The organism is Clostridium sp. OM05-6BH (assembly GCF_003481635.1).
Lineage (GTDB): Bacteria > Bacillota > Clostridia > Lachnospirales > Lachnospiraceae > Butyribacter.
On sequence record NZ_QULH01000002.1, the window covers coordinates 173,015 to 230,685 of the forward strand.

At 41.5% G+C, this 57,671-nt stretch carries 59 protein-coding genes (2 of these 59 running past the window's edge); 58 read left to right on the forward strand and 1 reads right to left on the reverse strand.

The window, feature by feature from the left end:
- The 52 genes from DXB73_RS03270 to DXB73_RS03525 form a co-directional block, all read left to right on the forward strand.
- Window positions 1-896, forward strand: partial view of an LTA synthase family protein gene (locus DXB73_RS03270; protein WP_118690142.1) — the final stretch only. 1,114 nt of this gene lie to the left of the window's left edge; the window shows 896 of its 2,010 coding nt (coding positions 1,115-2,010); its start codon lies off the left edge, out of view; it ends in the stop codon at window positions 894-896.
- A gap of 349 nt (window positions 897-1,245) precedes the next feature.
- Window positions 1,246-2,013: a sigma-E processing peptidase SpoIIGA gene (locus DXB73_RS03275; RefSeq protein ID WP_118690143.1), complete on the forward strand. Its 768-nt coding sequence runs from the start codon at window positions 1,246-1,248 to the stop codon at window positions 2,011-2,013.
- Between the two features lie 60 nt (window positions 2,014-2,073).
- Window positions 2,074-2,820, forward strand: coding sequence for an RNA polymerase sporulation sigma factor SigE (gene sigE, locus DXB73_RS03280; protein ID WP_022025449.1), 747 nt, complete (start codon window positions 2,074-2,076; stop codon window positions 2,818-2,820).
- A 56-nt stretch (window positions 2,821-2,876) separates the two neighbouring features.
- Window positions 2,877-3,653 carry an RNA polymerase sporulation sigma factor SigG gene (gene sigG / locus DXB73_RS03285; RefSeq protein WP_022025448.1) on the forward strand — a complete coding sequence of 259 codons (777 nt, stop codon included), beginning with the start codon at window positions 2,877-2,879 and terminating at the stop codon, window positions 3,651-3,653.
- Window positions 3,654-3,700: 47 nt separating this feature from the next.
- The gene (locus tag DXB73_RS03290; protein WP_347474464.1) at window positions 3,701-3,967 is read left to right on the forward strand and encodes a YlmC/YmxH family sporulation protein; all 267 of its coding nucleotides are present in this window, start codon (window positions 3,701-3,703) and stop codon (window positions 3,965-3,967) included.
- A 125-nt stretch (window positions 3,968-4,092) separates the two neighbouring features.
- Window positions 4,093-4,545, forward strand: coding sequence for a transcriptional regulator NrdR (nrdR, locus tag DXB73_RS03295; protein WP_022025446.1), 453 nt, complete (start codon window positions 4,093-4,095; stop codon window positions 4,543-4,545).
- Window positions 4,546-4,761: 216 nt separating this feature from the next.
- Window positions 4,762-5,412 (forward strand): class I SAM-dependent methyltransferase, encoded by a 651-nt coding sequence (locus DXB73_RS03300; protein WP_182448184.1) that lies wholly within the window; start codon window positions 4,762-4,764, stop codon window positions 5,410-5,412.
- A gap of 339 nt (window positions 5,413-5,751) precedes the next feature.
- Complete coding sequence (locus DXB73_RS03305) at window positions 5,752-7,287, forward strand: YifB family Mg chelatase-like AAA ATPase (RefSeq protein ID WP_022025444.1); 1,536 nt, start codon at window positions 5,752-5,754, stop codon at window positions 7,285-7,287.
- A gap of 15 nt (window positions 7,288-7,302) precedes the next feature.
- Entirely contained in the window at window positions 7,303-8,397 is a 1,095-nt protein-coding gene (dprA, locus tag DXB73_RS03310; RefSeq protein WP_118690145.1) for a DNA-processing protein DprA, read from the forward strand.
- Window positions 8,398-8,453: 56 nt separating this feature from the next.
- The gene (gene topA, locus DXB73_RS03315; protein ID WP_022025442.1) at window positions 8,454-10,532 is read left to right on the forward strand and encodes a type I DNA topoisomerase; all 2,079 of its coding nucleotides are present in this window, start codon (window positions 8,454-8,456) and stop codon (window positions 10,530-10,532) included.
- Window positions 10,533-10,760: 228 nt separating this feature from the next.
- Window positions 10,761-11,147: a flagellar basal body rod protein FlgB gene (gene flgB, locus DXB73_RS03320; RefSeq protein WP_022025441.1), complete on the forward strand. Its 387-nt coding sequence runs from the start codon at window positions 10,761-10,763 to the stop codon at window positions 11,145-11,147.
- 65 nt (window positions 11,148-11,212) lie between these two features.
- Window positions 11,213-11,653 (forward strand): flagellar basal body rod protein FlgC, encoded by a 441-nt coding sequence (flgC, locus tag DXB73_RS03325; protein ID WP_022025440.1) that lies wholly within the window; start codon window positions 11,213-11,215, stop codon window positions 11,651-11,653.
- A gap of 36 nt (window positions 11,654-11,689) precedes the next feature.
- On the forward strand, window positions 11,690-12,034 hold the full coding sequence (gene fliE / locus DXB73_RS03330; protein ID WP_118506337.1) for a flagellar hook-basal body complex protein FliE: 345 nt from the start codon (window positions 11,690-11,692) through the stop codon (window positions 12,032-12,034).
- A 37-nt stretch (window positions 12,035-12,071) separates the two neighbouring features.
- Window positions 12,072-13,688: a hypothetical protein gene (locus DXB73_RS03335; protein ID WP_118506338.1), complete on the forward strand. Its 1,617-nt coding sequence runs from the start codon at window positions 12,072-12,074 to the stop codon at window positions 13,686-13,688.
- Window positions 13,689-13,737: 49 nt separating this feature from the next.
- On the forward strand, window positions 13,738-14,748 hold the full coding sequence (fliG, locus tag DXB73_RS03340; protein WP_022025437.1) for a flagellar motor switch protein FliG: 1,011 nt from the start codon (window positions 13,738-13,740) through the stop codon (window positions 14,746-14,748).
- Window positions 14,741-15,592 carry a FliH/SctL family protein gene (locus DXB73_RS03345; protein WP_182448185.1) on the forward strand — a complete coding sequence of 284 codons (852 nt, stop codon included), beginning with the start codon at window positions 14,741-14,743 and terminating at the stop codon, window positions 15,590-15,592. Before fliG ends, DXB73_RS03345 begins: the two co-directional genes overlap by 8 nt.
- A gap of 60 nt (window positions 15,593-15,652) precedes the next feature.
- Window positions 15,653-16,966: a flagellar protein export ATPase FliI gene (gene fliI, locus DXB73_RS03350; protein ID WP_118506340.1), complete on the forward strand. Its 1,314-nt coding sequence runs from the start codon at window positions 15,653-15,655 to the stop codon at window positions 16,964-16,966.
- A gap of 5 nt (window positions 16,967-16,971) precedes the next feature.
- Window positions 16,972-17,427 (forward strand): flagellar export protein FliJ, encoded by a 456-nt coding sequence (gene fliJ / locus DXB73_RS03355; protein ID WP_118690147.1) that lies wholly within the window; start codon window positions 16,972-16,974, stop codon window positions 17,425-17,427.
- A 4-nt stretch (window positions 17,428-17,431) separates the two neighbouring features.
- Window positions 17,432-18,193, forward strand: a complete 762-nt coding sequence (locus tag DXB73_RS03360) for a hypothetical protein (protein WP_022026248.1) — start codon at window positions 17,432-17,434, stop codon at window positions 18,191-18,193.
- 127 nt (window positions 18,194-18,320) lie between these two features.
- Window positions 18,321-19,637 (forward strand): flagellar hook-length control protein FliK, encoded by a 1,317-nt coding sequence (locus DXB73_RS03365; protein ID WP_182448186.1) that lies wholly within the window; start codon window positions 18,321-18,323, stop codon window positions 19,635-19,637.
- A 32-nt stretch (window positions 19,638-19,669) separates the two neighbouring features.
- On the forward strand, window positions 19,670-20,455 hold the full coding sequence (locus tag DXB73_RS03370) for a flagellar hook capping FlgD N-terminal domain-containing protein (protein ID WP_118690149.1): 786 nt from the start codon (window positions 19,670-19,672) through the stop codon (window positions 20,453-20,455).
- A gap of 78 nt (window positions 20,456-20,533) precedes the next feature.
- The gene (locus DXB73_RS03375; protein WP_022026244.1) at window positions 20,534-20,941 is read left to right on the forward strand and encodes a TIGR02530 family flagellar biosynthesis protein; all 408 of its coding nucleotides are present in this window, start codon (window positions 20,534-20,536) and stop codon (window positions 20,939-20,941) included.
- Between the two features lie 102 nt (window positions 20,942-21,043).
- Window positions 21,044-22,591 (forward strand): flagellar hook-basal body complex protein, encoded by a 1,548-nt coding sequence (locus DXB73_RS03380; RefSeq protein ID WP_118690150.1) that lies wholly within the window; start codon window positions 21,044-21,046, stop codon window positions 22,589-22,591.
- A 143-nt stretch (window positions 22,592-22,734) separates the two neighbouring features.
- A complete protein-coding gene (locus DXB73_RS03385) occupies window positions 22,735-22,923 on the forward strand; it encodes a flagellar FlbD family protein (RefSeq protein WP_022026242.1) in 189 nt (62 codons plus the stop codon).
- A gap of 40 nt (window positions 22,924-22,963) precedes the next feature.
- Complete coding sequence (locus DXB73_RS03390) at window positions 22,964-23,773, forward strand: motility protein A (protein WP_182448187.1); 810 nt, start codon at window positions 22,964-22,966, stop codon at window positions 23,771-23,773.
- A complete protein-coding gene (locus DXB73_RS03395; protein ID WP_118690151.1) occupies window positions 23,774-24,580 on the forward strand; it encodes a flagellar motor protein MotB in 807 nt (268 codons plus the stop codon).
- A gap of 29 nt (window positions 24,581-24,609) precedes the next feature.
- On the forward strand, window positions 24,610-25,128 hold the full coding sequence (locus tag DXB73_RS03400; protein WP_118690152.1) for a flagellar basal body-associated FliL family protein: 519 nt from the start codon (window positions 24,610-24,612) through the stop codon (window positions 25,126-25,128).
- A gap of 113 nt (window positions 25,129-25,241) precedes the next feature.
- Window positions 25,242-26,222 (forward strand): flagellar motor switch protein FliM, encoded by a 981-nt coding sequence (gene fliM, locus DXB73_RS03405; RefSeq protein ID WP_022026238.1) that lies wholly within the window; start codon window positions 25,242-25,244, stop codon window positions 26,220-26,222.
- Window positions 26,223-26,225: 3 nt separating this feature from the next.
- On the forward strand, window positions 26,226-27,380 hold the full coding sequence (fliY, locus tag DXB73_RS03410) for a flagellar motor switch phosphatase FliY (protein WP_118690153.1): 1,155 nt from the start codon (window positions 26,226-26,228) through the stop codon (window positions 27,378-27,380).
- A 34-nt stretch (window positions 27,381-27,414) separates the two neighbouring features.
- Window positions 27,415-27,795 carry a flagellar biosynthetic protein FliO gene (locus tag DXB73_RS03415; protein ID WP_118690154.1) on the forward strand — a complete coding sequence of 127 codons (381 nt, stop codon included), beginning with the start codon at window positions 27,415-27,417 and terminating at the stop codon, window positions 27,793-27,795.
- 255 nt (window positions 27,796-28,050) lie between these two features.
- Entirely contained in the window at window positions 28,051-28,713 is a 663-nt protein-coding gene (gene fliP / locus DXB73_RS03420) for a flagellar type III secretion system pore protein FliP (RefSeq protein WP_347474473.1), read from the forward strand.
- A 34-nt stretch (window positions 28,714-28,747) separates the two neighbouring features.
- Complete coding sequence (gene fliQ, locus DXB73_RS03425) at window positions 28,748-29,017, forward strand: flagellar biosynthesis protein FliQ (RefSeq protein WP_022026234.1); 270 nt, start codon at window positions 28,748-28,750, stop codon at window positions 29,015-29,017.
- A gap of 89 nt (window positions 29,018-29,106) precedes the next feature.
- Window positions 29,107-29,877 carry a flagellar biosynthetic protein FliR gene (gene fliR, locus DXB73_RS03430; protein WP_118690155.1) on the forward strand — a complete coding sequence of 257 codons (771 nt, stop codon included), beginning with the start codon at window positions 29,107-29,109 and terminating at the stop codon, window positions 29,875-29,877.
- Between the two features lie 60 nt (window positions 29,878-29,937).
- On the forward strand, window positions 29,938-31,101 hold the full coding sequence (flhB, locus tag DXB73_RS03435) for a flagellar biosynthesis protein FlhB (RefSeq protein ID WP_243104701.1): 1,164 nt from the start codon (window positions 29,938-29,940) through the stop codon (window positions 31,099-31,101).
- 35 nt (window positions 31,102-31,136) lie between these two features.
- Window positions 31,137-33,167: a flagellar biosynthesis protein FlhA gene (gene flhA / locus DXB73_RS03440; RefSeq protein ID WP_182434053.1), complete on the forward strand. Its 2,031-nt coding sequence runs from the start codon at window positions 31,137-31,139 to the stop codon at window positions 33,165-33,167.
- The gene (flhF, locus tag DXB73_RS03445; protein WP_118690156.1) at window positions 33,167-34,420 is read left to right on the forward strand and encodes a flagellar biosynthesis protein FlhF; all 1,254 of its coding nucleotides are present in this window, start codon (window positions 33,167-33,169) and stop codon (window positions 34,418-34,420) included. Before flhA ends, flhF begins: the two co-directional genes overlap by 1 nt.
- Window positions 34,420-35,304, forward strand: coding sequence for a MinD/ParA family protein (locus tag DXB73_RS03450; protein ID WP_118690157.1), 885 nt, complete (start codon window positions 34,420-34,422; stop codon window positions 35,302-35,304). Before flhF ends, DXB73_RS03450 begins: the two co-directional genes overlap by 1 nt.
- A gap of 14 nt (window positions 35,305-35,318) precedes the next feature.
- Window positions 35,319-36,482, forward strand: a complete 1,164-nt coding sequence (cheB, locus tag DXB73_RS03455; RefSeq protein ID WP_118690158.1) for a chemotaxis-specific protein-glutamate methyltransferase CheB — start codon at window positions 35,319-35,321, stop codon at window positions 36,480-36,482.
- A 1-nt stretch (window position 36,483) separates the two neighbouring features.
- Window positions 36,484-38,598, forward strand: a complete 2,115-nt coding sequence (locus tag DXB73_RS03460; protein WP_118690159.1) for a chemotaxis protein CheA — start codon at window positions 36,484-36,486, stop codon at window positions 38,596-38,598.
- Between the two features lie 13 nt (window positions 38,599-38,611).
- Window positions 38,612-39,091 (forward strand): chemotaxis protein CheW, encoded by a 480-nt coding sequence (locus DXB73_RS03465; protein WP_118690160.1) that lies wholly within the window; start codon window positions 38,612-38,614, stop codon window positions 39,089-39,091.
- Between the two features lie 31 nt (window positions 39,092-39,122).
- Entirely contained in the window at window positions 39,123-39,737 is a 615-nt protein-coding gene (locus DXB73_RS03470) for a chemotaxis protein CheC (RefSeq protein WP_118506351.1), read from the forward strand.
- Between the two features lie 45 nt (window positions 39,738-39,782).
- Window positions 39,783-40,268 (forward strand): chemotaxis protein CheD, encoded by a 486-nt coding sequence (locus DXB73_RS03475; RefSeq protein ID WP_118506352.1) that lies wholly within the window; start codon window positions 39,783-39,785, stop codon window positions 40,266-40,268.
- Window positions 40,269-40,284: 16 nt separating this feature from the next.
- A complete protein-coding gene (locus tag DXB73_RS03480) occupies window positions 40,285-40,587 on the forward strand; it encodes a hypothetical protein (protein WP_118690161.1) in 303 nt (100 codons plus the stop codon).
- Window positions 40,588-40,640: 53 nt separating this feature from the next.
- Window positions 40,641-41,414, forward strand: a complete 774-nt coding sequence (locus DXB73_RS03485; protein WP_118690162.1) for a FliA/WhiG family RNA polymerase sigma factor — start codon at window positions 40,641-40,643, stop codon at window positions 41,412-41,414.
- 145 nt (window positions 41,415-41,559) lie between these two features.
- The gene (locus DXB73_RS03490) at window positions 41,560-43,170 is read left to right on the forward strand and encodes a FapA family protein (protein WP_118690163.1); all 1,611 of its coding nucleotides are present in this window, start codon (window positions 41,560-41,562) and stop codon (window positions 43,168-43,170) included.
- A 92-nt stretch (window positions 43,171-43,262) separates the two neighbouring features.
- A complete protein-coding gene (locus DXB73_RS03495) occupies window positions 43,263-43,562 on the forward strand; it encodes a hypothetical protein (protein WP_022026218.1) in 300 nt (99 codons plus the stop codon).
- 22 nt (window positions 43,563-43,584) lie between these two features.
- Complete coding sequence (locus DXB73_RS03500; RefSeq protein WP_118690164.1) at window positions 43,585-44,286, forward strand: DUF6115 domain-containing protein; 702 nt, start codon at window positions 43,585-43,587, stop codon at window positions 44,284-44,286.
- Window positions 44,287-44,315: 29 nt separating this feature from the next.
- The gene (locus DXB73_RS03505) at window positions 44,316-44,933 is read left to right on the forward strand and encodes a hypothetical protein (protein ID WP_118690165.1); all 618 of its coding nucleotides are present in this window, start codon (window positions 44,316-44,318) and stop codon (window positions 44,931-44,933) included.
- 78 nt (window positions 44,934-45,011) lie between these two features.
- Complete coding sequence (gene hisA / locus DXB73_RS03510; RefSeq protein ID WP_022026215.1) at window positions 45,012-45,797, forward strand: phosphoribosylformimino-5-aminoimidazole carboxamide ribotide isomerase; 786 nt, start codon at window positions 45,012-45,014, stop codon at window positions 45,795-45,797.
- A 135-nt stretch (window positions 45,798-45,932) separates the two neighbouring features.
- Window positions 45,933-46,604, forward strand: a complete 672-nt coding sequence (locus tag DXB73_RS03515) for a cell wall hydrolase (RefSeq protein ID WP_118690166.1) — start codon at window positions 45,933-45,935, stop codon at window positions 46,602-46,604.
- A 270-nt stretch (window positions 46,605-46,874) separates the two neighbouring features.
- Window positions 46,875-48,572 carry a glutamine--tRNA ligase/YqeY domain fusion protein gene (locus DXB73_RS03520; RefSeq protein ID WP_022026213.1) on the forward strand — a complete coding sequence of 566 codons (1,698 nt, stop codon included), beginning with the start codon at window positions 46,875-46,877 and terminating at the stop codon, window positions 48,570-48,572.
- Window positions 48,573-48,587: 15 nt separating this feature from the next.
- Window positions 48,588-49,451 carry a DUF2225 domain-containing protein gene (locus DXB73_RS03525; RefSeq protein WP_118690168.1) on the forward strand — a complete coding sequence of 288 codons (864 nt, stop codon included), beginning with the start codon at window positions 48,588-48,590 and terminating at the stop codon, window positions 49,449-49,451.
- Between the two features lie 189 nt (window positions 49,452-49,640).
- Here the strand turns inward: DXB73_RS03525 and DXB73_RS03530 are convergent, their stop codons facing one another.
- Entirely contained in the window at window positions 49,641-50,360 is a 720-nt protein-coding gene (locus tag DXB73_RS03530) for a DUF6062 family protein (protein WP_022026211.1), read from the reverse strand.
- A gap of 296 nt (window positions 50,361-50,656) precedes the next feature.
- Between DXB73_RS03530 and DXB73_RS03535 the strand changes: the two genes are divergently transcribed.
- The 6 genes from DXB73_RS03535 to DXB73_RS03560 form a co-directional block, all read left to right on the forward strand.
- Complete coding sequence (locus DXB73_RS03535) at window positions 50,657-50,944, forward strand: co-chaperone GroES (protein ID WP_022026210.1); 288 nt, start codon at window positions 50,657-50,659, stop codon at window positions 50,942-50,944.
- 13 nt (window positions 50,945-50,957) lie between these two features.
- A complete protein-coding gene (groL, locus tag DXB73_RS03540; protein WP_022026209.1) occupies window positions 50,958-52,583 on the forward strand; it encodes a chaperonin GroEL in 1,626 nt (541 codons plus the stop codon).
- 218 nt (window positions 52,584-52,801) lie between these two features.
- A complete protein-coding gene (locus tag DXB73_RS03545; protein WP_118690169.1) occupies window positions 52,802-53,302 on the forward strand; it encodes a hypothetical protein in 501 nt (166 codons plus the stop codon).
- A gap of 72 nt (window positions 53,303-53,374) precedes the next feature.
- Window positions 53,375-54,832 (forward strand): IMP dehydrogenase, encoded by a 1,458-nt coding sequence (guaB, locus tag DXB73_RS03550; RefSeq protein ID WP_022026208.1) that lies wholly within the window; start codon window positions 53,375-53,377, stop codon window positions 54,830-54,832.
- Window positions 54,833-54,846: 14 nt separating this feature from the next.
- Window positions 54,847-55,557 carry a peptidoglycan recognition family protein gene (locus DXB73_RS03555; protein ID WP_118506361.1) on the forward strand — a complete coding sequence of 237 codons (711 nt, stop codon included), beginning with the start codon at window positions 54,847-54,849 and terminating at the stop codon, window positions 55,555-55,557.
- Window positions 55,558-55,712: 155 nt separating this feature from the next.
- Window positions 55,713-57,671: the beginning of an InlB B-repeat-containing protein gene (locus tag DXB73_RS03560; protein ID WP_118690170.1), read on the forward strand. Its footprint extends 2,382 nt past the window's final position; only the first 1,959 of its 4,341 coding nucleotides appear in the window; the start codon lies at window positions 55,713-55,715; its stop codon lies beyond the right edge, outside the window.

Genomic DNA, 57,671 nt, shown 5'->3' on the forward strand with positions numbered 1-57,671 from the left:
ATGATGTATTGTCGCGGGAGATCATGAAAACTCTGGATTCGACATCGGGACCGGATTTTACGATGGCGATCACGGTGCAGAGTCACGGGAAATACGATGGTATTGCGTTAGATGACCCGACGATCAAGGTTACTGGTGCGCCAGAAAGAAAAGAGCAGGCATATGAGTATTATGTGAATGAGATCCATGAAGTGGATAGAATGATCGATACGTTGATCAAAGAGTTGTCGAATCGGAAAGAAGAGACGGTATTGGTTTTGTATGGAGATCATTTGCCAAGCTTGGATATTCAGAAAGACGATCTGAGTAATGCCAATCTTTACCAGACGCAGTATGTCGTTTGGGATAATATGAATCTTAAGAAAAAGACGAAAAACCTGCATGCATACCAGTTGTATGCAGAAGTCTTAGATCGTATACAGATTCACGAAGGGATGATCACTAAATATCATCAACAGACAAAACATCGTTCCAAATTGTATTTGACAGGTCTCACTACATTGTCTTACGATCTGTTGTATGGTGATAATTATGCGTATGACGGTGAAAATCCGTTTAAACAGACGGAGCTTCAGATGGGCACAGAGCCGGTGAAGCTAACTTCGGTTCAAAAGACGAAAAGTGGCTACCGGGTAGTTGGCAGCGGTTTTACACCATATTGCAAAGTGTATTATGATGGAACGTTGGTGGAATCCGAATGGATCAGTTCGGGATGTTTGCAGCTTCAAGATGAATTCGAACTGGACGAAGCAGATAAAAAAGATTCCGGGGAGCCGGAAACAGAAGTTACGGAGCCGAGAGATGTACCAAATGCTTTTGTAGTAGAAGTGCAGTCTGATGACGGTGTTGTGCTATCAAGTACGCAGGCATATCCGGCGTCTCAGGTAAAAAAATAAAATAACGTGTATTTAAGATAACAAGTCAAAAGACAGTGCACATATTGGTGCACTGTCTTATTTTTATTGTATGTAAAACGCTGTTATGTGGTGTGAAGCCAACAAGAATTGCATAAGCAATTCTTGCAAGGCAAAACGCTGGTTTTGCCTTATTTTATTGTATGTAAAACGCTGTTATGTGGTGTGAAGCCAACAAGAATTGCATAAGCAATTCTTGCAAGGCAAAACGCTGGTTTTGCCTTTATTGTCGAAAACCGTCAAAGATCTTTTCTGCATCTGTCATGCTTTGACATATTTCGCAGGCCGGATTCGGTATACTTGGTTTCGGAAAGAGAGGAAGGAAACAGACATGAGAGTTTATCTTGATGTTTACTTCATCCTGAACCTGATTTTGAACCTGTTTCTAATGGGGATTACAGGACTTCTTCGAGGCAAACGCAGTTCCATATCACGAATTGCAGTGAGTGCCTGCCTGGCGGCGGTGTTATCAACGGCAATCTATGCAGTATCTTTTTTGATACATCGGCAGATATTTTTGCTCAGTCTGTTGACAGTATATGGAATGGTCTGGTTTGGCTTTCGTGAACTTGACCGGAGAGAACGTAGAACCGATCTGTTAGTACTGTTGATCGTTGCTTTTGTGACGGGTGGTTTGTTAAATGCGCTGCATGCTATTGGAGCATTAGTGGGCAGTAGTCCAAGATATTCTATTTGGTTTATCTTGCTTGGACTGTTAGGAATCGGCATTGCTTTTTGCGTGTTGGCGCGAGAACTGCAAGGAGCGTATAAGCGGTGTCAGACAACCGTTCAGGCGGTGCTTTGTCATGAAGGCAGGGAATATGTGCTTCGTGTACTGTTTGATACGGGAAATGGCTTGGTATCGCCGTATACCGGTGAGAAAGTAGCGGTGTTGTCGGCTGATTTTGCTTCGGGATTGTCGTTAGACCGCACACAGAATCCGGTGTACATCCCGTACCATTCGATCGGCGGTAGTGGCATTTTGCCGGTATACCGCATTGACAGTGTAACGTTTGCCGGTCGTACACCGATTGTACATTTGCCGGTCGCGATTAGTGATGAACTGGGCGGAGAACAGGAAATACAAATGATCTATTAACAAGATTAAAGTGTCGTATTTTGACATAATAGGAACATTGAACACAGAAAGGGGATTGTTATGCTTAAGATATCAGTGGCGAATCGATTTCAACTTCGTATCGCTTCGGAATTTGGAGGAATCTTTCGAAGTAAAAACGGTACGGATATTCATTACATAGGAGGAGCGGAAATATTACCGGCGCCATTTTCGGCAGAAGAGGAAAAAGAAATACTAGCAAAACTAGGGAGCAGTCATGACAAAGAGGCAAGAAGCAGTCTGATCGAACATAATCTCAGACTTGTTGTGTATATTGCAAAAAAGTTTGAGAATACAGGGATAGGAGTAGAGGATTTGATTTCTATCGGAACGATCGGTCTTATTAAAGCGATCAATACCTTTAATCCACTCAAAAATATTAAATTAGCAACATATGCTTCCCGTTGTATTGAGAACGAGATATTAATGTTTTTGCGGCGTAATAACAAGGTGAAGTATGAAGTGTCGATCGATGAGCCGTTGAATGTCGACTGGGATGGTAATGAGTTGCTTTTATCTGATATTTTAGGAACGGACGAAGACGTCATTTCAAAGGGCCTGGAAGATGAGGTGGATCGACGGCTGCTTAGACAGGCGTTAGGTTTATTGAGTGAACGGGAACGTTCGATCATAGAGCTTCGTTTTGGCATTGACAGAAAGGATGGAAAGGAATTTACACAAAAAGAAGTGGCAGATATGATGGGAATTTCCCAGTCCTATATTTCTAGGTTAGAAAAGAAGATAATGAAGCGGCTGAAAAAGGAAATCCTACGCATGCAGCAAGTATAAAAAACATAAATTTGTAAATCCTACTTTATAACAGAATAAGCCGTGGAGGAAGGGTTATGGGAATGTATAAAGTAGAGATTTGCGGAGTAAATACTGCAAAGCTGCCCTTACTGAGCGAAGAAGAAAAAAAGGAACTATTTGATAAGATTGGTAAGGGTGACCGAGCTGCAAGAGAAACTTTTATTAAAGGAAATCTGCGTTTGGTACTTAGCATTATACAGCGTTTTTATAATTCCGGGGAGAATATTGATGATCTGTTTCAGATTGGCTGCATCGGATTGATGAAAGCAGTGGATCATTTTGATGTTACAATGAATGTCAAATTTTCTACGTATGCCGTTCCTATGATCATCGGTGAATTGAGACGGTATTTGCGAGATAATAACAGCATCCGTGTCAGTCGGTCGATCCGTGACACTGCCTATAAAGCAATTTACACGAAGGAAATGCTAATGAAGCAGTCGGACCGTGAACCAACAATTGAGGAGCTGGCAAAGATATTGGAAATTCCGGCAGAGGACATTGTATTTGCGCTGGATGCGATCCAAAGTCCGGTTTCATTGTACGAACCGGTATATGCAGAGAGCGGAGACACCCTATACATTTTGGATCAGATCAGTGATAAAAAGAACAAAGAAGAAAAATGGGTCGAGGAGATATCTTTAAAAGCAGCGATAGACCGTTTGGCTGACAGAGAACATCAGATTATCAATATGCGTTATTTTGAAGGAAAAACGCAAATGGAAGTAGCAGAAGAGATTCAGATCTCGCAGGCACAAGTGAGCCGCCTGGAAAAGAAGGCCCTTCGGGAAATGAAGAATTATCTTGCATAAAAGATCATATATTAGAGATAAGAAATCGTCCGTGTGGAAAGGGGAAAGTGGTGCGTTTATGTGAGCTTCGTGACAAAGAAGTGATCAATGTATGTGATGGAGAACGCTTAGGAAATGTGTGTGACATAGATTTTGATGAAAAAACAGGGCAGATCTGCACACTCATTATTCCGGGACCCTGCAAGGTGTTAGGAATCTTAGGTCGAGACCATGAATACATTGTCCCCTATCAGTGTGTTTGCCGCATTGGATCGGATGTAGTGCTGGTTCAAGTGGATACGGAAAAATGCCTCAAAAAATGTAAATGGGATTGACGATTCCTTGTAACAAAAAGGGGTTTTGCCTTGCGTTTTTAAGATGTGTTCTCTATAATAACAGAAGAGAACAATTGCATATCACGACAACGGATTAACCGGTGGTATGCGGAAAGAGGTAAGAAATGAAATGTCCATTTTGTGGAGAAGATGATACCAGAGTGATTGATTCAAGACCGGCTGATGAAAATATGTCGATTCGCCGCAGAAGACAATGCGATAAATGTCAAAAACGTTTCACTACTTATGAAAAAGTGGAGGCAATTCCGTTGGTAGTGATCAAAAAAGATCAGACCAGGGAACCTTATGATCGCACCAAAATTGAAAAAGGTGTATTCCGTTCCTGCCACAAACGGCCGATTTCGGTTCCTCAGATGAACCACCTTGTGGATCAGGTTGAGGCAAAGGTATTTAGCAAGGAAGAACGAGAGATACCAAGTAGTTATATCGGAGAACTCGTTATGCGATATTTGGAAGAGTTGGATGCAGTTGCATACGTACGTTTTGCATCAATCTACCGTGAATTCAAAGATGTCGATACATTTATGGAAGAATTAAAAAAGATTTTAGACAAATAACTCAAACTTCGCACATAAATTTTAGCTAGGCACCTTGAATTGTGGTATCTAACTGATTAACAAATATACAAAGAGACTGTGGTTGGAGCCTTCCTATAACCATCAAGTGGTAGGAGGTGTGAACCAATCCGCAATATATCCAATTAGTATAGCACAAACAGACCTTGGAGAGGGTCTATAAACACTACTATATAATACGAGAAGGAGATGATTATCATGGAAATACAGCATAAGGGCTGGGATTGGGATGCAGTGAAGTCTGAATCATGGAATGAAATTTCAGAAGAGTTTTTACCTGTGGCACTAAGCTGGGTTAGAAAGTATCACTCAGTATTGGATATTGGAACAGGGAAGGGAAGGCACGCCTTTTTCTTTGCAAAAAATGGTTTTAAGGCGAGTGCAATAGACTTATCAGAAAGTAGCATCACATATGTGAAAGAGCAGATAAAAGAAAAAGGTCTCGATAATATAGATGCGAGAGTGGAGGATATGACGGAGCTATCATATGAAAATCAAAGTTTTGATTGCGTTATATGTTTTCATACAATCTATCATACCAGTTATGATGGAGTTGTTAAGGCATTGAGGGAGATAAATCGAGTTTTGAAGGATAAAGGAGAGGCATTTATTTCATTCAATACAAAGGATAATCCACATTATGTTAAAGAAAAAACGGTGGATGGATATACGATGATAGCAACGGAGGGACATGAAGTCGGTATCCCGCATTGCTATGTGGATGAAAATGACTTGTTTGGATTACTTCAGGATTTTGAGATTCTGTCAATGAATAAAGAAATTAATTATGTGAGAAAAGGAAAAGAAACACATGGTGTTCATTTTTATGTTCACGTTGCGAAAAAATAGCAGATGTGTTTGAGGTACAGGATTATATGATTCTGGATGACTTATAAAAAACAGTTTGATAGATTTAGAAATCTGCTTATCATTTTGAGTCTCTTGTGTTATACTTTATTCATAGCGTGAGCCTCCGGTTTGTAATTGTTTTTTGACAACTCAATTATACCAAAACCATTGGTTTCATGCTATTTTTATGCCAGTTATTATTGAATTTTCAAGGTGCATAGGCACATTTTAATGTGCGAAGTTTGGGATAATAAGATTTTGGGTTGACAGAATATAACATGTGTATTAAAATGTCAAATTAGAGAGAGAAAGTTCTATAAGATAAAGTGAAAGGACGTTATGTTCTGTGAAACTTTTTGTGCCGCCATTCAAGGGATTGACGGCTGTATGATTCAAGTGGAGGCAGATGTGTCTGATGGACTGCCTTGTTTTTCTATGGTCGGATTCTTGGCTTCCGAGGTAAAAGAAGCGAAGGAACGAGTATCTATTGCAATCAGAAATAGTGGTTTTCGTATTCCTCCCAAGAAAATAACAATTAATCTGTCACCGGCGGATTTTCGCAAAGCGGGAACAGGGTATGATCTTGCGATCGCAGCAGCGATTTTAGGTGCGTTAGGTTACTTTCCACAGGAATATCTGGAGGGTGGTATGCTTTTGGGTGAACTAAGTCTGGATGGAACAATCCAGCCGATCAATGGAGTTCTTCCTATGGTGTATACGGCGTTAGAGCATGGCTGCAATTATTGCATTGTACCAGCTGATAATATGAAAGAAGCTCAGATCGTGGAGGGAATACGGGTTGTTGGAGTGCATTTGCTTTCAGAAGTCATTGATTTTTTGCAAAATGCTCCGGATATCCATGTAGACACAGAACGTGTGGAATTTATAGGCAATTTGAGAGAGGATTTGCCGGATTTTCGGGATATTTGTGGTCAGGCAGCCGTAAAACGAGCAGTAGAAGTGGCTGTGGCAGGTAGACATAATATATTGATGGTGGGGCCTCCCGGCTCCGGCAAAACGATGATTGCAAGAAGGATACCGGGAATTATGCCACCCTTGTCTTTTGAGGAACAGATGGAAATTTCCAAAATTTATAGTGTGAGCGGTTTGCTGGATGAAAAACACCCGCTTGTAATGGAACGTCCCTTTCGTTCACCACACCATACGATTCCACAGACAGCACTTGTCGGAGGTGGACGGTATCCAAAGCCGGGTGAGTGCAGCCTGAGCAGCGGTGGTGTTCTGTTCTTAGATGAATTACCGGAATTTCAACGACAGTCTGTGGAGGTGCTTAGACAGCCATTAGAGGAAGGTTTTGTCACGATATCAAGGTTGGAAGGATCATACCGATATCCGGCCAAATGCCAGCTTGTGGCTGCAGCTAACCCGTGCCTATGTGGATTCTATCCTGACCGGCGCAAGTGCAACTGCACCACAGCACAGATCCGTAAATATTTTGGCAGAATCAGTCGTCCGATCTTAGACCGCATCGACATATGTACGGAGACGGTTTCGCTAAATTATGATGAATTGGAGAATCGTGGAGAGGAGGAATCTTCCGCACAGATTCGGGAGCGTGTTATGGAGGCACAAAAAATTCAAACAAAACGGTACGAAGGAGAAAGCTTTCGGTACAATGGAGAACTGACGGCGCAGGGGGTAAAACGTTATTGCGTTCTTTCGGCAGACGCTGAGGCATATTTACGGGGGATTTTTGATCAAAAGTCACTGACTGCAAGAGGGTATCACAAAATATTAAAGGTAGCAAGAAGTATTGCTGATCTAGATCACAGTCAAGAGATCAAACGTCATCATCTAAGTGAAGCAGTTTGTTACCGAAGTTTTCCGCAAGACAACACAGATGTCAATGTCTAAAGAAAGGAGTAGGCTGTGGAGCAGGAATTATTCGCCTATTGGCTGTATACATTACGAGGGATTGGTGCTAAGAAAAGATATGAATTGCAACAAATTTATGGAAATGCAGAGCAAATCTATTATGGTGACAAAACAAAGCTAAAAGAATCACCTGTTTTTTCGGAGCGGGATAAAACGCTGCTTGGTAAGCCAGAGACGGTCAAAGAAATCAAACATAAAATGCAAAGAATGGAACAGCGGGGGATTCGGTTTTGTTCACAGGAAAGCGAGGCGTTTCCGAAGAAACTGCGTTATATTCCGGATCCACCGTATGCGTTGTTTTACCGCGGAATGCTGCCGGATACCGATAGACCGACGATTGCTATTGTTGGTGGACGCAATACCGGTTATGAAAGTAGAGAGATTGCAGCCGGATTTGGCAGACAATTGGCAGAAAATGGCATTGCGGTCGTAAGCGGATTGGCGCGGGGTATTGACATCAGTGCACAAAAAGGTGCTTTAGACATTCCGGGAGGAAAGACATATGGTGTGCTTGGAACAGGTGTTGATATCTGTTATCCGCGAGAACATATCGAACAATATATGCTGATGCAGAGACGGGGAGCGGTAATTTCGGAGTATGCACCCGGCAGCAGAGGATTTCGGAGTAACTTTGCCAGACGAAATCGAATCATCAGCGGTTTATCCGATGGCGTACTTGTGATCGCAGCCAGAGAAGGGAGTGGCTCGTTGATCACGGCAGAGTGTGCACTGGAACAGGGCAAAGAAGTATTTATTGTGCCGGGAAATATTTTAGATCCAAGTTATGCGGGCGGTAATCAACTTCTTAAATCTGGTGCTGCTGTTGTGACAGATATTCAAGATATTTTAGATGGTCTGGGTGCTTTCTGGGACATAAATTACAGTGCTCAGAAGAAAAAAAATGAGGTAATGCTTGAAACTGCTGAAAAAATAGTGTATGCTATTTTAGGTTTTGATGGGATACATATATCGGAAATTGTTGCACAGACAGGACTTAGTGTACCGCAAACGATGGAAGTATTAGCGTCCTTAGAACAGAAGAAGTTGGTTAATATGGTGGGCCAACATTATTATGCTTTAAAAATTTAAGAGATCAGTCGTATTTTCAAAGTATGGTAAGAAAGAAGGGAAAGGCAGGTAGTAACATGGCTAAAAATCTGGTGATCGTCGAGTCTCCTTCTAAGGCAACAACGATTAAGAAGTTTTTAGGAAGTACCTATGAAGTCGTAGCATCTAATGGACATGTTCGTGATTTACCCAAAAGTACACTTGGTATTGATATAGAGAATGATTTTGAACCCAAGTATATTACAATCCGTGGAAAGGGAGATTTGTTGGCAAAACTGCGCAAAGCAGTGAAAAAGGCTGATAAGATATATCTCGCAACTGACCCGGACCGAGAGGGAGAGGCAATTTCTTGGCATTTGTCCAAGGCACTAAAATTAGATGATAAAAATACCAGTCGTATTACCTTTAATGAGATTACCAAAAATGCAGTAAAAAAGTCGATCAAAGAGGCAAGAGACATTGATATGAACCTTGTGGATGCACAGCAGGCAAGACGCGTGTTAGATCGAATGGTGGGTTATCAGATCAGCCCGGTTCTTTGGGCAAAGGTTAAGAGAGGTCTTAGTGCCGGACGTGTTCAGTCAGTTGCATTGCGTATCATTGCTGACCGTGAAACAGAGATCAACAATTTTATTTCCAAGGAGTACTGGACTCTGTCGGGAGAGTTTCGCGCAGAAAAGGACAAAAAGCCGTTTGTCGCAGATTTTTATGGAACGACAAAAGAAAAAATGCCGATCGAAACAGAACAGCAGCTTGATGATATTATCGCTGAATTGAATCAGTCGGAATTTACGGTATCTGATATGAAGACTTCTACAAGAAGAAAGAAAAGTCCATTGCCATTTACCACAAGTACTTTGCAGCAGGAGGCGGCAAAGACGTTGAACTTTTCAACGCAGAAGACAATGCGCCTGGCGCAGGGACTTTATGAAGGATTTGCGATCAAGGGGCGCGGGACGATTGGTTTGATCACGTATCTTCGTACAGATTCGACACGTATTTCAGATGAAGCTAAGGCGAGTGCCAAAGAATATATAGAAGAAAATTACGGTAAAGATTATGTGGCGCAGACTGCAGCTGCCCGAAAAGATAATAAAAAAATTCAGGACGCACATGAGGCAATTCGACCTACTTATGTAGATCTGTCGCCAACTATGGTCAAGGAGGCATTGTCAAGAGATCATTTTCGTTTGTATCAGTTGATCTGGAAGCGTTTTTTGGCAAGCCAGATGGCAGGGGCCAGTTTTGAAACGACTTCGATCAAGATTGATACGGATAAGTACCGTTTTACGACTGCCGTATCTAAAGTAGTATTTTCCGGTTATCTGACTATTTATCAGACGGAAGAAGATAAGATAGAAAAGAAGTCTTTATCCCGCAATTTGGAGAAAGGCACAAAACTTAAGGCTGGAAACTTTGAAAAGAGTCAACACTTTACACAGCCACCTGCACATTTTACAGAGGCGTCTCTGGTAAAGACTCTGGAGGAACTTGGTATAGGAAGACCAAGTACGTATGCTCCGACGATCTCAACGATCATCAATCGGCATTATGTTGCGAAAGAACAGAAAAATTTATATATCACAGAACTTGGAGAAGTTGTAAATTCCATTATGAAAAAATCTTTTGCGAGTATTGTTGATGTGAATTTTACAGCATATATGGAAGGTCTGTTAGATCGTGTCGAAGATGGGTCGGTTGCATGGAAAACGGTCGTGCGTAACTTCTACCCGGATCTTCATGAAGCGGTGGAAAAGGCACAGAAAGAACTGGAAGAAGTTAAGATTGAAGATGAGGTAACCGACGTTATTTGTGAGGAATGCGGACGAAATATGGTGGTTAAATATGGTCCGCATGGTAAATTCTTAGCATGCCCTGGATTTCCAGAGTGCCGCAATACAAAACCATATTTGGAAAAGACAGGTATTCCATGTCCAAAATGTGGCGGGGAGATTGTGATCCGCAAGAACAAAAAGGGAAGACGTTATTATGGATGTCTCTCATATCCTGAATGCGAGTTTATGTCATGGCAGAAACCGTCTACGGAACATTGTCCGGAATGTGGCGGCCCGATGGTCGAAAAAGGTAATAAGCTTGCTTGTATGGATAAACAATGTGGATTTTCAAAGAGTATGCCGAAGAAAACAGAAGAATAAACAGCGTCAAGGAAGACACAGAAAGAGCAGATGGAACTGTAAGGATAGTTATGTCTGCTCTTTTTTTCGAATTTTCACTTGTAATTTATGCGGTTTATATTATAATTAATTATGTGTATTTCTATGTTTAAATAACGTGGACAACCTTACCACCTTGATTTACAGGGCTGGAGATGATGTCCCGGCATATTGCAGATATAGAGCAGTGGATAGAAAGGAGTTGGAGCTATGATATCATCGGGAGCATACAACTACATCAATGTGTTGGAAAAGACATGTGATGCAAGTTGGACTAGAAATTCGTTGATTTCCAACAACATAGCAAATGTGGATACCCCTAATTACAAGCGTAAAGATCTAAAGTTTGAGGAATACTTAAGCAGTGCGGTAACACTTGGGTCTTCTTTGGATGAGGATATTGCAAATGTTGACCTGGATACGCTGACCGGGACCACCTATACAGACTATGGCAATGTTGATTATCGTTTGGACGGTAATAATGTCGACATTGATACAGAAAGTGCGGAATTGGCTAAGAACCAGATCAAATATTATACAATGTTAGATTCGGTCAGTCAGGAGTTTTCGCGTCTTAAGATGGTTATGCAGAAATAATTTGTGTTTCTGAGTGCAGGCTGTAAGCATGAGAGTAAAACAGTTATACAGAAATGGAGAGAACTATGGGAAATGTTTTTTCAGCGATGAACATCAGCGCAACCGGTATGACCGCGCAGCGCACTCGTTTAGATGTGATTTCGCAAAATATTGCTAATGTGAACAGTACCAGAGATGCTGATGGTAACGTGTACCGTCGCAAATCTGTTATTTTCGAGGAGAAGAGCTACCCGACATTTAGCGACACGCTCGCCGGTGCAACCGGAATGATGGGTAAGGGAGTTAAGATCTCTGAGATTTTTGAGGATACGGAGGAGCCGCTTAAGATGGTGTATGATCCGACGCATCCGGATGCCGATGAAGACGGATATGTTTATTATCCGAACGTAAATACAGTGACAGAAATGACAGATATGATTGATGCCAGTCGTTCTTATGAAGCAAATGTCACTGCGTTCAATGCTTCCAAAAATATGGAATTAAAGGCATTGGAGATTGGGCAGTAATTAAGAGAAAATAACAAAGGAAAGGTATGAAATAATATGGATCTAACGGCATTATCAGGTGTTGATCTGATGACAGCGTTTCAGACGCCGCAGGTTGCTTCTAAATTGACTGACAAGTCTGACTCGATGTTAGTGGAGTCGGAGCAACAGGGAACTGCGTTTGACAGTGTGTTTCAGTCTGCACTGAATCTTATCGAAGAAACCAATGCATACAGCAATGCTGCGGAGGAAGAGGAAATTAAATATGCATTAGGAGAATCCGATAGCATACATGATCTGCAGATCGCACAACAGAAAGCGAATGTATCATTGCAATATACGGTTGCGGTGAGAGATGCAGTTGTTGATGCGTATAAAGAAATTATGAATATGCAGTTCTAATAAAACCCGATACATAAGGGAGTAGGAGAGTCTTGTTATGCAGGAAAGAATTAAACAAATCCCCACGAAATTTGTGGAATTTTGGAATAAATATACCGGAGTGCAGAAGACGATCATTATAAGTGTGATCTGTGTTGTTCTTCTCGCGATCGGACTTACAACGTATTTTGTATCCCGACCGACTTGGGTAAAATTTAATGAATTTAATAATCTAAATGATGCGAATGCAATGGCAAAGGCATTGGATGATGCAAATGTTTCGCACAAATCTTCAAAAGATGGATTGACCTTATATGTCCATGATGATGATATGACGGATGCGTTGTATACAATGAGCGATAACAATTTAGTAGATACCGGATATACATGGGACAGTGCATTTAACAATTCCATGTCGACAACAGAGAGCGAAAAAGACCAAAAGCGTATTTTGGCGTTGCAATCTGATATTCAAAAGAGTATGGTAAAGTATTCTTTTATTGATGATGCGGATGTATTTATCGATGTTCCGGAGAGTACATACAGCATTTTGGATGAGGAAGGTAAAACATCTATTACAGCGCGCATTACCGTAAATAAAGAAAATGAAGATAAGCTTGATCAGGCGACAGCGCAGGCGCTTGCATACTGGCTTGCAAATGCCGTTGGAACGGATGTTGAGAATGTTATTATCAACGATACCGATGGAACATGCTGGTATAATGGTTCGACGTCCGGTGGCCTTGGAACAGCCATAAATGGCGGTGTTGATGAATATTGCGAAAAATTACGTAATACGATGGCGTCCAACGTGACCGATCTTTTGGTGAAATTAGATTACGATGATGTGCAGGTTGGTACGCAGGGTATCGCTTTCGATATGACGAAAGCAGAAGAACTTTCGAAGGAATATAAGGTTGCAGATGGTCGAGATTATGGTTATCCGACAAAACTGTATAATTATGTACAGGAGGGAAGCAACGGTGTATCCGGCGAACCGGGAACCGGTTCCAATGATGACGATACGGATACCGTGATCAATAAAGGAAACAATTCGTCTAATTCTGTTAAGATTGAAAAATATGAGGGACTTCTGACAGATGAAACGATCAAAAACATTAAGAAAGAAATACCGACGGTACAGAAGGATCAATCCAGTCTGGCTATCGTAGCACTGCGTTACAAAGTATATAATGAGGCAGATCTGGAGAAAGATGGCAGTTTGGATAATATGACCTTTGAGGAGTATATTGCAGCCAATAATAAACGTACGGAGATCCAGCTGACTACGGAACAGATCCAATTAGTAGCGAATGCTACAGGTGTAGATACCGGTAAGATAACGGTGTTAGCATATGAAGTACCAAAATTTGTAGCAAAGACAGACACATCCCGCTCTTTGAAAGATTATTTAATGATCATCTTAGCGGTACTTATCATTGCACTTTTGATATTCGTTGTACTTCGCGGAACAGCACCGGTTAAGGTGGCAGATGAAGAGCCGGAACTTTCGGTGGAGCAATTGCTTGCCACAACCAAAGAGAACCAGTCCTTAGAGGATATAGAATTTAGTGATAAATCAGAAACGAGAAAGATGATTGAGAAATTTGTGGATGAGAATCCGGAAGCGGTGGCACAGCTGCTGCGTAATTGGCTGAATGATGATTGGAGCTAAGCGGCAGAAGAACATGAATTAGACAGTTTTCGAGAAAAGAGGGTGAAACATGGCAAGATCAGAAGAACTTAGTGGTGTACAAAAGGCGGCAGTCCTGTTGATCGCATTGGGACCGGACAAGTCTGCAAATGTTTTTAAGCACCTTAAGGAAGATGAAATTGAACAATTGACACTGGAAATATCCAATACCAGAAGCGTCTCACCGGCAATGAAAGATCAGGTGTTGGATGAGTTCTATGATGTGTGTCTGGCACAGCAGTATATTGCAGAGGGCGGTGTTGCCTATGCGAAAGATCTGCTTGAGAAAGCATTGGGAGCAGAACGTGCCAAAGATGTGATCGGAAAATTGACTGCATCTCTGCAAGTCCGACCGTTTGAATTTGTTCGAAAGACAGATGCCAGCCAATTACTTAACTTTATTCAGGATGAGCATCCACAGACAATTGCACTCATTTTATCCTATCTGTCTTCCGGACAGGCATCTGCAATTATTTCTGCATTGCCGCCGGATAAGCAGACGGATGTAGCAAAACGTATTGCGCAGATGGACCGTACATCACCGGATGTGATCAAAGAGGTCGAGAAAGTATTAGAACAAAAGTTATCTTCTTTGGTCAACCAGGATTACACCGTGGTTGGTGGTGTCGATGCTATCGTAGAGATTTTGAATACGGTTGATCGTGGAACCGAAAAACATATTATGGAGAGCATGGAGATCGAGGATCCGGAGCTTGCCGACGAGATCCGCAAGAAGATGTTTGTATTCGAGGATATTTTGTCCTTGGACGACCGTTCTGTGCAGCGTGTACTTCGTGAAGTGGATAATAACGAATTAGCGATCGCCCTCAAAGGTTCCAACGAGGAAGTACAGAATCTTATCTTCAGCAATCTTTCCAAACGTCTTGCCAGCATGATCAAAGAAGACATGGAGTTTATGGGACCTGTGCGTATGAAAGATGTTGAGGAAGCACAACAGAAGATCGTTAATATTATTCGCAAATTGGAAGACTCTGCAGAGATTATCATTTCCAGAGGTGGAGGTGACGAGATCGTTGTCTAATGTATTAAAATCGGTCTACTTTAATGTGGATGCAAAGCAGAAGCATATCATTGATTCGGAACAACGAATGGAAGAGCTGATCCCACAGATGTATACAGCGGAGGAATCAAAACAGGATTCCTATACATTTCAACCGCTTACGGCTGAGGAGTTAGCATCGGGACAGGCACAATCGTTTCAAGATGGGATACCGGTCATCCACATGGATGATGTACGCGAGGAAGAACGCCAAAAACTATCTGATGAAGTGAACAAACAGGTAATGCAGGAAAAGAATGACATTCTTGCAAAGGCGGAGGCAGAAGCAGAGGAACTCGTACAACATGCGACACAACAAGCTGAACAGATTAAAACCATGGCACATTCTGAGGGATTTGATGCCGGTAAGCAGGAAGGACTTGCGGCTGCGGAGGAACAGTTACAGCAGATAGAAGAGGAACTGCGTCAGTCGGTGGAGCAGGAGTTAGATCAGATCAGACAGCAGAGACAGCAGATGGAATCATTTTTTGCGGATCTGACAGCAAAACTTGTCGAGAAATTAACCGGACAGGTGTGTGCAGAAAATAAAGAGGTAATTTTACATCTGATCCAAAATGCAGAAGGCACGTTGGATCGGCCTAAACAGGTTGTTCTTCGGGTTTCAGGAGAAGATATGGCAGTTGTGTCAGGACATAAAGCGGAGTTAAAGGAACAGCTCCCGGAGCAGACGGAATTTGATATTTTAGAAGATGCCAGCTTGTCTGCCAATCAATGTATTATTGAGACAGAGGATAAAATGATTGACTGCAGCTTGGATGTACAGTTACAGAATCTGCAGGAAAAGCTGCATACTTTGGCGTTATAAGAGCATCGCATACAGAAAAGTTAGTTTGCCACAGAGATAGAGGAAAAGGAGTGAGACCGGATGGATTTCATGGATTTATCGAAATATAATATATTGTTGGAACAGTCCTATGAAAAGCGTCTGGGCAAAGTGGCGAAAGTAGTCGGCCTTACGGTGGAATCGATAGGACCGAGCGCAAAATTGAATGATTTATGTCACATTATCACCAAAGATACGAATCAGGTGATCAATGCAGAAGTGGTAGGATTTCGTGATGATCGTGTATTGTTGATGCCGTATGATTCTACAGAGGGTGTTGGCGTTGGCAGTCGCGTAGAAAATACGGATGCACCGCTTCAGGTAATGGTCAGTGATGATATTTTGGGATGTGTGTTAGATGGACTGGGCAGCCCGATGGATCATCATGAGATTCAAGGTGGGGTGCCTTATTCAGTTGAAGCACAACCGCCGGATCCATTGACAAGACAGCTGATCGATGAGGTGCTGCCGCTTGGAGTGAAAGCGGTAGATGGTCTGATCACGGTAGGTAAAGGACAGAGAATCGGCATCTTTGCCGGTAGTGGCGTCGGTAAGAGTACGCTGCTCGGTATGTTTGCCCGCAATACAAAAGCGGATATTAACGTGATCGCACTGATCGGAGAGCGTGGCAGAGAGGTGAGAGAGTTTATTGAACGTGATCTTGGCCCGGAAGGAATGAAACGATCTGTGATGGTCGTCGCAACTTCCGATAAGCCGGCACTGATCCGTAAGAAAGCGGCGATGACAGCTACGGCGATCGCAGAGTATTTTCGAGATCAGGGCAAAGATGTACTCTTGATGATGGATTCCTTAACTCGTTTTTCAATGGCACAAAGAGAGATTGGCCTTGCTTCCGGCGAGCCGCCGGTTTCCCGCGGTTACCCGCCAAGTGTTTATTCGGAAATGCCCCAGCTTCTCGAGAGAGCCGGGCGTTCGGATAAAGGTTCTATTACCGGTCTGTATACGGTATTGGTCGATGGTGATGATTTTAATGAACCGATTGCAGACACCGCACGAAGCATTTTGGATGGACATATCGTACTGGATCGAAAGATCGCACATTCGAATCATTATCCGGCGATTGACATATTACAGAGCATTTCTCGTGTTATGAGCAGTATTGTGACGGACGAACACAAAAAGGCGAGTGGCCGGTTAAACAACGTATTGGCGACATATCGAGAGGCAGAAGATCTGGTCAATATCGGTGCATATAAGCCGGGATCCAATAAAAATATTGATTATGCCCTGGAAAAGATAGATGCGGTGAATGACTATTTGATGCAGGGGGTCAATGAAAAATTCACTTTTGAGGATGAAGTAAAAATGTTATGTGACATTTTCGAGGAGGAATAGTCTAAATGGCAAAGTTTGTGTTCAAAATGCAAAATATTTTGGCTGTTAAAGAAAAGCTGGAAAGTCAGGCAAAAGCTGAGTACGGTTTAGAAATTTCCAAATTACGGGAAGAAGAGCAAAAAAAGATTTTGCTGGAACAAAAGAAACTGTATTATGAACAGCAGTTGACGGAATGTTTGCATGATACATTGGATATGCCGAGGATCAAGCAGTATGAGCAAGCTGTGGAGGATATGAAGATCTGTATTCGTGAGCAGCAGCACATCATAAAACAGCAGGAAGAGAAAGTTGCCAAAGCGAGAAAAAAACTGGATGATGCCATGAAAGAGCGTAAAACATATGAAAAGTTAAAAGAACGTGCTTTTGAAGAGTTTAAGCTGGAGCTGAATGTTGCAGAGCAGAAAGAAGTAGATGAACTGGTAAGTTTTCGACATGGCAGCAAGATAGAAAGTGAGGATTAAGAAAATGGCAAAAAAAGACGATAAAAAGATTAAGGGGATTGATCAGCCGGAAAGTGCAGGAAGTAAACTGGTGACTGCGCTGATCGCATTGATCATTATCATAATCTGGCTTGTGGTTTTTGCTTTTTTGATAAAGCTGGATGTGGGAGGTATCGGCAGTAATGTGCTGTATCCGGTACTGAAGGACGTTCCGCTTGTTAATAAAATATTGCCGAGTGTTTCAGAGGAACAGCAGGCAGAGGAAGGCAACTATAAATATACAACATTAAAGTCGGCAAATGCCCGTATTGAAGAGTTGGAGGGACAACTTGCTTCCGAATCCGGAACGACCAGTGCAAATTCGGATTATATCAAAAATCTGGAGGCGAAGGTAAAACAGCTGCAGAAGTATAAAGACGATGTAGACGCATTCAATAAGCGGGTGGCGGAATTTGATGAAAAGGTAGTATTTACAGACAATGCGCCGGATGCTTCGGAATACCGCAAGTATTACGAAGAAATTTCACCGGACAATGCAGAGAAAATATATCGACAGGTTGTAAAGTCTGAGCGTTCTACAGAGAAGGCAAAAGAGTTGGCAACTTATTATTCGAATATGGAGGCGGCTTCAGCGGCGCAAACGCTGCAGGAAATGAAGGAAGATCTGGATCTGGTGTGTGATATAATTGAAAATATGCCGGAGAAAAAGGCTGCTGCGATCCTTCAGGAAATGGATAGCACATTTGCAGCACAGATTTCTAAAAAGATATCTGCCATCGATAAATAATGACAGATGTCGGTATGCCATAGTATGATGTATATGACAATGGGAGTGTGATCACGAACTTTGTCGTTTACATAAAATAATTGCAATGATCTTTCAGAGATATATTGCCAGAAAAGGAGGTGAAAATGTGACAGTACCAGGAGTTCAGTCAGCTCTTTCCGTAAAAAATGCAGGAGTGGAAATGCTTGCCAAATCTGATAAGACACAGGCTGTGAGCGGAAGTGATCAATTTGGCGCCGTGATGCAGCAGTCTATGACAAAGCAGTCTGCGGATAAATCTTCAAAGGCGGTCGTCAAAGATGCCGGAGACGATGCCGGATATAAGGTACCGGTTGTCGGTGACGGTCAGAATGTGAAAGTAGCACAGTCGCAAAATTCTCAATTAAATGATACCGGTAATGCCAATATATCCGGTGAATTGGTAGAGGATATTGTGAAAGATGTGCTGAAGCTGGATGATGATCAGATGGATGCAATATTAGCGGCGATGGGTATTACCGTGTTGCAATTATTAGATCCTCAGATTTTACAGCAATTTGTTCTTACCGCAGAAGGTGCCGGAGACATCACTGATATGTTGACCAGTGAAATGATGTTAGCAGACTATCAGATGATCCTACAGCAATTTGCACAGATGCCGGAGGGCGTGTCAGAAATCTTAGCACAGATGGAGCCGGTATCAGAAGATGATGCCAATTTACAGGGGATTTTACAGGAATTAACCGCTGTAAAGCCGGAGCAAGCGCCTGTAGTATCAGATGGGGAAGTATTACAGAAAGCGGTTAATACGCAAGAACCAGCTATACTTGGCCAGACGCCTTCATCGGATTCGTCAAAAACAATGTCCGGCGAATCGAATGCTTCATCAACCGAGAGTTTTGTACAGACGAGTCAGCCGCAGACTGACGCGTCGGTAGAAGCTGTACCGTTTGCACAACAGTTTGATCTGCAGGGGGCACGTGAAGTGCAGGACGCACCGATGCCAAATCAATCTGTACAGATTATTGAGCAGATTGTAAGACAGATACGAGTATCTGTAACAGATACGACATCAACCATGGAAATGCAGCTTAATCCGGAGCGTTTAGGCAAGGTATTATTAACCATTTCTGCCAAAGAAGGAATGATGACTGCTAACTTTACCGTGCAAACGGAAGAAGCGCGGTTAGCACTCGAAAGCCAAATGTATCAGTTGCGCGATACACTAGAGCAAAAGGAGATCAAAGTAGAAGCAGTATCCATTTCGGTATCTGATTTTTCCTTTGCACAAGGAGGCGGGGATGATGCAGATTCAAAAAATCTGGAACAGGGCGATGGAAAGAGTCGAAGATTTCAATTCGAAGATTCAGAAGAGGAGGCACAGGAAGCTTCTGACAAAGAAGCAGAGCGTGTAAGAAAGAGTGTCATGAGAGATCATGGCGGAAGTGTTGATTTTACTGCTTAAGGCAGTAGCTTTACAGATAGAAAGGAGGCAAAATGAGTTCGATAGCAGATGTTGTAAATGGAAAGCTAAACATTTCAGAAAGTTCTCAGGAAACAGAGCGCAAAGTTGGATCAGAGCTTGGTAAAGAAGAGTTTTTGCAATTGCTAGTGACGCAAATGAAGTATCAGGATCCATTGGAACCGACGGATAATACCGAATATGTATCACAGCTTGCACAATTTTCAGAGTTGGAGCAGATGCAAAACTTAAATTCTACGACGAGCAATACCTCTGCTTTTACATTAGTTGGCAAAGAAGTGTATATTGAGGATCAGTCCGAAGCAGGTGATGTAACGAAAGTTCAAGGCACTGTAGAATATGTGTCGATTCAGAATGGCAAAGCTTACGTTTCGGTTGATGGCACATTGTATAAATATGACAGCATTGTTAAAGTATTGGATGATAATTATGTCATTTCTAACAATATTCCATCTGTACAAAAACAGGCATTGGTATATCGTCATCATGATCCGCAGGATGTAACGGTAGAGGGTATCTCACTCGGTTCACACGGTTATGAAGCCACTAGTTTTGCAGTTGCATTGGTTTCTTCATCCGGGGATACGAAGGCCGTTGATTCAAAGTATTTGTCATACAAGGATGGCAGATTAACAATCAGCAAGGATGCATTCAGTCAAAAGGATGCAGGTATCTATACGGTTGCATTTGTCTTTGATGATGCTAACAAGACAATTATTTCAGACAAGGTCACGATAGAGGTTAAGGGGATCAAGCCGGATAATTCTGATAAAACAGAGAATTCTGACAGCAACACATAGAAAGATGATGCGGGAAAGACAGTATCAGAGTGATTCACGGAGGGATTACTTAGGTAATAAGAAAGAGGTGATGTGAAGATGCAGCGTTTACATAATGGTTATGCAAAATCGATCGAGCAGATGACAGGGCGCTATTTGCAGTCTCAAAGATCGGATAACAAATCTTCTTCCACCAATGAGCAGCTTTCCTTTCAGGAGGTTTTGCACGAAGCAGCGGAGATTAAGCAGGATGCAGTACCTGATCTAAAGTTTTCCAAACATGCCGGCGAACGATTGATCGCACGGAATATCAATCTTTCAAGAGAACAGATGCAGCGTTTGGCAACAGGAACCACGAAGGCACGAGAAAAAGGAATTGGAGAGTCTTTGGTGTTGGTAGATGACTTGGCATTTATTGTAAATGTCAAAAATAATACCGTGATCACTGCAATGGATGATTCCTCGGAGGGAATCTTTACAAACATTGATGGGGCAGTTATCGGGTAAAGGGAATACATACAGCCGGACCTTAAGGAGGCAGTGAAATTCTGAATGCCAGAGGAATTTCAAGACGTATTCCTAAGTTATAAGTTTAGGAGGACAATAATTATGATGAGATCACTTTATTCTGGTGTAGCAGGTTTAAAAACACACCAGACCAAGATGGATGTTATAGGTAATAACATTGCAAACGTAAATACAGTTGGATTTAAGTCGAGTTCTGTTAATTTTTCAGACACTTTTTATCAGACAATGTCAGCTGCAAGTGGTTCGAATGCAGAAACCGGGACAGCTGGTGTAAATGCCAAGCAGATTGGTCTTGGATCTACGGTGGCAGCCATTACCACTAATATAACAGAAGCCGGAGGAACCTCTACGACAAACCGTGCGTTGGATGTAGCGATCAACGGTGATTCTTTTTTGATCGTAAAATCCGGTGGAGAGACGTATTTTACCAAATCCGGTGCATTGAACGTTGATGATGCAGGAACATTGTATTGCACGACCAATGGAGCAACGGTACAAGGGTGGCTTGCTGATAGTGATGGTAATGTCGTTCGTGATAGTGTCAAGGATTTAAAGATCATGACTGAAGATAATATGTATGCCGCACCAACAGCCACAGAAAAAATCACCTTGTCTGGTAATATTGACAAAAATGATAAAAACTTACAGCTTACTACGGCAACGCAGGGCATTAACACAAAAGAAGGATTCCGCATGACCTTTACGTTCTATGATCGTATCGGTGAGGAGTATACGGTACAGATGTATCTGCAGGATTCCGGAACACCGGGAACCTATGATTTGGTTGTGAGTGATGTATGCAATTCCGAGGGAGATTCCATATTTGTGAAGAAGACAACCACAACGACGAATGGTGTCGAAACAACGACCTATTCTGCGACAGGTGTTGTTGTACAGCTCGGTGGAGCAACCTATACGGTAAATGACAATGATATTGATAAGGTAACAGGAAAGTATACCTTATCCGGTACCGGAACAGCTTCACAGGTATTGTTTGACTCAACCAGTGGTGAGTTTGCCGGAACGAAAGAGGCTGGTCTAACCAGACCGGCAACCTCTGTTTATGCCAACAACTCCATTTTGTTTAATGTGGTTACGGTGCCGGCTAACAGCGGTATTGATGATACGTTTACACATTATAATTCACAGAATGATTTAGGTGGTGTAGAAGTTGACGTAAGTTACTTGACACAGTATTCTAAGGGAGGCGTTGGAAACACATCGTACACCAGAGGTGATGCTAATGGCAAGGGAGCAGGTAACGTTGCCGGTGAGATGAGTGGCCTTTCTATTGATCAGTCCGGCAAGATCATTGGAACTTATACCAATGGTGAAAAGAGAGTACTTGGACAGATTGCGGTAACAACATTCTCAAATCCTTCGGGGTTGGAAGCAGTGGGAGACAGTTTGTTTGCAGCATCTATGAACTCGGGATTGTTTGATGGAGTTGGTATGGATATTACCAGTGACGGCGGTAAATTTACGGTTGGTGCGTTGGAAATGTCTAATGTTGATCTGTCTACAGAGTTTACGCAGATGATCACGACACAGCGTGGTTTCCAAGCTAATTCCCGCATTATTACAACTTCAGATACAATGCTGGAAGAATTGGTAAATTTGAAACGTTAACAGTATGAAACATACAGGATCAGCATGATGAATACTTCGTGGTAACAGGTATTTTGCAATATGGATAAATGGTTGCATAAATGTAGACCACCTATTGCGAATATCTGTTGCCATTTTTACATTATGGGAAGAAAGGTGAAGGTATGATTGACGTAACAAAAATGAATGGTATGAACATTACAATCAATTCTGATTTGATCGAGACAGTGGAAGATACGCCGGATACAGTGATCACATTGACTACCGGCCGGAAAATAATTGTAAAAGAGAGTAGACAGACGATAAAAAATTTAGTAAAATCATTTAAGAGAGAATGCACTTTTATGGAATGACATAGAAAGTACAACAAAATGAAATAAGGTGGTGGCTTAAGTGGATATAGCAACTTTAGTCGGATTGATTACCTGTGGGGTCATGGTATTTTTGGGAATTGTTACCGGTCCGGAGAAAATGGCAGGTTTCCGACACTTTTATGATTTGACATCCATTTTCATTACGCTTGGTGGTTCTATTTCTTGTATGATCATCCAATCTAAGAGTTTTGGAAAGTTTATTGAGGATATCAAATCGATTCGACTGGCAATGAAAGTTCAGCAGGCACATGAGGCAGAGGTGATACGCAATATTATCAATCTTTCCAATGTTGCAAGAAAAGAAGGCTTGCTTGCTTTGGAGGAAGCGGCGAATAACATAGAGGATGATTTCTTAAAGAAAGGAATCATGCTGATCGTTGATGGTACCGATCCTGAGCTTGTCCGCAGTATTATGGAGACTGAACTGGGAGCGATCGACGCAAGACATAATGAAAAGATCAATTTCTGGGCAAACTGGGCGGGAATGGGTCCTGCTTGGGGTATGATCGGAACACTGGTTGGTCTGGTAAACATGCTGTACAACATGGATGATATGTCTACGATAGGTCCGAATATGGCGGTTGCCCTGCTTACGACTTTGTATGGTTCGTTACTTGCTAACTGGTTATGTGTACCTATTTCCTTCAAACTTAAAATGAATAATGAGTTGGAAATTAAAATGAAGGAAGTTATGGTGGAGGGGCTTTTATCAATCCAGGCAGGAGAGAATCCTCGCGTGATCGAGGAGAAACTGAAGTCCTTCCTGGCGCCATCTGTTCGTGAACAGATCAATGAGCAGGATGGAGCCGCAGAAGGTGGTGAGGCGTAAATGGCAAAGAACAAAGAAGAGACAGAAATTAAGACAGACGGATGGAAAGATACGTTCTCTGATCTGATGAATTTGTTGCTCTGCTTCTTTATTCTCTTGTATTCCATGTCTTCGATCGATGAAGCGAAGTACGCTGAACTGGTCGCTTCTCTTTCAAATAGTGTTAGTATATTTAACGGTGGAGAAAAAGCAATTGGTCAGGGTCAGCTTATTTCCAGCGGTGCAACACAGTTGAATAATTTGGATAAATATTATTCAGATATGGGTAAACAGGCTCAGGAAACTGAGAATGCAGATGATCCAATGGCAAAGCTGGAGGCGAAACAGGCACAGGAAAAGAAAAAAAGAATGGATGAGCTGTACGGTGATGTTGTAAGGCAGACAGAAAAGAAGCAATTGGATGATGATTTGGATGTCACGATAGATGACGGATATAATTATGTTATGTTATCTCTGAATGGCAGTGTGTTGTTTGAATCGGGAAGTGCAGAGATTCAAAAAGATGCCAAAAAGATTTTGAACCGTATCGGAGATGTACTTAAAATGTATCCGAAAAATACGATCAAGATCGAAGGTCATACAGACAATGTACCGATTCATAATGCAAATTATTCCAGCAATTTATGGCTTTCCACGGCGAGGGCAACAAAAGTGCTGGAATATTTCCAAAAGCGGGGATTGAATCCCGATAATTTGGAAGCGTCCGGATGGGGTGATGTTCATCCGATCGCAAGTAATAAAACAAAGACAGGGCGATCTAAGAACCGTCGTGTTGAAATTAAAATATATGGAATGTCAGAAAATTGACAATAGTATATAATGGAGGCTTATTTATCATGAAGAAAAATATTTTTAGTGTCATCATAACGGCATTGACAGTTATCAATGTTGTCCTTACAGCAATTTTGTTTTTTGTGATGGTGCCAACGTTTACAAAAACCAACAATCTTTTGACGCAGATCGCATCTGCAGTGAATTTAGATCTGAATGTTGATGGGGATTCCAAAGGTGATGAAAACTATTCTTTAAAAGATCTTGAGACCGTAACGGTTGCGTTTGACTCTCAGCAGACACTTAATTTAAAAATAGGGTCTGATGGCAAGACTCATTATGCTCTTTTAGACGGCTACAGCCTCTCTGTTTATAAAGATGCGGATGACTATAAGGATGTCAGCGATATTTTGACGAACAATCAGGCAGAGATCACTGATATTATCCGTGCAGTGATTCAAAGCCATTCTTCGGATAACATTTCAGAAGATGTGATCAAAAAAGAGGCGTTAGAGCAGATACAGCAGCATTTGGATTCTAAAGCTGTGAAGAAGGTTATGTTGACGAATTTCATGTATCAGTGATAGACAGCGAGAAAAGTAATGGTTTCTTTTCTTTGGAATTTGTGCTATGATATTATAGTTGCAAAGACAATATATGTTATTGATAATTATAACAGGGATGTGAGGTGAAGAGAATGGGAGACACCCTGTCTCAGGAGGAAATTGATAATCTGCTCAGTGCATTGAGTACCGGAGAAATCAATCCGGATGAATTGGATGAGGCAGATGTAAAGAGTGTTAGAAATTACAATTTCGCCAGACCATCGAAGTTTTCCAAAGATCATTTGCGGACTTTGGAGATTATATTTGAAAATTACGGCAGACTGCTTTCGACGAATTTACCGGCATATTTGCGTAAGACAGTGCAGGTTGATGTGATGAATGCGGAAGCAAATGCGTACTCGGAGTTCTTAAATGCATTGTCCAATCCTGTGCTTCTAGGAGTAGTTGATTTTGCTCCGTTGGAAGGCAGCGTGGTAATTGAATTAGCATCTAACCTTGGCTTTGCGATTGTTGACCGTCTGTTGGGTGGTGGTGGAGAACCGCTGGAAAGGACTAGAGAGTTTACCGAGATTGAGTTGATTATTTTGGAGCGTGTTTTGGAAATATGCACCAATTTAATGATAGATCCATGGGCAAGCGTGGTGGAATTAAATCCACGTCTTGAGAGGATTGAAACAAATTCACAATTTGCCCAGTTTATTTCGCCAACAGAAATGACGGCAATCGTCACGATGAATATTCATGTTGGTGAGGTTGAGGGCTTGATGAATGTGTGTATTCCATATTCCTGCGTTGAGACAGTGATCGACAAATTAAATACCAAATATTGGTACTCAACGATCAAGGCAAAGGATGATGGAAGCTATACGGAAATAATTGAAAGCTTGATTGACAATGCCAAGATTCCAGTAAGGGCGATGTTGGGTAGAAGCTTGATCTCCGTAAATGATTTTATGAATCTTCAGATTGGAGACATTATCAAGTTAGATACCAAGACTGACGATGAGTTGGAGGTTTATACCGGGAATATTAAAAAGTTTTATGCTTTACCTGGTGCAGCTTCGGATTCTTACGCCGTAAGAGTGACGTCAGTAATAAGGGAGGAGCAATAAAGTATGGATGGAATGTTATCTCAGGAAGAAATAGATGCATTAACCGGCGGTGGTGGTGCAGCGACTAAGACCGCTTATGCCGGAGAGACGCTAAGTGATGCTGAGAGAGATGCAGTCGGAGAGATTGCTAACATTAATATGGGAACAGCAGCAACAACATTATCAACGCTGTTAAATACCAAAGTTACCATTACAACACCGAAAGTCTCTTATGTGACTTTAGATGACCTGTCATTACAATATGATAGACCATGTGTGTTTATTCACATCTCATATATTGATGGAATAGACGGTAACAACATATTAATCTTAAAAGAGCACGACGTAAAAGTGATCACAGATTTGATGATGGGTGGGGATGGTTCAAATACAGATGGTGAATTGTCGGAGATGCATTTAAGTGCGATCAGTGAGGCGATGAACCAGATGATGGGATCAGCGGCCACGTCATTATCATCAATGCTGGAGAAGAAAGTAGATATTAGTCCACCAACTGCAAGTTTGGTTGATCTGAATGATTCCATGACAGATGATACCGAAATTTCAAGCTTCTTGCAGGGAGAAATGGTTCAGGTAGCATTTGATATGGAAATTGGAGATCTGGTTGATAGTCAGATCATGCAGTTATATCCGTTTGAGTTTGCGCGCGACCTGTATCGCAAATTTGTTGGTGAATCTGAACCTGAAATTGAAGAGCCGCAGCCACAGGTGAGTCAGCCGACACCTGCAGCTATACCGGAACAGACGGTCAATGTGCAGAACGTACAACCAGCAGTGCCGCCGACACCGGATATGCCGCAGATGGCAGGAGCAATGCCGGTTCAGCCGGATATGATGCAGCAACAGCCATATGCAATGCCGAATGTCAATGTACAGCCGGCACAGTTTCAGCCGTTTAATGCAGGGGTAAGTCCGCTGATGCAGCAGGAAAATATTGATTTGATCATGGACGTTCCTTTGGAAGTGACGGTTGAACTTGGACGAACAAATAAATCCATCAAAGAGATTTTAGACTTTTCTCCGGGTACGATCATTGAGCTTAATAAGTTAGCGGGGGAACCGGTTGATGTTTTGGTCAATGGTAAATTTGTTGCTAAGGGTGAAGTAGTTGTTATTGAGGAAAATTTTGGTATACGAATTGTAGAGATATCAAAATAAAGAGTAGGATACATAAAGAGCTGGAGGTGTAGGAATGTTATTGATGACGGCTAATTTTTCTGCACTGTCCAGCTTTTTTAAGTTGATCGGCCTGTTGATCTTATTGATCGTACTGTTGTTTGCCGCATCTTTTGTAAGTAAATGGTATGCCGGGGCGATGTCAGGTAAGAAATATGCAGGAAATATTAAGATTATTGAAACATATCCCATTGGTCAGGGAAAAATGATACAGATCATACAGGTTGGCAAAAAATATATCGCATTAGTGCAGACAAAAGATTCGGTTGTTTTTTTGACTGAGCTTACGCAAGAGGATCTTTTGATAAAGGAGCCGGTGCAAATGCCTAGGACAGAAGGTTTTTCTGAGATGTTTCAGGAAATGCTGAAACATAAAAAAAAGCCGGATAAACAGTGATCTGTTATATGAAGATTGAAGTGTGAAATGATAGCAATATGATAGAAAGGTACCAAAGGACAATTGAGACAGAATATAAGAAAAAGATTTTTTTTAAAGCACAGAACGATGCGCGCAATTACGATATTAGTCGTTTTTTTATGTGTATGGTTTGCAGCGTCTCCTTCGTATGCTTTGGCAACGTCTGATCGCGTTGACAGTACAACAAGAAATCAAATATCCGGGAATGCGGATGACGATGATAATACGTTAGATTTGAATATTACATCCAATGCCGGCAGCGTTACGTTGGAATCTACTTTACAGATTTTGATCCTTCTTACGATCTTGTCGCTTGCACCTTCCATTTTGATCATGTTGACGTCGTTTACGCGTATTATTGTTGTCTTTCATTTTTTGAGAACAGCAATTGGAACGCAGACAACGCCACCAAATCAGATATTGATCGGTTTGGCATTATTTATTACATTTGCGGTAATGAGTCCGGTGTTTAATGAAGTAAACACTAATGCGGTTCAGCCGTATATGGCTGGCAATCTGACACAGAAGAAGGCATTAGAAAAGGCTTCGGAACCTTTGAAAACATTTATGTTAAAGCAAACTAGAGAAAAGGATCTCAAACTATTTATGACGATCAATGACATTTCATCGGATGATATTGAGAGCTTTGATGATCTTTCTCTTATTACGGTCATACCGGCATTTATTATCAGTGAACTTCGAACAGCGTTTATTATTGGATTTTTATTGTATCTTCCGTTCATCGTTATTGATATGGTAGTGGCTTCGACACTGATGTCAATGGGTATGATGATGTTGCCACCGACGACAATATCCCTGCCTTTTAAGATACTATTGTTTATATTGGCAGATGGATGGAACCTATTGATCGGACAGTTAGTGCAGTCGTTCCATTAACCATCAGAGGAACGAGTAGAAAGGAGACTGTGCAATGAGTGAGAGTCTTGTGTTAGACATATCCCGTGAGACGATCTGGACAACGGTGGAATCAGCAGCTCCGCTGCTACTGATCTCGCTGATCATTGGATTGATCATTAGTATTTTTCAAACAGTTACTTCTATTCAGGAACAAACGCTGACTTTTGTGCCAAAGTTTTTAGCAATCATGCTGGTGTTGGTGCTGTGTGGCGGCTGGATCATGAATAATATGGTAGATCTATTTGAAGCATTGATGAAAAATATACCTCAATATATTAAGTGAGTGATCGGTGAAGAGGACATAAAAGAAGACGGTCAGGTTATGGATCGTTTATCTACAAATAACATCGAACAGATAAGGAGAGACGAACATTGAATTTTACGGTTGAATACTTAGAATATATTTTATTAGTATTTATTCGGGTGGCTTCCGTTGTTTTTGTTGCTCCTTTTTTTGGTTCCAGTGAAATCCCGCGACGTGTAAAAGTTGCTATCGCGTTTTTTCTATCGTTGACGGTGATGAACCAGGTTGATTACAAGGCTGTGGAATACGCACATATATTAGAATATTCCGGATTAGTGCTTAAAGAAGCGATTACCGGTATTATTATTGGTCTGGGATCCAGATTGTGTCTCTATATCTTTAATTTTTCCGGTAATATGTTGGATATGGAAATTGGCTTCTCGATGGTTCAGGAAATGGACCCGACAACAAATGTAAATTCAACGATCACATCAAATTTTTATATGTATATATTTATGCTTTTGTTTTTAGTATCAGACATGCATTATTTTATTATTGATGCTATGATGGATTCTTATCAGCTTGTACCAATTGGAGGTGCAAAATTTTCGGTCGATCTGTATCATATCATGGTGACATTTATCACTAATTATTTTGTCATCGGTTTTCGAATTGTGCTTCCTATTTTTTGTTGTATGCTTGTCATCAATATTGTGCTTGGTATTTTGGCAAAGATTGCACCACAGATGAATATGTTTGTCGTGGGAATGCAACTTAAAGTGTTTGTGGGGCTTGTGTTGCTATTTCTGACGATGCAGTTGTTTGCCGGAGCAGCAGACTTCCTTTTTGATGAAATGCATACATTCACAAAATATTTTGTGCAGGCAATGGCAGCGTAGACGATAATAGTTGGCGTTGCTATTTTGCTGCAAATACGGTATAGTATAAAGAGGGTGTTTTTGCATCTTTATCAGAACAAAGCGATGGTATTGGAGAGGAAATGTATGGTTAGGCATGGCAGAATACGGTATGATCTGCAGCTTTTTGCCAAAGATGGCGAGGGCGGCGAGAAAACCGAAAGCGCAACTCCAAAAAAACTGGAAGATGCCCGCAAAAAAGGTCAAGTGGCGAAAAGCATGGATGCCATAACGGCTGTGTCGTTGCTGGTGTTTTTCTTTTTGTTAAAACTATTGATGGCATTTTTGGGCAGCCAATTTAAGGATGGTTTTTCGTTGTTTTTTGGGAAGATCAGCGATGTCACTAAGGATGAGTTTAATTTGCAGATGGCATGTGCTATATTGCAGCAACTGATCCAAAAGATCACGATCATCTGCCTTCCTTTTTTGCTGAGTACATTTATTGTTGCATTTGCCGTAAACATTGTACAGGTTAAATGGAAGGTTTCTTTTGAACCGATAAAGCCTAAGTTTGACAAATTTAATCCGGTTAATGGTGTGAAGCGTCTGTTTTCAAAAGACAAGATCATGGAATTGCTTAAATCCATTGCTAAGATTTGTGTCATAATTTATGTTGTTAAAAATTACCTGGAAGACAAATGGGCATTAGTGATGAATATGTATTCCTATACGTTGACTCAGGGTTTAGAGTTGTTGGGAGATATCATCATTAATATTGGATTGCGTATCAGTGCATTATTTGTTGTCATCGCGGTAGTGGATATCGTTTATCAGAAATGGAAATTTCAGGAAGATATGAAGATGACCAAGCAGGAAGTTAAGGATGAGTATAAGCAGTCCGAGGGAGATCCCAAGGTAAAAAGCCAACAGAAATCCCGTATGCAGCAGGCATCCAGGCAGCGTATGATGCAAGAACTTCCAAATGCAGATGTTGTCATTACGAATCCGACACATCTGGCTGTGGCGATACGTTATGACAAGGAGAAACACGAGGCACCGGTTGTGGTTGCCAAAGGTGCTGATTATTTGGCGGCGAAGATCAAGGAAACGGCATCAAATTATCAGATCGAGATCGTGGAGAATAAACCATTAGCGAGAATGCTATATCATAATGTTGAGATTGGAGCTGAGATTCCGCCCGAATTATACCAGATGGTGGCGGAAGTGTTGGCGTATGTATATAATCTGAAAGGGAAAACGGGATAACGTTTCTTTCAGAAGACGATTAAAGGAGATACATGATGAAACGGACTGATTTAATGCTGGGATTATATATCCTGGTACCTATCATCTTTTTGATTATACCAATACCATTGTTTTTGCTGGATATTTTGATGATGCTAAATCTGGCAATTGCATTGTTTATATTGTTTAATGCGCTGTTTTCGACAGAGGCGTTGAATATGTCGAGTTTTCCGACATTGCTGCTGATGACAACGTTGTTTCGTATTTCATTGAATGTAGGATCGACGAGAAATATTCTGCTGAAAGGAGAGGCAGGTAACGTAGTTCAGGCGTTCGGCGAGTTTGTCGGTGGTGGAAATCTGATTGTTGGCGGTATTGTGTTTTTGATCTTGATCATTGTACAGTTTATCGTGATCAATAAAGGTTCTGAGCGTGTGTCGGAAGTAACAGCACGTTTTACGTTGGATGCCATGCCTGGTAAACAGATGGCGATCGATGCCGATTTAAATACGGGTGCAATCACAGATGAACAGGCCAAGGAACGCCGTCAAAAGATTCAGGACGAATCTACTTTTTTCGGAGCGATGGATGGTGCTTCGAAGTATGTAAAAGGTGATGCGACAGCGGGGTTGATAATCACAGTGATCAATTTTGTCGGCGGTCTTGCTATCGGTGTTATGTCGCAGGGATTAGAAATGACAGAGGCATTGCAGAAATATTCCATACTCACGATCGGAGACGGTTTGGTCAGTCAAATACCATCATTGGTTATTTCGTTGTCAACCGGTGTGCTGGTAACAAAAGTATCAAAGGAGTCGGATCTTGGAAATGTGTTGATCACACAGTTGTTTTCGACACCGAAGGTATTGTACATAGTCGGAGCGACGATGGCGTTACTTGGATTGACGCCGCTTCCAACATTAATCTGCTTTATTTATGCAATCTTGTTCATTGCTGCCGGTCGAGCTATCGAATCGGCGATGGAAGTACAAAATATTGAGACAGAGGTTGACGAGGAAGAAGAGACAGCAGAGGAGATCAGAAGACCGGAGAATGTAGTCTCTTTGCTGCAGGTAGATCCGATCGAATTGGAATTTGGTTACGGAATCATTCCTCTGGCGGATGTGAACCAAGGTGGTGACCTGTTGGATCGAGTTGTTATGATACGTCGTCAGGTCGCACTGGAACTGGGATGTGTTGTTCCGATGATCCGTCTGAGAGATAATATCCAACTTAATCCGAATCAGTATGTGATCAAGATCAAGGGCGTACCGATCAGTGAAGGCGAGATTTTATTTGATCACTACATGGCGATGAATCCGGGGTTTGTGGAAGAGGAGATCACAGGTATTCCAACATTCGAGCCGTCGTTCCATCTGCCGGCGATCTGGATCACGGAATCGCAGCGAGAACGTGCGGAATCTATGGGATATACGGTAGTTGATCCGCCATCGATCATTGCAACACATCTTACAGAAGTGATCCGCAGTCATTTAGATGAGTTGCTTACGAGACAGGATGTGCAGAATCTGATCAATAACATTCAGGAAGCAAATACAACGTTGATATCTGAACTCGTACCTAAAATGCTGAGTGTTGGTGAGATACAGAAGGTATTGCAGAACCTGCTTCGTGAAGGAATTTCAATTCGCGATCTGGTGACGATCTTTGAAACACTTGCCGATAATGCGACAAGCACTAGAGATACGGATGTTTTGACGGAATATGTCCGACAAAGTCTGAAACGGGCGATCTCGAATAAATACTTCCCGCCTAATGAGATGACCAGTGTTGTTACATTGGATCCCAAAATTGAGCAGGAAATTATGGGATCTATCAAACAGACAGAACAGGGTACTTATATTAATTTAGAGCCGGACAAGACGCAGACGATCCTAAAGTCGGTTGGAGAGGAAATGGAAAAAATGGAAGAATTGGGAAAAAATCCAATTATTGTTACATCGCCGATCGTTCGGCTTTATTTTAAGAAACTGACGGAAGAGCAATTTCAGGATTTGATCGTTGTATCTTATAATGAAATTGACAGCAATGTAGAATTACAATCAATAGGGATGGTGACAGTATAGTGGTTATCAAAAAGTATATAGCACAAGCAGAAGACCTTGCTACACAGATGGCGCAAAATGAACTGGGGAAGGATGTTGTTATTATGAATGTCAAAAAAACAACGCCCAAGGGCTTGTTTAAGTTATTTCGCAAACCTCATGTAGAGCTTACGGCGGCAATTGACGATACAGCAGAGAATGCTGAAAAACCGGATTTTAGTAAACTGCAGGAGGCAATTCGAAGACGGTCAGAATATACGGCGCCGGATTCCAAAGCAGCTATGCAGGAAGCAAAACGGAAACAAATGCAGCAAAATGATCAAATTCTTCCGGATGAGCCGGACGAAAGGGTTAACGAGTCTGTGATCAATGAGCAGAAGATGATTGAACAAAAGTTGTCAAAACTGCAGAATCTTTTGGAAAAGCAGATGGGGACTGCGAAAGAGACGGAAACCAAGGAGAATGATAAAACAGATGACAAAATGGACGCTTATTTTCAGATGATCAAGAAAAAGATGCTTGAAAATGAGGTTCAGGAACAATATGTGGATCAGATCCTAAAAGAGGTAAAGAGCGGTTCCAGAAAAGAATGGACGTTAGATAATGTGTTAGCGGGGGTATATCAAAAGATCATATTAAAAATTGGTCAGCCGCATTTGATCGACGTTAAAACGACAAAGACCAAATACATTTTCTTTGTAGGTCCTACGGGTGTTGGTAAGACGACGACAATTGCAAAGATTGCTTCCACATTAAAACTCACAAAAAAAACCAGGGTTGCGCTGATCACAGCAGATACGTATCGCATTGCCGCAGTAGAGCAGCTAAAAACCTATGCCAATATTTTGGGTATACCATTAGAAGTTGTTTATTCGGCAGATGAAATGGATAAAACCATTGATGAACTAAAAGAGTTTGACCTTGTATTTGTTGACACGGCAGGACGTTCACATCAAAATGCAGAACAAGTGCAGGATATTAAAAAGATCTTAGATAAAGTGCCTGAAGAAGATAAAGAGGTTTATCTGGTACTAAGTGCAACTACAAAATACAAGGATTTGAAGAAAATATCAGAAGTGTATCGTAAGATTACAGAATATTATTTGATCTTTACGAAATTAGACGAAACGGATACCGTTGGCAATATTTTTAACATCCATATGTTGACCGGTGCACAGTTGTCTTATGCGACGTGGGGACAAAATGTGCCGGATGATATTGGAAAAATGGATGCACAAAAAATAACAAAACAGCTTTTAGGAGGGAATGGCTGATGGATCAAGCTGAGCGTTTACGCAACATTATAAAAAATCAAAATAGAAGACAGCATTTAGCCAAAGTCATTACTGTTACTAGTGGCAAGGGCGGCGTTGGAAAGTCTAATATATCTGTTAATCTGGCTATTACTCTCAGTAAAATGGGTAAGCGAGTAGTTATTTTAGATGCTGATTTTGGCCTTGCGAATATTGAGATCATGCTCGGAATCCGGCCGAAGTACAATCTGGTCGATATGATGTTTCATGGTAAGGGAGTTTGTGATATCATTGCGTCAGGTCCGGAAAATATTGGATTTATTTCAGGGGGATCCGGTATTCGGGAGATGACTAATTTATCGCGTGATCAGATACAAAATCTAGTTCGTTCTGTATATGAATTGGATCAGGTAGCTGATGTGATATTAATTGATACCGGTGCGGGTATTTCGGATTCTGTGATCGATCTGGTGCTATGTAGCAGTCAGGTGCTTCTCGTTGTGACACCGGAGCCTACGTCGATCACGGATGCCTATGCTCTTTTGAAAACTTTGCAGCGACAGGAAGAGTTCGAGGGCGGCAAAATGAAGATTCATATGATCAGCAATCGAACGCAGTCAGAAGATGAGGGCAGAGAATTATATCGAAAGTTGAGTGCGGTGTCTAGTAAATTTTTACAGATGGAGATGGAATACCTTGGAAGCGTTCCACATGATTTCAAACTGCAAAATGCCGTAATGCGGCAGGAACCGGTTACGATTGCTTACCCGAATGCACCGGCAAGCAAAGCGATCAGTCGGATTGCCAGACAAATTATCAACCAACCGGCGAACACGCCTGGAGCATTTACAGCAAAAGGTTTATCTGGTCTTTTTGCACGTATGTTTCGGAATGGTCAGCGGTAAAAGGGGAATACGTCATGAAAAATATTTTAATTGTAGATGACTCTGCACTCATGAGAAGAGTACTCTCTGATATAATAGATGATAACAAGGAACTCAATGCAGCATATCTGGCAGAGGACGGTGTGGAGGCGCTGGAAGTTTTAGACTCTGGAGCAAAGGTTGATGCTATTGTTTTAGATATCAATATGCCTCGAATGGATGGCATTGCCTTTTTGAAAGTGTTGAATGAGAGACATCAACGTGAGAAGGTGTTAATAGTCAGCACATTAGCTCAGAAAGGCGGCGCGGAAACTATTCGTGCGTTGGAGCTCGGTGCTTTTGACTTTATTACAAAGCCAACAAGTCTTTCCGAAGCGAAGGGTCCTTTCTTTATCAATATGTTCATAAGGATGCTATATGTGGCAACGGGATTATCTACGGCAGGATTGGATACCGGAGAGGAGCAGTCGGCTCCGAAACCGGAAACACAGAAACCTGTGTTTAAGAAATTGTTTCACATACAAAAAGCACCTGTCATGCAGAGAAAGCGTGGCGGCGTAGCAGGAGAGGTGAAAGCAGATCGTTCCAAGCATACCAAAGAACCGCTGGTGTCGGGTGCAAATAAGATCGTAGCACTTGCCTGTTCCACAGGGGGACCGAAAGCATTGCAACAGGTCATTCCGAAACTGCCGCCGAATCTCGATGCGTCAGTTGTCATTGTACAGCATATGCCGGAAGGATTTACCGGATCGCTTGCAAGACGATTGAATGAACTAAGTGAGATCACGGTCAAAGAAGCAGAGCATGGTGAACCGTTGCGGAAGGGAACTGTTTATGTTGCAAGGGGCGGTTTTCAGTTTCGCGTAATGGAGAAAAATAAGCATGAGCAGTATTTGTCCGTTACGATCGAGGAGGCCAGAAATGCATTAAAACCCTGTGCAGATATTATGTATGAGTCGTTGATGAACGTCTCCTGTGATGAGATAACCTGTGTGGTTTTGACCGGAATGGGCTCTGATGGGACAGACGGTATTTTACAATTGGAACAAGTCAAGCAGATTTATGTAATTGCGCAGGATGAAGAGAGCAGTACGGTGTATGGTATGCCACGAGCGATTGCCACAGCCGGAGCTGTTGATGAAGTTGTCGAGCTGCAGCAGATTGCAGAAACAATCATTAAACACGTGGGGGTGCAATGAAATGGATGTAAGCCAGTATTTAGAAATTTTTATCGATGAAACAAAAGAACATTTGCAAACGCTTAGCGATCAGTTGATGATCTTGGAGACGGAGCCGGATAACATGGAAACGATCAACGAGATCTTCCGTGCAGCGCATTCTTTGAAAGGAATGGCTGGAACAATGGGCTACAAGAGAATGCAGCGTTTGACGCATGATATGGAAAATGTATTTCAGGAGATCAGAAGCGGTAACATGAAAGTGCAGCCGGAATTGATTGATGTACTGTTCCGTGGACTGGACGCATTGGAAGGCTATTTGGCTAATATTTTGGAATCAGCCGATGAGGGTACGGAGGATAATGAAGAAATTATCAACACCTTAAATTCCATTGCGGATAAAGCCAAAGGTGGTACCGGAGAGGTGCCGGCCCCGACACCGACAGCAGCACCGAGTGATGATAAGTCGGCTGCAAGTGATGGGAATAAAGCGAAATACGAAAACATTCGTATTAGTGATTATGAGAAAGCAACATTTGAAAAAGCAAAAGAAGAAAATCTCAATATATTAGGAATTACGGTATACTTGCAGGATAGTTGTATATTGAAAGCGGCGAGAGCTTTTTTGGTATTCAAATGTTTGGAAGAGCTTGGCGAGGTTATGAAAGCCGAGCCGAACGTACAGGATATTGAGGATGAAAAGTTCGATTATGATTTCAGTTTGGTGTACTTTACAAAAGAGTCCGCCGAAAAAGTAAAAGCAGCAATCGAAAACGTATCGGAGATCAAAGAAGCGGTTGTTGGAACATTTAAGGTACAATTAGAAGGGGCTGAGGAAGCAGCACACGAGGAGTCGGCGCAGACCGAGGGAAAAGAATCAAAGCCAGTGACGAAAACCGAGGACAAACCAAAAACGCAGGCTGCAGCAGCGACACAGAAGAAACCGGAAAAGAAAGCAGCAGCTTCTAAGGCAAAACCGGCGATTGGTCGTACGGTGCGTGTGGATATTGAAAAACTGGATGTTTTGATGAATCTGGTGAGTGAGTTGATCATTGCAAAGAATGGATTAGTTTCCAGCAGTGCAACGAATGAACATAGAAACGATAATGGATTTAATGAGCAGATTGAATATTTAGAAAGTGTAACAACGAATCTGCATGAGTCTGTTATGAAGGTACGTATGGTGCCGATTGAAAGTGTTTTGAATCGTTTTCCACGTATGGTTCGAGATCTCAGCAAAAAGCTCGACAAAAAGATGGAACTTCATATGACGGGTGAGGAAACAGAGTTAGATCGTACCGTTATTGATGAGATCGGAGATCCATTGCAGCATTTGATCCGCAATGCAGCAGATCATGGCTTGGAATCGAATGAAGAGAGAATTGCACTTGGCAAACCGGAAGTTGGCAACATTTTCCTCGATGCGTATCAGGATGGCAATAATGTTATTATTGAGGTCCGCGATGATGGTGCCGGCATAAATGTAGATAAGGTACGACAAAAAGCATTAGATAGAGGAACGATCACAAGCGAACAGGCAGAGTTGATGTCTGACAAAGAGATTGTTGATTTATTGTTCCGTCCAAGTTTTTCAACCTCTGAAAAAATTACAGATATTTCCGGTCGAGGTGTTGGCCTTGATGTCGTTAAGACAAAGATTGAAGGTCTTGGTGGTAATATTGAATGTAAGAGTGCATTGGGTGAGGGAAGTAGTTTTATTATCCGTCTGCCACTTACACTGGCGATCATTCAGGCTCTTATGGTTGAGCTTGGCACAGAAAAATATGCAATTCCGCTTGGTAATATTGAAATGATTGAAGATATTCCGCTTGAGGATATCAAACATGTTCAGACGAAAGAAGTGATCAATTTGCGCGGAAATGTTATTCCGTTGATCCGTCTTGATAATCTTTTAGATGTTGAACCGGTAGAAAACGAGGAAGAGAGTCTGACGGTTGTTATTGTCCGCAAGGGCGATAAGCAGGCTGGTCTTGTCGTTGACAATTTGATCGGTCAGCAGGAGATTGTTATCAAGTCAATCGGTAATTACATTAATTGCAGCAAAATGATAGGTGGTGCAACCATTCTTGGTAATGGAGAGATTGCATTGATTCTTGAAGTAAATGCATTAGTATAGGGGGAGGTACATCATGGAAGAGATAGCAGATATTCAGAACTTAAACGTTGTGGGAGAGAGCAAGCAGTATATAGTGATCAAATTGGATGATGAATATTATGGCATAGATATCAGTTATGTGGATAATATTGTTCGAACTCAAAGGATCACACGTATACCAAAGGCGCAGAAGTATTTTAAGGGGGTGATCAACCTTCGTGGTGAGATCATTCCAGTGATGAGCTTGCGGTTGAAATTTGACCTGAAACCGGACGAATATACCAATGCGACACGTATCATTATTATTAAGTTAGAACCGCAGTCTGCTGTAGGCTTAATTGTGGATGAGGTAAAAGAGGTTTTGACTCTGAGTGAAAATGATATTGAGAAAAATACTGCGATTGATATGAACGATGCTAAAGCACAGTATTTGAGCGGTATTGGTAAAAATGGTGATAATTTAATATCTTTATTAAATATGTCTAGCGTAATTGTAGGCACAGCAGAAAAATAAACCAAGGGGCTGACAGAATCGAGGTGCGCATATGACGAACACAGAGGGCTTAGATAATATGAATTTTGATGTACTTACGGAAATTGGCAACATTGGTGCCGGCAATGCGGTCACTGCGTTGTCGCAAATGATCAATGCAAAAGTTGACATGTATGTTCCACAAGTAAAAATGTTGACATTCCAACAATTAGCTAATGTGATCGGTGGCGAAGAAACATTGGTTGCGGGAATCATGCTTTCCTTAGAGGGAGACATTGAAGGTTCTATGTTATTTATGCTTGGTTCGGAAGATGCACATCGTTTGGTGGAACAATTGCTTGGCATGAAGCCGCAAGCGGATGATACTTTTTCAGAAATGGAAATGTCAGCGTTGATGGAACTTGGTAATATTATTACCGGTGCTTACTTATCGGCGATTTCTAAAATGACAAATTTAACAATATCTCCGTCGGTTCCGTATTTATCTGTCGATATGGCGGGGGCAATTTTGAGTGTGCCCGCCATAGAGTTTGGAAAATTAGGTGATCAGGCACTTTTGATCGAGTCACGATTTCGAGACATGGATGTAGATATTAGTGGTTATTTTATTATGATTCCAACGCTGGATTCTTATGATTCTATCATGCGGGCATTAGGGATTAGTTGATAGAGATCAGCAGAGTAAGATTGTTGGAAAGGTATGGTTGCCACTATGGGAGAAATGATAAAAGTTGGAATGGCTGACTTAAATATATGTATAGCTCCGGATGCGTTGACAACGCTGGGACTGGGGTCTTGTGTTGGTGTGGCTTTGTACGATGCACAGATGCGGATTGCCGGGCTTGTACATATTATGCTTCCGGACAGCAGTAAAGTACGTCAAAATGAAAATAAGGCGAAATTTGCAGATACCGGCATTGAATTGCTGATCGAACGCATGAAAGAGAGAGGGGCTGCTGTTAATCGTCTAACAGCTAAAATTGCAGGAGGCGCGCAGATGTTTGCATTTAAGTCAGATAATGATATGCTGCGTGTTGGACAGCGGAACGTTGAAGCAGTTAAACAAAAGTTAGCACAATTAAATATTAAGATCCTGGCAGAGGATACCGGCTTGAATTACGGAAGAACAGTTGAGTTTTATCCGGCTAACGGTGATTTTGTAATTAAATCTGTTGGAAAACCGGTACAGACGATCTAGGGAAGGAGACTTTTTGGTGAAGGCAGAATTTATTCCAAAAGTGATCACATTACTGGCAGGTGCAGTAGTGTGTATTGTAGCTATTGTGAAACAGATGGATGTGACTTACAGCCTGGAAGTGCTGTTAGCGACATTGATCGTCTTTTATATTATTGGGATCATTGCACAAAAAATTATTTTGAAAGTGGAGCAGAGTAATCGCTTTATCCGAAGCAAACGTGATGAAGAATTGCGAGAGCAGGAAAAAGAGCAGCAAGAACAACAGGATGAGCAGAAACAAACAGGGGAACAGACTGATTCTGACCAGGAAGAACCATAAAATATTTTATAAACGGGAATGATGGTTAGTTGCAGGAGGGATGGAGTTACTCGATGGACGAGAAAAAAAGGATTGCCCTTTGGGAAGAATATGCCCGTACAAAGAGCAGCAAGATTCGCGAAAAACTAATTTTGGAATATGCCGGTTTGGTCAAGATTGTTGCCGGAAGACTGGGAATGTATTTGGGTTATACCGTAGAGTATGATGATTTGGTGGGATATGGTATCTTTGGTCTGATCGATGCGATCGACAAGTTTGAACTGTCCAAAGGTGTAAAATTCGAGACGTATGCCAGCCTTCGAATACGTGGTGCAATTATTGATCAGATCCGAAAGATGGATTGGATCCCGCGTACGATCCGTCAAAAACAAAAAAAGATAGAGACAGCCATGCAGGAGCTGGAGCGAGAGCTAGGACGAACACCTAACAGTGAGGAACTGGCGGAATATTTAGAGGTTACAGTAGAAGAAGTAGAACAGATGATCTCGCAGGCTAACTTATCCAGCTTGATTTCTTTGGATGAGTATTTAGAGCAGGGGAGTGATGTTCATACAGAACCTAGTGGACGCCCGAGGTTTGACCAGCCGGAACAGGTTGTAGATCGACAGGAAACAAAGCGTATTCTTGCAGAAGCGATTGATAAACTGACGGAAAAAGAGCAGAAAGTAATTGCGTTGTATTATTTTGAGGAGCTTACGCTCAAGGAGATCAGTAATGTGTTGGAGGTTTCGGAATCCAGAGTCTCACAATTACATACTAAAGCCTTAAAAAAGATGAAAGAACGCTTGGGAGACCAAATAGATCTGTTTGGAATAGGAAACATATAGACGAGGAGTACAGATCGGATTCATCCATTTGTAGCCCTCGTTTTTCATTGCAGCAATAAAGACGATGTATTAATGGTACTTGAATCTGTTTTTGTGGTACAATGCCAAAACACAGAACGTCGTGGGCTGAGGAAGGAGTGTGAATATGAAAAGAAATGCATATTTTCGACTAATACACAAAGCAGATGGCATTTTTTTGCAGAGTTTTGCATCACAAGAAGGTGGAAAAGAGCTTTCTGTAGACGACGTGACCTGGTATTTAGATCAGAAAAAATACGCAGAAAATGTCTCTTCGGTGGAAGTTCAGGACTTTGTGCAGCGTTCAGTTATAGGTCAGACACTTTTGAAAGTATCGGACAATTCTGAGGCGTTGCCAGAGAATGAAATGGTACGTATTACAATAGATCCGCATAGTTATCTGGCAAAGATCCGACTGTATCCGTCCTCTGACAAAGGATCACGTCTGACCGAAGAAAATGTGTTATCTCTGTTTGCACAGAATGATGTGCATCACGGCATTTTAATGCAAAACCTTACATTGCTTCTTAAGGCAGAACTATACTGTACGGATGTATTGATCGCAAAAGCAGTGCTTCCGGTGCAGGGAAAGCGCGCTAGTATCACATATCATTTTGATGTACAGAAAACGAACACTCCAACGATGAAGGAAGATGGTTCGGTAGATTTTCATAGGCTGGATATGATCGAGCGTGTTGAAAAGGGACAGCTTCTTGCAACGTTGACGCCGGAAACAGCACCGATTCCGGGAACGGACGTTCGCGGAAATGTGATACAACCTGCAAAATTAACGCCAGTTGTACTCAAGCATGGTAAAAACATACACTTATCAGAAGATCAGTTGGAAATGTATGCGGATTGTGCCGGAAATGTTACACTGGTGAATGATACCGTGTTTGTTTCCAATGTCTATGAAGTTCCGGCAGATGTCGGGACATCCACCGGAGATATTGATTATGATGGCAGCGTTGAGGTGAGGGGTAATGTGTTGACCGGTTACACGGTAAAAGCAGCCGGAGATATTGCGGTAAATGGTGCGGTTGAGGGAGCAACTTTAATCAGTGGTGGTAAAATTGTTATAAAGCGTGGAATGCAAGGCATGGAAAAAGGCGTTATGAGGGCCGGGGGAGATATCATTTCTAATTTTATTGAAAGTTCCAAGGTACATGCAAGTGGAAGAATTATCACCGATGCGATCATGCACAGTGATGTGGAGGCTGCAGATGAAATTATTGTCGATGGCAAGCGTGGATTGATCGTCGGCGGAAAGATCCATTCGGGATTCAAGATCACGATGAAGACAGCAGGATCTACCATGGGGACCCAGACGGAACTGGAGATTGGAATAGATCCCACGCTTTTAGAGCGCTATCGATGTATTGAAAGGGATATGGAAAAAATTTCTGCAGAACGTGATACACTGCTGCAAAATATTGATATTCTCAAAAAACGCCTGAAATCTAACGGCAAGCTCGATGAGGATAAATTAACATTGTTAAAATCATCGGCAAAGCGTGTTCAGGAGATTGGACCACTGATTGCGCAGATGTCGGAGGAATACGATGAGCTGGAGAAAGAAATTGAATCCACACAAAATGGTGGACGTATTGTTATATCTGAAGTTGCATATCCTGGTGTGAAAATGACCATTGCAAATGTGTCCAGTTTCATCCATAATGAAACTAAACATAGCGCATTTGTCCGCGATGGAGCAGAAATACGCATACGTGCGATCTGATCTATCCGTCAAGTTTGTTTTTGTGAACAACACACAATGAAAAGGGATACCTGTAGCTTATTGCCTGCAGCTGGAAAGGATGAGTGATCATTATGTCATTAACACTTGATTATGTTTCGATGCCACCGAAATCACAAGAAATATCACAAATACAAAATGCAGAACAGATTCGTTACGAACATGGTCAGCAGGAGATGGCGGCGCAGTTCCAACAGTCAGTTAAGAATCAGTCGGAGCAGACGATACGCAGGGCTAAGGCGGAAAATGAGCCGAATCGTTATGATGATGAAGAGCGTAAGCGTAGACAGAAGCATTCGGGCAAACAAAAGAATAATTCGTCCGACAACAAGAAAGAAACGAAAAAAGAACCGCATTTTGACATGCGCATTTGAGAAGAAAGGTAGAAAAAGTAAAATGATTTTTTTGGAAATAGTAATGATCGTGATTGGACTTGGTGCTATTATTTATAGCACAAAAATTACGGATGGTGCGGAGAGTTCAGATATTAAAAGTGTTGTTGATTGGCAGGATCAGATGGAGCAGCTCCGTCATAAAATAGAGCAGTTTAATGAAGAAATCACACGCAAACAGGAAGAGAAACTAGAGGATACATCGGAAAAAATGAATACGATCTCAAACGAAAAGATTATGGGGATCAGCGAATATTCAGATCAAGTGATTGATAAAATTGAGAAAAATCATGCAGAAGTTGTATTTTTGTATGATATGTTAAATGAGAAACAGGCAGAGATTCAAAAACTGATTCACGAAGCAGATTCCTCGAAAGTTCAGTTTCAGGATGAACTTGCAAAGTCTTATCAAAATGTGAAGGACATTGTGGATCCGGTAGTGGTAAGTGGAAAAGATGCAAAAAAGACCGGTAACGAACAGTCTGATAGTGATCTTTCAGAGGAAGATTATGATCTGCAAAAGCTGAGTGACAAAGAGAGACAGGCTTTTGACGAAGAATTTTCTATGCAGGAAGAAGAGAAAAAAGTTAATCATAATGAGGAGATACTCGCACTTCATGACAAGGGATATTCCATCTTAGAGATTTCTAAAATGTTAGAAATGGGACAGGGCGAGGTCAAATTTGTATTAGATATGTACGCATAGCATTGAGAGCGATCATGGAGGAAAAACAGATGAAACATAAAAAAACATTTTGGAGAGGTTTTGGATCCGGTGTCCTTTTCGCGGCAGTTATTTTGGGCATTTCGTGTTTGATCAGAACATCGGATGCGCAGGTGGTAGCTCGCGCAAAGAAACTTGGTATGGTCTATGAAACCTCTGATAGCAACGCATTGGCGTTAAAATCCAAAGATCAGGAGCAGAAAGCAACGAAAGAGCCGGAACAGACGGACGCTGCTGCAACGCAAAAGCCGGTGCAGAGCATAGAGCCGGCCGCTAGTGAAGATCCATCCAAAGTGCCAACGCCGGAACCATTGGGAGATTCAGGAAATGACACGCAAACCAAGAAAGCTTCAACTAAGAAATCTATTGACAATGATAAAACTATGCAGAATGAGAAAAAGAAGATGGAGAAAGAAGTCAAAAGTTCTGCTAAAAAGTTAAAGATCGTATCGGGTGATATGTCACAGACTGTTAGCAAAAAACTAGAGCGGCTTGGAATTATTGATGATGCCGAATCGTTTGATAATTACATGAATCGTAATGGATACAGTCAAAATATCACGGTGGGATCGTTTTCTATCTCGCCGGATGACACATATCGGGATATTGCAAAGAAGATTACTAAATAAATTTGCAGAAGACAGAAGATAAGATGTGTTCTCATGTATTATATAAATGCTATTGGATAACAGGAAGGTAGGATCAATATGAAATTTAGACCGTGTATAGATATTCACAATGGATCGGTTAAGCAGATTGTCGGCGGGACATTGAGTGACCGTGGAAATCAGGCAGAGGATAACTTTGTGTCTGAATACGATGCTGCCTTTTACGCCAATATGTATCGTGAAGATGGACTGACAGGGGGACACATTATTTTATTAAATAAAGCGGATAGTGAATATTATGAAGCAGATCTGGCACAGGCAAAAGAAGCATTGACAGCGTTTCCGAGGGGGCTGCAGATTGGCGGTGGTGTGAACTTACAAAATGCGGAGTCCTTTTTGGATATGCAGGCAAGTCATGTGATCGTTACGTCTTTTGTGTTTCGGGATGGCAGGATCGATTGGGATCATCTGAAACAATTAGTATCCCTGGTAGGACGAGAACATTTGGTGTTGGATCTTAGCTGCCGGTTTGTTCAAGATGACTATTATATTGTGACAGATCGTTGGCAGAAGGTTACAAAACAGCATTTTTCTGTCGAAACATTAGAAATGCTGTCGGAATATTGTGATGAATTTCTAGTGCATGCTGTTGATGTTGAAGGGAAAACTTCAGGAATTGAAAAGCAGGTGATCCAGCGAATGGGCCAATTTCAAGGGTGTCCAATGACGTATGCAGGTGGTATACACAGTCCGCAGGATTTACAGTATATTGCAAAAGCTGCGAATGAAACGGTGGATTATACTATCGGTAGCGCATTGGATCTGTTTGGAGGATCGATCGCCTATAAAAGCATTGTATCCGGTGAATTTACGGGTGCAATGTAACAATTTTGTAACAAATTTGTAAAACGACTTGCATTTTTCAGAAAACATGATATAATTGTTACATAAATGTTAAGAAATTGTATTAATTTCGCAACAAAATTTGCTGCTTTATAAGTGGCGGAATGGGGATTATTTATGTTTAAGAAATTTGCAATGTTTGTACTGATGATTGGAATGTTGTTCAGCTTCGGGCTCGTACAACAGACAACCGTTTCTGCTGACAGTGCAGTGACTGTTTCAGAAAATACAACAGAGAATAATACAGAGACAATGAGTGTGCCGGTCGTGTCCAGTGCTCCGGTTGCAACAAAGCAGCCTGTTGTTACGAAGACACCAGCAAGAACAAAGCAGGTAAAGAAAACAATCGCTAAGTCTAAGAAGACCAAAAAATCAAAAGTTAAGAAAAAACGAGCTAAGTACAAGAAATCAGACTTGAGACTTATGGCAAGTATTATTAACTGTGAAGCAGGCGGCGAAAGCTATCAGGGACAGGTTGCTGTTGGTATAGTTGTAATGAACCGCGTAAGATCTAAGCAGTTTCCAAATACCATTCGTAAAGTGATCTATCAGCGTGGACAGTTTTCACCGGTACGTAATGGTATGCTTCGCAAAAAATTAGCACAGTATGATGCCGGAAAGATTCGTTCCAGACAGTGGAAATCATGTATTAAGGCAGCGAAAACAGCTTTGAATGGTCAGACGATCGTCAAGATCAAAGGTAAGACACGTAGCATGAAAGGGGTTCGTTTCTTTAGTGTTGGACTTCCAAATGCAAAATTCCGCTTGGGTGGACATCGATTCAAATAAGAAGATGGATTAGGACAGCGTATGATGCAATACACTGTCCTTTTTAATTTTTAGAGGAAACTTTTCGATTCTTATAATCTAAAAAATACTCTGCGAGAATGCGATCAGCGCACAGAGGAAGATTGCATAAGCTGAAGATAAGTCGGAGGTAGATATTATTTTACTTCTTGGAAAGAATGTGATATGATAGTAGGCAATGATAATATGGCTGTGTTAGCGAATGGTTAGATAAGCGGTGGTCATATGATAATTAAGGAGGAATGGATAAAAGTGAGTAACCCAGAGGATATCAAGGATGATCATGAAAAGGAAACAGTTGTTTCCCGTAATTTTATTGAAAATATAATTGATAAGGATTTAGAAGACGGCGTCTATAGCAAAATTGTGACGCGTTTTCCACCGGAGCCAAATGGTTATCTGCATATTGGACATGCGAAATCTATTATTTTGAATTCGGGTCTGGCAAAGGAATATGGCGGAGATTTTCATCTTCGTTTTGACGACACCAATCCGATGAAAGAGAAAGCAGAATTTGTTGAGTCGATCATGGAAGATGTTCGCTGGATCTGTGGTGATCTGGATAAGGAAATGGTCTTTTTTGCATCCGACTATTTTGATCAGATGTATGAATGCGCAGTAAAGCTGATCAAAAAGGGAAAAGCATTTGTGTGTGATCTTAATGCTGAGCAGATGCGTGAATATCGTGGTACACTCAAAGAGGCCGGAAAGAATAGCCCATATCGAGATCGTTCTATTGAAGAGAATTTGGATCTGTTTGAACGCATGCGCAATGGTGAGTTTGAGGATGGATCATGTGTACTTCGTGCCAAGATTGATATGTCCTCTCCGAACATGAATATGCGTGATCCGGTTATTTATCGTGTGGCAAGAATGCATCATCATAATGCCGGAGACAAGTGGTGTATTTATCCGATGTATGATTTCGCACATCCGATCGAAGATGCGATCGAGGGTGTGACACATTCGATCTGCACGTTGGAATTTGAAGATCATAGACCGTTGTATGACTGGGTAGTTCGTGAATTGGAGTTTGAGAACCCGCCAAAGCAGATTGAGTTTGCAAAATTATATTTGACGAATGTTGTAACCGGTAAGCGTTACATTAAGAAGTTAGTAGAAGATGGTATTGTAGATGGCTGGGATGATCCACGTCTCGTGTCGATCGCTGCGCTGCGCCGCCGTGGTTTTACACCGGAATCTATCCGTAATTTTATGGAGCTGTCTGGTGTATCAAAAGCACAGAGCTCCTCTGATTATGCCATGCTTGAGTATTGTATCCGGGAGGATCTCAAGATGAAACGTCCGCGTATGATGGCGGTTCTTGATCCGGTCAAGCTTGTTATTACAAATTATCCGGAAAATGAGATTGAATATCTGGACGTTGCCAACAATCAGGAAAATGAGGAAATGGGAACCCGTAAGGTGCCATTTGGACGCGAATTATATATTGATCGTGCTGATTTTATGATCGAACCGCCGAAAAAGTATTTCCGTTTGTATCCGGGCAATGAAGTTCGATTGATGAATGCATATTTTGTAACTTGTACCGATTATATTACAGATGATGACGGGAATGTGACAGAGATTCATTGTACGTATGATCCGGAGACTAAGAGCGGAAGCGGTTTTACGGGAAGAAAGGTAAAAGGAACCATTCAATGGGTATGTGCCGAGACAGCCGAGAGGGCAGAAGTTCGTTTATACGAAAATATTGTCGATGAGGAAAAGGGCGTGTACAATGAGGATGGAACCATAAATGTTAATCCAAACTCGTTGACAATACTTGAAAATTGCTATGTGGAGCCAGCGTTAGCAGAAGCAAAACCTATGGATAGTTTTCAGTTTGTGCGTCAGGGATATTTCTGTGTAGATTCCAAAGATTCTACGGAGGATCATCTCGTTTTTAACCGCATTGTATCGTTAAAGAGTTCATATCGTCCAAAATAAGGAGGCAAAAGCGACATGGGGTTATTTTCAGGTTTGGAAAAATTTGGCTTAGGTAAGCTGGAAAAAATGGATGTTTTCGAAGAAGAAAAGAAAAGAGATGCAGTCGAACATCCGAAACAGGATCAAAAGCCACAGATTCAAGAAGAAGATTTATTGTTTGATAAATCATTTACATGTCCGGTATGTGATGAGGAATTTCATTCAAAAATGGTGCGTACCGGTAAGGTAAAGTTATTGTCGGCGGACAGTGATCTGCGACCAAAATATCAGATGGTTGATTCGTTAAAATATGATGCATTAGTGTGTCCACACTGTGGCTATGCTGCATTAAGCAGATTCTTTAAGTTTATGCTTCCTGCACAGGCTAAGATGATTCGTGAAAACATCACGGCTAATTTTAAGGGAATCGACACATCGGCAAGTACATATTCTTACGATGACGCAATTATGAGACATCAGCTTGCACTTGCAAATGCTGTTGTCAAAAAGGCTAAGACAAGCGAAAAAGCATATACTTGTCTGAAAATGGCATGGCTTTACCGTGGCAAAGCAGAAAATCTTCCAAAAGATATTAAAGACTATCAGACACAGATCATAGAATTAAAAAAGCAGGAGCTAGAATTGCTCAAAAATGCTTGTGAAGGATTTAAATCTGCATACAGCAAGGAAACGTTTCCAATGTGCGGCATGGATGAGATCACGATGATGTATTTGATTGCAGATCTTTGTCGTAGAATTGGACATTTTGACGAATCAAAACGGTGGATTTCCAGTGTACTTACAAGCCGCGGCGCGAATGAGCGCATTAAGAACAAGGCGAGAGATCTTAAAGATATGGTTGAAAAGGATGTGGAACGCTTATCCAAAGTAAAACATTAAATTGTTTCATATTCGCAATGTTACATAAAAAAATGAGGACATCACGGAAAAACTGTGATGTCCTTTTTTTAGGGTATAGGAAAATGCTCGTAGCGCAGAGGGGTCACCTCAAAGCGCTGGCTTTGCTTTTTTATGCGTATATGTCGCAAATGATATGCAATGTTATCTGTCTGCTTGAAATAAAGCAGATTATTCTGCAATAATGGTATGATTTGTTTTTATAATACTTCTTGGTAGTGCATCTTTAGAATTTTTCCATGGTGCATTTTCGTTTCGATAATCAAATTTATCGGTAAACCACTCCAGATCATCTGTCACACGCTTCATATTATCCAAGTATAGGCGGTTGAGATCATCCAAAAAAGTATCTAATTTCCTACCGGACCATTTGGTGCAGGCTGCAGTGCGCAGATCTGCATAGTGCTTGGTACAAACACCCTTTCCCTGTTGAAAAACTGCCCGAAAATCTGAATCTTTATCATAACAGTAGAGTACAGTGTCAAGATAACGATCAAAGATTCGATGCATACGGTTACAGACATAGCAGGAATTTTCCAGCGTTTCTAAATACTCTGTCAGAGGATCGGTTTCTTTTTTTCCAAATAATCCTTTTTTAGGAGATGTTTGTGATTTTAGTAATGTTTCAATGCGATCATTTGTGCGTTTCATATGAGTATGAAGCATTAAAGCGAGCCCCAGACGATTCTGATATCCGTACATTTTTTGAATATGGTGGCTGCAAAATCCAGTTTCATTGGTTTCCATACGTACATCATCTTCCATATAGCTTGGTCCCATGACAAACTCAATGGATTCTTTTTCAAGATCTTCATATAATTTACAGACCGGGCATTCGCAGTCGGTGCGGAATGCATCTCCGACAGGAATCGTAAACAATTGTTCTTTCAAGTATTTTCCTCCATTCCTAACGCTGCGCTCTTTTACTGTGTCTGATCGTACGGCGTTATTTCCTTTTTCTTATATTTTACAGGAATTGCGGGAAAAAGAAAAGGGAAAGTAAGAAAATACAAAAAGTGAGAAAATAAGAGAATAAGAAAGAAAATAAAAGAATAATATGAAAATAGACAAAAATACAGAAACGCTCTATATTGCATATCCAAAGAAAATGAAATATATTATGCATATGGTTAGCACTCGAATATAGCGAGTGCTAGTAACAGGAAATTAAAAAGGAGGTTTTTAGAATGAAGTTAGCACCTTTAGGAGACAGAGTCGTATTAAAGCAGCTCGAAGCAGAGGAGACAACAAAATCAGGAATTGTATTACCGGGTAACGCACAGGAGAAACCACAGCAGGCGGAGATCATTGCAGTTGGACCTGGCGGAATTGTAGATGGTAAAGAGGTTGAGATGCAGGTTGCAGTTGGTGATAAAGTAATTTATTCCAAGTACGCCGGCACAGAAGTAAAATTAGACGGCGAAGAGTTTATTGTAGTTCGTCAGAATGATATTGTAGCAAAAGTAGTTGATTAAGGAGGAATCTAAAATGGCAAAAGAGATTAAATTTGGTGCAGATGCCAGAGCCGCATTGGAAGCGGGCGTAAATAAATTAGCAGATACTGTTAAAGTTACATTGGGACCAAAAGGAAGAAACGTTGTTCTAGACAAATCTTTTGGGGCTCCATTGATCACAAACGATGGTGTTACGATCGCAAAAGATATTGAGTTAGAAGATGGTTTTGAAAATATGGGAGCACAGCTTGTAAAAGAGGTTGCTACTAAGACAAATGATGTTGCCGGAGATGGTACTACAACAGCTACCGTACTTGCACAGGCAATGATCAACGAAGGAATGAAGAACTTAGCAGCAGGTGCTAATCCAATCATTCTTCGTAAAGGAATGAAGCAGGCTTGTGATTGTGCAGTAGACGCGATCGCACAGATGAGTTCTAAAGTAACCGGTAAAGATCAGATTGCAAGAGTTGCAGCAATTTCTGCAGGAGATGATTCTGTTGGAGAGATGGTTGCAGATGCAATGGAAAAGGTTTCTAACGATGGAGTTATTACAATCGAAGAGTCTAAGACCATGAAGACAGAACTTGACCTCGTAGAAGGTATGCAATTTGATCGTGGTTATGTTTCCGCATATATGGCAACAGATATGGATAAGATGGAAGCAAATCTTGATAATCCATATATTTTGATCACAGATAAGAAGATTTCCAATATTCAGGAAATCTTGCCACTTTTGGAAGAGTCTATGCAGGCTGGTGCCAAATTATTGATCATTGCAGAGGATGTAGAGGGCGAGGCATTGACAACCTTAGTTCTGAACCGTCTGCGTGGTACATTAAATGTTGTTGCAGTTAAGGCTCCTGGTTATGGTGACCGCAGAAAAGCAATGCTTGAGGATATTGCTATTTTGACAGGTGGTACTGTGATTTCCGAGGAAGTTGGATTGGAATTAAAAGATACCACATTAGCACAGTGCGGTCGTGCAAAATCTGTAAAAGTTCAGAAAGAGAATACTGTTATCGTTGATGGTGAAGGCGATAAGGCAGCGATTGAGGCAAGAGTATCTCAGATCCGTGCACAGATTGAGGAGACAACATCTGATTTTGACCGTGAGAAATTGCAGGAGAGACTTGCAAAACTTGCCGGCGGTGTTGCAGTTGTTCGTGTTGGTGCAGCTACAGAAACAGAGATGCAGGAAGCAAAGCTTCGTATGGAAGATGCTTTAGCAGCAACAAAAGCAGCTGTTGAAGAAGGTATCATTTCCGGTGGTGGATCTGCATACATTCATGCATCTAAGAAGGTTGCAGCTATGGCAGCTAACTTGGAAGGAGATGAAAAGACCGGTGCCAACATTATCTTGAAAGCACTGGAAGCTCCGCTTACAACAATTGCATACAATGCAGGTTTGGAAGGTGCTGTTATTATCAACAAAGTACGTGAATCTGACGAAGGTGTTGGTTTCAACGCATTGACAGAAGAGTATGTTGACATGGTTAAGGCTGGTATCGTAGATCCTGCTAAAGTTACAAGAAGTGCATTACAGAACGCAACAAGTGTTGCATCTACCCTTCTTACAACAGAATCTGTAGTATCAACGATCAAAGAGGATGTTCCAGCAATGCCGGCAGGAGGAGCAGGCGGAATGGGTATGATGTAATCCGGATCCTTCAAAGTATATCGTTGTAGTATATAGAGCATAATTTATGTTCTGAATAGGCTGCTCTTTTGCAGATCCCAAAGGATTGCAAAAGAGCAGTTATTTTTTCAATATACAGAGAAATCAGGGGTATATTATTTTTTCAAGGGACACTCTTGAGAAAATAATGTAAATTTGTTACAATATTATTGTACCGAACGTAGAATGGAGATTGAGATATGGAACCATTATATTCAGAGACCTATTTAGAGGCCATGATGCCGAAGGAACGCAGACAGAAGCGTAACCTGATGATTGCAATATGTATCATTTTGCCTATTGTTGATCTATTGGTGTTGCATAGTGCGCTGCTTCTTTTTTTTGTTGTAGTAATTGATGCGGTAATGATCGTACTTCTGCCTAAGAAACAGACTGCGTATGAGTATGTGTTTGTAGACGGACAGATTGATTTTGATGCAATATATGGTGGTGAGCAACGTGTCAATATACAGAAGATTGATTTAGAAAAGGTTGATATTGTGGCACCGGAACAGTCACATGCTTTAGATTCGTATCAGCAGATCCCGTTAAAGGACTGCTCTTCCGGATTTGACAAGGACAGGCATTATATAGCGGTATACCGTGGAGATGATGGAAACAGTGTACGGGTACGTTTCACGCCGGATGAAACACTTTTGAACAATATGAAAGCAAAAGCAAGAAGTAAAATCCAGAGTTGACAAACGTAATGGAATGGCGTATACTTTTCAAAATATTTTAAAGAATAAACATGCATAAGGAGGAAAACAAAAATGGGTACGATAATCGGTGATGGCGTAACCTTTGACGACGTATTATTAGTTCCACAGTATTCGGAGGTAATTCCGAATCAGGTATCATTGAAGACAAATTTGACCAAGAAGATTCAGTTGAACATTCCTATGATGAGTGCGGGAATGGATACGGTAACAGAGTATCGCATGGCAATTGCGATGGCAAGACAGGGTGGTATTGGAATTATTCACAAGAATATGTCTATTGAGGCACAGGCTGATGAGGTAGACAAAGTAAAACGTTCGGAGAATGGTGTTATCACAGATCCATTTTATTTATCTCCAGAGCATACATTGGAAGATGCTAACCGTTTAATGGCAAAATTTCGTATTTCCGGTGTGCCGATCACAGAGGGTAAGAAATTAGTTGGTATTATTACAAACCGCGATCTTAAGTTCGAGACAGATTATACGAAGAAGATCAGTGAAGTTATGACTTCAGAAGGTTTGATCACTGCAGAGCAGGGAATTACGTTAGAGGAAGCTAAGAAGATCCTGGGAGCTTCCCGCAAAGAAAAGCTTCCATTGGTAGATAAAGAGGGCAATCTGACAGGACTTATCACGATCAAGGATATAGAGAAGCAGATCAAATATCCGTTGGCAGCCAAAGACTCTCAGGGACGTCTTCTTTGTGGTGCTGCAGTTGGTATTACAGCAAACGTATTAGATCGTGTAGCTGCTTTGGTAGAAAAGCATGTTGACTGTATCGTGTTGGATTCTGCACATGGACATAGTGCAAACGTGCTTCGTTGTGTCAAGATGATCCGTGAAGCTTATCCGGATCTTCAGATCATTGCCGGTAATGTGGCAACGGCTGAGGGAACAGAAGCTTTGATCAAAGCCGGTGCTGACTGTGTTAAGATTGGAATAGGACCGGGATCTATTTGTACAACACGTGTTGTAGCAGGTATTGGTGTACCACAGATGACAGCGATCATGAATGCTTATGAGGCAGCTAAAAAGTATGATGTGCCGATCATTGCAGATGGCGGTATCAAGTATTCCGGAGATATGACAAAGGCCTTGGCAGCCGGAGCGAGTGTCTGCATGATGGGAAGTATCTTTGCAGGATGTGACGAAAGCCCCGGAACGTTCGAGCTGTTCCAAGGACGTAAATATAAAGTTTATCGTGGAATGGGATCTATTGCAGCAATGGAGAATGGTAGTAAAGACCGCTATTTCCAGACAGATGCTAAGAAGCTTGTTCCAGAAGGTGTAGAAGGACGTGTGGCATATAAAGGAACTGTGGAGGACACCGTATTCCAGTTGATCGGTGGTATCCGGTCCGGTATGGGTTACTGTGGAGCACAGGATATTCCTACATTACAGGAAACATCTCAGTTTGTTAAGATTTCCGCTGCTTCTTTGAAAGAGAGTCATCCACATGACATTCACATTACAAAGGAAGCACCAAACTATAGCATTGAAGGAAATTAAGAAGTGAATGACCGATGAAGAAATGGACTGCAAGGCAAAAATTACAAATGAAGCGTCAGATTGCGCTGATCAGTGCTGTCACATTAGTTGTGTTGTTACTGCTTACAGGCAGTTTGACGGCCTACCAGTCGATTCGGGCAGAGCAATGGAGAAAGCAGGAAGAGAAAGAAAGACAGGCGTTGTTTGTCAAGGTTACCAAGCCGGAAATACGTCCTGCGCTTCTTACTCCTAATAAAAATTCCAGACCACAGACTAAGCTAAAAAAAGTCAATGGAATCGTTGTTCATTATACAGCGAATCCCGGTACTGATGCGATGGCAAACCGTAATTATTTCGAAAGTCGAAAGGACAAGCCGGATCAGACAAAATATAAAGTGAGCAGTCACTTTATCATTGGTTTGGATGGGACGATCGTACAGTGTATTCCGCTGGATGAGATTTCTTATGCATCAAATGATCGCAATAAAGATACGGTTTCTATTGAATGTTGTCATCCAAATAAATCCGGCAAGTTTTCTGCGGCTACACAGACCGCTTTGATCCAGTTGTGTGCCTGGCTATGCGGAAACTATGGGATGGATACGTCTGATATTATCAGGCATTATGATGTGACGGGAAAGATGTGCCCGAAATATTATGTGAAACATAAAGATGCATGGACCACCCTTAAAAAGAATATTTCTATAGAACTTTCGCGGTATTCAAAAAAGGAAACCGAGAAGTAACATATGAATAATATTGTACAAAACAGAGAATAATCACACGTTATTCTCTGTTTTTTTGTAATATTTATCAATAGATTTTTTTGAGTTATACGATATAATTATTAATAATATGGGATATAAAAATACGTATGTAAGCTGTTTGGAATGGAGGGAAAATGACCAGAACAGCGAAAATAATAGTTATAATGTTTTTTTGCCTGACCGGACTGCTTACGGTTGAGCAGAAAGCGGCATCTGCACAAAGCGCATTGGAAAAGAATGTCATTTACGGTCAGGACAAGATAGGAACGTATCAAAATGAATTGGAACAATCAGCAGATCCATCTGTATCGGTTGTTGGTGTGAAAGTGCGATTAAAGCAATCGCTTGGTTATGATGTCATTACCTATGCTGCAGATACTTGGAACAAAACTGCAGATGGTACGTGGAAGTATATTGGAACAGAAGTGGACGGAGAGCAGGGACAGTTTGGTTCGATGGTGCATTCTTATTCTTCGATTAATATATTGGGGTATACATCTCCACGTTTTGGTATTATTACGGGTATGATGCGTAATTATATGTCTAAGAAATTGCCGGAAGAGTATTCGGTTGTTACACGTAAAATCGTACGAGGTACAGAAACTTCAAGGACGACGCAGTATTCTTTTCAAACACAAGAGCAGTTAGTAAAACAGAAGGATTCTCTGCTGCATGCTCTTCGAGGGAATGGAGAGGCGATTTCTGTATGCGAACATGTAGCAACAGGCACATCTTATGAATACACGATCTATCCGGCACAAACTATTGATGTTTCTCAAAAGAATATTGCTATCAATACGGGCAGTTGCAGCGTTGAGCAGGTTGGTACAGCATATTTTGATGGTTCTCATTATTATTTGTATAAACTGCCAAAACTGTGTGCACCAACAGGATATACGATGGATCTGGAAGGCTGGTATGACCAAAAGCAGGGGGGAACAAAATACGAAGAGGGTTCTTTGCTGCCTATGAATAAGACACTCTATGCCAGATACACGTTGACAAAAAATAAGTATTCCGTGATATGTATTGATAAGATACGGGATAGTAAGGGCATTGAGCTTGGGAGAACAGAATGGATGCAGGAATATGCCACGACAGCAGACGGTGCGTCCAGAGGAAGTGTGCCGTTACCGGATACATATTACGAAGGTGTACGTTATATTGGTGCAACGAGACAGTCAGTCGGTGCGGCACAGACAATTGTTTATCGTTTTTTTGATTATGCCGATTATGCAGTGACAGTTGTAGATGTTGTAAAATCAACGGCAGCAAAAGATGTTGTTTTAGGTTCGCATCAGATACAGTGTCCTTATCAGAAATTTATCTCCGGAGGAGAACTGGTGGGCGATAATACCGAAGAAGGAGCGTATTATTTGGGATATGTATATCGTTCGGATACCTCAGATCGTGTTTTGACAAAGGGAACGACGGTCTATCGGTATTTTAGTCCGATCACGTATGATGTGTTATTTGATGGTAATGGAGCGACAGAAGGAGAAATGGAACCGATGCAGGGATGCCGGTATGGTTTGACTTATACGTTGCCGTTGAATTCTTTCAAACGGAATATTAAAGTTCGTTTTGATCTGCAAGCAGAAGATGCTGTATTTGGAGACGATGAGATATCTATTGCATGTCCTTTTGAGGGGTGGTCAGACAAAGAAGATGGTTCTGTACTGTTTCAAAATGGAGCATCATTTTTAAATCTTTTGGATTGTTCCGGGACAAAACAATGGTATGCACATTGGGGCGAAGCTGCTTATACCGTGCAAAAGATGCCAAATCGCATGGGATATCAATTCGCAGGATGGTCTACAGATCCCAATGCGGTGCAGGGACAGTCTGCGTTTTCATTTTCTGAAGATGCAACATTGTATGCAATCTGGAAAGCAGATGTTGTAGAGTATCATGTTGAATATTACAAAGAAAAACTCGATGGACTTTTTGAAAAAGCAGCTTCGTATGCTTTTCATGGTTATACCGGTAAAGAGATTTCTGTTGAGAATGTAGAGCAATTATATCCCGGATACTATATTGATGCGACATCGTCGACATTATCCGGACGTATTAAAGGAGACGGAAGTCTTGTG

Coding starts and splice junctions, on each gene's coding strand:
- DXB73_RS03375 (WP_022026244.1), top strand. CDS start 20,534: ATGCAGCGTTTACATAATGGTTATGCAAAATCGATCGAGCAGATGACA.
- DXB73_RS03535 (WP_022026210.1), top strand. CDS start 50,657: ATGAAGTTAGCACCTTTAGGAGACAGAGTCGTATTAAAGCAGCTCGAA.
- DXB73_RS03475 (WP_118506352.1), top strand. CDS start 39,783: ATGGGAGAAATGATAAAAGTTGGAATGGCTGACTTAAATATATGTATA.
- DXB73_RS03485 (WP_118690162.1), top strand. CDS start 40,641: ATGGACGAGAAAAAAAGGATTGCCCTTTGGGAAGAATATGCCCGTACA.
- DXB73_RS03275 (WP_118690143.1), top strand. CDS start 1,246: ATGAGAGTTTATCTTGATGTTTACTTCATCCTGAACCTGATTTTGAAC.
- DXB73_RS03395 (WP_118690151.1), top strand. CDS start 23,774: ATGGCAAAGAACAAAGAAGAGACAGAAATTAAGACAGACGGATGGAAA.
- DXB73_RS03515 (WP_118690166.1), top strand. CDS start 45,933: ATGTTTAAGAAATTTGCAATGTTTGTACTGATGATTGGAATGTTGTTC.
- fliI (WP_118506340.1), top strand. CDS start 15,653: ATGGATTTCATGGATTTATCGAAATATAATATATTGTTGGAACAGTCC.
- flgB (WP_022025441.1), top strand. CDS start 10,761: ATGATATCATCGGGAGCATACAACTACATCAATGTGTTGGAAAAGACA.
- DXB73_RS03470 (WP_118506351.1), top strand. CDS start 39,123: ATGACGAACACAGAGGGCTTAGATAATATGAATTTTGATGTACTTACG.
- DXB73_RS03305 (WP_022025444.1), top strand. CDS start 5,752: ATGTTCTGTGAAACTTTTTGTGCCGCCATTCAAGGGATTGACGGCTGT.
- DXB73_RS03400 (WP_118690152.1), top strand. CDS start 24,610: ATGAAGAAAAATATTTTTAGTGTCATCATAACGGCATTGACAGTTATC.
- DXB73_RS03370 (WP_118690149.1), top strand. CDS start 19,670: ATGAGTTCGATAGCAGATGTTGTAAATGGAAAGCTAAACATTTCAGAA.
- DXB73_RS03450 (WP_118690157.1), top strand. CDS start 34,420: ATGGATCAAGCTGAGCGTTTACGCAACATTATAAAAAATCAAAATAGA.
- guaB (WP_022026208.1), top strand. CDS start 53,375: ATGGGTACGATAATCGGTGATGGCGTAACCTTTGACGACGTATTATTA.
- DXB73_RS03555 (WP_118506361.1), top strand. CDS start 54,847: ATGAAGAAATGGACTGCAAGGCAAAAATTACAAATGAAGCGTCAGATT.
- fliQ (WP_022026234.1), top strand. CDS start 28,748: ATGAGTGAGAGTCTTGTGTTAGACATATCCCGTGAGACGATCTGGACA.
- DXB73_RS03500 (WP_118690164.1), top strand. CDS start 43,585: ATGATTTTTTTGGAAATAGTAATGATCGTGATTGGACTTGGTGCTATT.
- DXB73_RS03545 (WP_118690169.1), top strand. CDS start 52,802: ATGGAACCATTATATTCAGAGACCTATTTAGAGGCCATGATGCCGAAG.
- fliJ (WP_118690147.1), top strand. CDS start 16,972: ATGGCAAAGTTTGTGTTCAAAATGCAAAATATTTTGGCTGTTAAAGAA.
- DXB73_RS03460 (WP_118690159.1), top strand. CDS start 36,484: ATGGATGTAAGCCAGTATTTAGAAATTTTTATCGATGAAACAAAAGAA.
- hisA (WP_022026215.1), top strand. CDS start 45,012: ATGAAATTTAGACCGTGTATAGATATTCACAATGGATCGGTTAAGCAG.
- DXB73_RS03360 (WP_022026248.1), top strand. CDS start 17,432: ATGGCAAAAAAAGACGATAAAAAGATTAAGGGGATTGATCAGCCGGAA.
- cheB (WP_118690158.1), top strand. CDS start 35,319: ATGAAAAATATTTTAATTGTAGATGACTCTGCACTCATGAGAAGAGTA.
- DXB73_RS03495 (WP_022026218.1), top strand. CDS start 43,263: ATGTCATTAACACTTGATTATGTTTCGATGCCACCGAAATCACAAGAA.
- DXB73_RS03415 (WP_118690154.1), top strand. CDS start 27,415: ATGTTATTGATGACGGCTAATTTTTCTGCACTGTCCAGCTTTTTTAAG.
- DXB73_RS03525 (WP_118690168.1), top strand. CDS start 48,588: ATGGGGTTATTTTCAGGTTTGGAAAAATTTGGCTTAGGTAAGCTGGAA.
- sigG (WP_022025448.1), top strand. CDS start 2,877: ATGGGAATGTATAAAGTAGAGATTTGCGGAGTAAATACTGCAAAGCTG.
- fliG (WP_022025437.1), top strand. CDS start 13,738: ATGGCAAGATCAGAAGAACTTAGTGGTGTACAAAAGGCGGCAGTCCTG.
- DXB73_RS03490 (WP_118690163.1), top strand. CDS start 41,560: ATGAAAAGAAATGCATATTTTCGACTAATACACAAAGCAGATGGCATT.
- groL (WP_022026209.1), top strand. CDS start 50,958: ATGGCAAAAGAGATTAAATTTGGTGCAGATGCCAGAGCCGCATTGGAA.
- DXB73_RS03385 (WP_022026242.1), top strand. CDS start 22,735: ATGATTGACGTAACAAAAATGAATGGTATGAACATTACAATCAATTCT.
- nrdR (WP_022025446.1), top strand. CDS start 4,093: ATGAAATGTCCATTTTGTGGAGAAGATGATACCAGAGTGATTGATTCA.
- sigE (WP_022025449.1), top strand. CDS start 2,074: ATGCTTAAGATATCAGTGGCGAATCGATTTCAACTTCGTATCGCTTCG.
- topA (WP_022025442.1), top strand. CDS start 8,454: ATGGCTAAAAATCTGGTGATCGTCGAGTCTCCTTCTAAGGCAACAACG.
- DXB73_RS03380 (WP_118690150.1), top strand. CDS start 21,044: ATGATGAGATCACTTTATTCTGGTGTAGCAGGTTTAAAAACACACCAG.
- fliM (WP_022026238.1), top strand. CDS start 25,242: ATGGGAGACACCCTGTCTCAGGAGGAAATTGATAATCTGCTCAGTGCA.
- DXB73_RS03465 (WP_118690160.1), top strand. CDS start 38,612: ATGGAAGAGATAGCAGATATTCAGAACTTAAACGTTGTGGGAGAGAGC.
- DXB73_RS03335 (WP_118506338.1), top strand. CDS start 12,072: ATGCAGGAAAGAATTAAACAAATCCCCACGAAATTTGTGGAATTTTGG.
- flhA (WP_182434053.1), top strand. CDS start 31,137: ATGAAACGGACTGATTTAATGCTGGGATTATATATCCTGGTACCTATC.
- fliY (WP_118690153.1), top strand. CDS start 26,226: ATGGATGGAATGTTATCTCAGGAAGAAATAGATGCATTAACCGGCGGT.
- fliE (WP_118506337.1), top strand. CDS start 11,690: ATGGATCTAACGGCATTATCAGGTGTTGATCTGATGACAGCGTTTCAG.
- DXB73_RS03505 (WP_118690165.1), top strand. CDS start 44,316: ATGAAACATAAAAAAACATTTTGGAGAGGTTTTGGATCCGGTGTCCTT.
- DXB73_RS03300 (WP_182448184.1), top strand. CDS start 4,762: ATGGAAATACAGCATAAGGGCTGGGATTGGGATGCAGTGAAGTCTGAA.
- flgC (WP_022025440.1), top strand. CDS start 11,213: ATGGGAAATGTTTTTTCAGCGATGAACATCAGCGCAACCGGTATGACC.